At 66.5% G+C, this 56,062-nt stretch carries 56 protein-coding genes (1 of these 56 cut by a window edge); 36 read left to right on the forward strand and 20 right to left on the reverse strand.

Annotated elements, in window-relative coordinates; translation table 11 throughout:
- Window positions 1–192: 192 nt before the first annotated feature.
- Window positions 193–879: an alpha/beta fold hydrolase gene (locus ACFXN1_RS24365; protein WP_379445090.1), complete on the forward strand. Its 687-nt coding sequence runs from the start codon at window positions 193–195 to the stop codon at window positions 877–879.
- Window positions 880–1,173: 294 nt separating this feature from the next.
- Here the strand turns inward: ACFXN1_RS24365 and ACFXN1_RS24370 are convergent, their stop codons facing one another.
- Window positions 1,174–1,590: a hypothetical protein gene (locus ACFXN1_RS24370; RefSeq protein WP_379445089.1), complete on the reverse strand. Its 417-nt coding sequence runs from the start codon at window positions 1,588–1,590 to the stop codon at window positions 1,174–1,176.
- 1,128 nt (window positions 1,591–2,718) lie between these two features.
- Between ACFXN1_RS24370 and ACFXN1_RS24375 the strand changes: the two genes are divergently transcribed.
- The gene (locus ACFXN1_RS24375; protein ID WP_379445087.1) at window positions 2,719–3,426 is read left to right on the forward strand and encodes a hypothetical protein; all 708 of its coding nucleotides are present in this window, start codon (window positions 2,719–2,721) and stop codon (window positions 3,424–3,426) included.
- A gap of 437 nt (window positions 3,427–3,863) precedes the next feature.
- Here the strand turns inward: ACFXN1_RS24375 and ACFXN1_RS24380 are convergent, their stop codons facing one another.
- On the reverse strand, window positions 3,864–4,565 hold the full coding sequence (locus tag ACFXN1_RS24380) for a hypothetical protein (protein ID WP_379445085.1): 702 nt from the start codon (window positions 4,563–4,565) through the stop codon (window positions 3,864–3,866).
- 175 nt (window positions 4,566–4,740) lie between these two features.
- On the opposite strand from ACFXN1_RS24380, the gene ACFXN1_RS24385 reads away from it, so the two are divergent.
- From ACFXN1_RS24385 to ACFXN1_RS24395, 3 genes are all read left to right on the forward strand, one after another.
- Complete coding sequence (locus tag ACFXN1_RS24385; RefSeq protein WP_379445084.1) at window positions 4,741–5,397, forward strand: TetR/AcrR family transcriptional regulator; 657 nt, start codon at window positions 4,741–4,743, stop codon at window positions 5,395–5,397.
- Between the two features lie 662 nt (window positions 5,398–6,059).
- A complete protein-coding gene (locus tag ACFXN1_RS24390) occupies window positions 6,060–6,491 on the forward strand; it encodes a nitroreductase/quinone reductase family protein (protein WP_379395981.1) in 432 nt (143 codons plus the stop codon).
- A gap of 471 nt (window positions 6,492–6,962) precedes the next feature.
- Entirely contained in the window at window positions 6,963–7,427 is a 465-nt protein-coding gene (locus tag ACFXN1_RS24395) for a hypothetical protein (protein WP_379445082.1), read from the forward strand.
- Between the two features lie 21 nt (window positions 7,428–7,448).
- Here ACFXN1_RS24395 and ACFXN1_RS24400 read toward each other — a convergent pair whose 3' ends face one another.
- The gene (locus ACFXN1_RS24400; RefSeq protein ID WP_379445080.1) at window positions 7,449–7,955 is read right to left on the reverse strand and encodes a ferredoxin; all 507 of its coding nucleotides are present in this window, start codon (window positions 7,953–7,955) and stop codon (window positions 7,449–7,451) included.
- 603 nt (window positions 7,956–8,558) lie between these two features.
- A complete protein-coding gene (gene sigJ, locus ACFXN1_RS24405; RefSeq protein ID WP_379445079.1) occupies window positions 8,559–9,434 on the reverse strand; it encodes an RNA polymerase sigma factor SigJ in 876 nt (291 codons plus the stop codon).
- A 72-nt stretch (window positions 9,435–9,506) separates the two neighbouring features.
- On the opposite strand from sigJ, the gene ACFXN1_RS24410 reads away from it, so the two are divergent.
- The 5 genes from ACFXN1_RS24410 (at window position 9,507) to ACFXN1_RS24430 (ending at window position 14,544) form a co-directional block, all read left to right on the forward strand.
- Window positions 9,507–10,388, forward strand: a complete 882-nt coding sequence (locus ACFXN1_RS24410) for an alpha/beta fold hydrolase (RefSeq protein ID WP_379445077.1) — start codon at window positions 9,507–9,509, stop codon at window positions 10,386–10,388.
- A gap of 430 nt (window positions 10,389–10,818) precedes the next feature.
- A complete protein-coding gene (locus ACFXN1_RS24415; protein ID WP_379445075.1) occupies window positions 10,819–11,082 on the forward strand; it encodes a hypothetical protein in 264 nt (87 codons plus the stop codon).
- 498 nt (window positions 11,083–11,580) lie between these two features.
- Window positions 11,581–12,420 (forward strand): phosphotransferase family protein, encoded by an 840-nt coding sequence (locus ACFXN1_RS24420; RefSeq protein WP_379445073.1) that lies wholly within the window; start codon window positions 11,581–11,583, stop codon window positions 12,418–12,420.
- A 502-nt stretch (window positions 12,421–12,922) separates the two neighbouring features.
- Entirely contained in the window at window positions 12,923–14,260 is a 1,338-nt protein-coding gene (locus tag ACFXN1_RS24425; RefSeq protein ID WP_379463677.1) for a tetratricopeptide repeat protein, read from the forward strand.
- A gap of 47 nt (window positions 14,261–14,307) precedes the next feature.
- The gene (locus ACFXN1_RS24430) at window positions 14,308–14,544 is read left to right on the forward strand and encodes a WD40 repeat domain-containing protein (protein WP_379445071.1); all 237 of its coding nucleotides are present in this window, start codon (window positions 14,308–14,310) and stop codon (window positions 14,542–14,544) included.
- 343 nt (window positions 14,545–14,887) lie between these two features.
- Here ACFXN1_RS24430 and ACFXN1_RS24435 read toward each other — a convergent pair whose 3' ends face one another.
- Entirely contained in the window at window positions 14,888–15,781 is an 894-nt protein-coding gene (locus ACFXN1_RS24435; protein WP_379445070.1) for an NADP-dependent oxidoreductase, read from the reverse strand.
- A 130-nt stretch (window positions 15,782–15,911) separates the two neighbouring features.
- On the opposite strand from ACFXN1_RS24435, the gene ACFXN1_RS24440 reads away from it, so the two are divergent.
- The gene (locus ACFXN1_RS24440) at window positions 15,912–16,490 is read left to right on the forward strand and encodes a TetR/AcrR family transcriptional regulator (protein ID WP_379445068.1); all 579 of its coding nucleotides are present in this window, start codon (window positions 15,912–15,914) and stop codon (window positions 16,488–16,490) included.
- Between the two features lie 490 nt (window positions 16,491–16,980).
- Here the strand turns inward: ACFXN1_RS24440 and ACFXN1_RS24445 are convergent, their stop codons facing one another.
- Window positions 16,981–17,295 carry a hypothetical protein gene (locus ACFXN1_RS24445; protein WP_379445066.1) on the reverse strand — a complete coding sequence of 105 codons (315 nt, stop codon included), beginning with the start codon at window positions 17,293–17,295 and terminating at the stop codon, window positions 16,981–16,983.
- Window positions 17,296–17,496: 201 nt separating this feature from the next.
- Between ACFXN1_RS24445 and ACFXN1_RS24450 the strand changes: the two genes are divergently transcribed.
- Complete coding sequence (locus ACFXN1_RS24450; protein WP_379445064.1) at window positions 17,497–17,880, forward strand: hypothetical protein; 384 nt, start codon at window positions 17,497–17,499, stop codon at window positions 17,878–17,880.
- A 186-nt stretch (window positions 17,881–18,066) separates the two neighbouring features.
- Window positions 18,067–18,291 (forward strand): hypothetical protein, encoded by a 225-nt coding sequence (locus ACFXN1_RS24455; RefSeq protein WP_379445062.1) that lies wholly within the window; start codon window positions 18,067–18,069, stop codon window positions 18,289–18,291.
- A gap of 112 nt (window positions 18,292–18,403) precedes the next feature.
- Here ACFXN1_RS24455 and ACFXN1_RS24460 read toward each other — a convergent pair whose 3' ends face one another.
- Complete coding sequence (locus tag ACFXN1_RS24460) at window positions 18,404–18,847, reverse strand: SRPBCC family protein (RefSeq protein ID WP_379445061.1); 444 nt, start codon at window positions 18,845–18,847, stop codon at window positions 18,404–18,406.
- Between the two features lie 412 nt (window positions 18,848–19,259).
- Between ACFXN1_RS24460 and ACFXN1_RS24465 the strand changes: the two genes are divergently transcribed.
- The gene (locus tag ACFXN1_RS24465; protein ID WP_379445059.1) at window positions 19,260–21,527 is read left to right on the forward strand and encodes a protein kinase; all 2,268 of its coding nucleotides are present in this window, start codon (window positions 19,260–19,262) and stop codon (window positions 21,525–21,527) included.
- Window positions 21,528–22,278: 751 nt separating this feature from the next.
- Here the strand turns inward: ACFXN1_RS24465 and ACFXN1_RS24470 are convergent.
- From ACFXN1_RS24470 to ACFXN1_RS24480, 3 genes are all read right to left on the reverse strand, one after another.
- On the reverse strand, window positions 22,279–24,825 hold the full coding sequence (locus tag ACFXN1_RS24470) for an ATP-binding protein (RefSeq protein ID WP_379463678.1): 2,547 nt from the start codon (window positions 24,823–24,825) through the stop codon (window positions 22,279–22,281).
- Window positions 24,818–25,252, reverse strand: a complete 435-nt coding sequence (locus tag ACFXN1_RS24475) for a hypothetical protein (RefSeq protein WP_379445655.1) — start codon at window positions 25,250–25,252, stop codon at window positions 24,818–24,820. The genes ACFXN1_RS24470 and ACFXN1_RS24475 overlap by 8 nt, the downstream gene beginning before the upstream one ends.
- 671 nt (window positions 25,253–25,923) lie before the next feature.
- Window positions 25,924–26,985, reverse strand: a complete 1,062-nt coding sequence (locus tag ACFXN1_RS24480) for an alginate lyase family protein (RefSeq protein ID WP_379445656.1) — start codon at window positions 26,983–26,985, stop codon at window positions 25,924–25,926.
- A 406-nt stretch (window positions 26,986–27,391) separates the two neighbouring features.
- Here ACFXN1_RS24480 and ACFXN1_RS24485 point away from each other — a divergent pair, with 406 nt between their 5' ends.
- The 12 genes from ACFXN1_RS24485 to ACFXN1_RS24540 all read left to right on the forward strand — a co-directional run bounded on the left by ACFXN1_RS24485 (window position 27,392) and on the right by ACFXN1_RS24540 (window position 39,137).
- A complete protein-coding gene (locus ACFXN1_RS24485) occupies window positions 27,392–28,234 on the forward strand; it encodes an acyl-CoA thioesterase (protein ID WP_379445658.1) in 843 nt (280 codons plus the stop codon).
- A 92-nt stretch (window positions 28,235–28,326) separates the two neighbouring features.
- Window positions 28,327–29,178, forward strand: a complete 852-nt coding sequence (locus tag ACFXN1_RS24490; RefSeq protein WP_379445670.1) for a helix-turn-helix domain-containing protein — start codon at window positions 28,327–28,329, stop codon at window positions 29,176–29,178.
- 50 nt (window positions 29,179–29,228) lie between these two features.
- Window positions 29,229–30,338, forward strand: coding sequence for a serine hydrolase domain-containing protein (locus ACFXN1_RS24495; protein WP_379445659.1), 1,110 nt, complete (start codon window positions 29,229–29,231; stop codon window positions 30,336–30,338).
- Window positions 30,339–30,540: 202 nt separating this feature from the next.
- Window positions 30,541–31,398, forward strand: a complete 858-nt coding sequence (locus ACFXN1_RS24500) for an MlaE family ABC transporter permease (protein WP_379445660.1) — start codon at window positions 30,541–30,543, stop codon at window positions 31,396–31,398.
- Window positions 31,395–32,252: an ABC transporter permease gene (locus ACFXN1_RS24505; RefSeq protein ID WP_379395952.1), complete on the forward strand. Its 858-nt coding sequence runs from the start codon at window positions 31,395–31,397 to the stop codon at window positions 32,250–32,252. Before ACFXN1_RS24500 ends, ACFXN1_RS24505 begins: the two co-directional genes overlap by 4 nt.
- A gap of 4 nt (window positions 32,253–32,256) precedes the next feature.
- Window positions 32,257–33,312, forward strand: coding sequence for a mammalian cell entry protein (locus tag ACFXN1_RS24510; protein WP_379445661.1), 1,056 nt, complete (start codon window positions 32,257–32,259; stop codon window positions 33,310–33,312).
- Window positions 33,312–34,316, forward strand: coding sequence for an MlaD family protein (locus tag ACFXN1_RS24515; protein WP_379445662.1), 1,005 nt, complete (start codon window positions 33,312–33,314; stop codon window positions 34,314–34,316). The genes ACFXN1_RS24510 and ACFXN1_RS24515 overlap by 1 nt, the downstream gene beginning before the upstream one ends.
- A complete protein-coding gene (locus tag ACFXN1_RS24520) occupies window positions 34,304–35,338 on the forward strand; it encodes an MlaD family protein (RefSeq protein ID WP_379445664.1) in 1,035 nt (344 codons plus the stop codon). The genes ACFXN1_RS24515 and ACFXN1_RS24520 overlap by 13 nt, the downstream gene beginning before the upstream one ends.
- Window positions 35,338–36,438, forward strand: coding sequence for an MlaD family protein (locus tag ACFXN1_RS24525; protein ID WP_379445665.1), 1,101 nt, complete (start codon window positions 35,338–35,340; stop codon window positions 36,436–36,438). Before ACFXN1_RS24520 ends, ACFXN1_RS24525 begins: the two co-directional genes overlap by 1 nt.
- 44 nt (window positions 36,439–36,482) lie before the next feature.
- On the forward strand, window positions 36,483–37,535 hold the full coding sequence (locus ACFXN1_RS24530) for an MlaD family protein (protein WP_379445666.1): 1,053 nt from the start codon (window positions 36,483–36,485) through the stop codon (window positions 37,533–37,535).
- Window positions 37,532–38,485: an MlaD family protein gene (locus ACFXN1_RS24535; protein ID WP_379445668.1), complete on the forward strand. Its 954-nt coding sequence runs from the start codon at window positions 37,532–37,534 to the stop codon at window positions 38,483–38,485. The genes ACFXN1_RS24530 and ACFXN1_RS24535 overlap by 4 nt, the downstream gene beginning before the upstream one ends.
- A 46-nt stretch (window positions 38,486–38,531) precedes the next feature.
- Complete coding sequence (locus ACFXN1_RS24540) at window positions 38,532–39,137, forward strand: hypothetical protein (RefSeq protein ID WP_379445669.1); 606 nt, start codon at window positions 38,532–38,534, stop codon at window positions 39,135–39,137.
- Between the two features lie 115 nt (window positions 39,138–39,252).
- On the opposite strand, the gene ACFXN1_RS24545 is transcribed toward ACFXN1_RS24540, so the two are convergent.
- The 4 genes from ACFXN1_RS24545 to ACFXN1_RS24560 all read right to left on the reverse strand — a co-directional run bounded on the left by ACFXN1_RS24545 (window position 39,253) and on the right by ACFXN1_RS24560 (window position 42,888).
- Window positions 39,253–39,399, reverse strand: coding sequence for a DUF1059 domain-containing protein (locus ACFXN1_RS24545; RefSeq protein ID WP_379445671.1), 147 nt, complete (start codon window positions 39,397–39,399; stop codon window positions 39,253–39,255).
- Window positions 39,400–39,497: 98 nt separating this feature from the next.
- Window positions 39,498–40,742: a cytochrome P450 gene (locus tag ACFXN1_RS24550; RefSeq protein WP_379445735.1), complete on the reverse strand. Its 1,245-nt coding sequence runs from the start codon at window positions 40,740–40,742 to the stop codon at window positions 39,498–39,500.
- Window positions 40,743–40,786: 44 nt separating this feature from the next.
- Window positions 40,787–42,139: a cytochrome P450 gene (locus ACFXN1_RS24555; RefSeq protein WP_379395934.1), complete on the reverse strand. Its 1,353-nt coding sequence runs from the start codon at window positions 42,137–42,139 to the stop codon at window positions 40,787–40,789.
- Window positions 42,140–42,297: 158 nt separating this feature from the next.
- A complete protein-coding gene (locus tag ACFXN1_RS24560; protein WP_379445734.1) occupies window positions 42,298–42,888 on the reverse strand; it encodes a TetR/AcrR family transcriptional regulator in 591 nt (196 codons plus the stop codon).
- A 95-nt stretch (window positions 42,889–42,983) separates the two neighbouring features.
- Between ACFXN1_RS24560 and ACFXN1_RS24565 the strand changes: the two genes are divergently transcribed.
- The 4 genes from ACFXN1_RS24565 to ACFXN1_RS24580 all read left to right on the forward strand — a co-directional run bounded on the left by ACFXN1_RS24565 (window position 42,984) and on the right by ACFXN1_RS24580 (window position 47,328).
- Window positions 42,984–43,979, forward strand: coding sequence for an alpha/beta hydrolase (locus ACFXN1_RS24565; protein WP_379445732.1), 996 nt, complete (start codon window positions 42,984–42,986; stop codon window positions 43,977–43,979).
- A 67-nt stretch (window positions 43,980–44,046) separates the two neighbouring features.
- Window positions 44,047–45,036, forward strand: coding sequence for a Rieske 2Fe-2S domain-containing protein (locus ACFXN1_RS24570; protein ID WP_379445730.1), 990 nt, complete (start codon window positions 44,047–44,049; stop codon window positions 45,034–45,036).
- A 23-nt stretch (window positions 45,037–45,059) separates the two neighbouring features.
- Window positions 45,060–46,154 carry a dihydrodipicolinate reductase gene (locus ACFXN1_RS24575; RefSeq protein WP_379445729.1) on the forward strand — a complete coding sequence of 365 codons (1,095 nt, stop codon included), beginning with the start codon at window positions 45,060–45,062 and terminating at the stop codon, window positions 46,152–46,154.
- Window positions 46,155–46,302: 148 nt separating this feature from the next.
- The gene (locus tag ACFXN1_RS24580) at window positions 46,303–47,328 is read left to right on the forward strand and encodes an acyl-CoA dehydrogenase family protein (protein ID WP_379445728.1); all 1,026 of its coding nucleotides are present in this window, start codon (window positions 46,303–46,305) and stop codon (window positions 47,326–47,328) included.
- A gap of 157 nt (window positions 47,329–47,485) precedes the next feature.
- Here ACFXN1_RS24580 and ACFXN1_RS24585 read toward each other — a convergent pair whose 3' ends face one another.
- The 5 genes from ACFXN1_RS24585 to ACFXN1_RS24605 form a co-directional block, all read right to left on the reverse strand.
- Complete coding sequence (locus ACFXN1_RS24585; RefSeq protein WP_379445727.1) at window positions 47,486–47,647, reverse strand: hypothetical protein; 162 nt, start codon at window positions 47,645–47,647, stop codon at window positions 47,486–47,488.
- A gap of 20 nt (window positions 47,648–47,667) precedes the next feature.
- A complete protein-coding gene (locus ACFXN1_RS24590; protein WP_379445726.1) occupies window positions 47,668–48,063 on the reverse strand; it encodes a carboxymuconolactone decarboxylase family protein in 396 nt (131 codons plus the stop codon).
- A gap of 194 nt (window positions 48,064–48,257) precedes the next feature.
- A complete protein-coding gene (locus ACFXN1_RS24595; RefSeq protein WP_379445725.1) occupies window positions 48,258–48,926 on the reverse strand; it encodes a hypothetical protein in 669 nt (222 codons plus the stop codon).
- A 171-nt stretch (window positions 48,927–49,097) separates the two neighbouring features.
- The gene (locus tag ACFXN1_RS24600) at window positions 49,098–50,813 is read right to left on the reverse strand and encodes a GAF domain-containing protein (RefSeq protein ID WP_379445723.1); all 1,716 of its coding nucleotides are present in this window, start codon (window positions 50,811–50,813) and stop codon (window positions 49,098–49,100) included.
- A 118-nt stretch (window positions 50,814–50,931) separates the two neighbouring features.
- Complete coding sequence (locus ACFXN1_RS24605) at window positions 50,932–51,810, reverse strand: DUF302 domain-containing protein (RefSeq protein WP_379445722.1); 879 nt, start codon at window positions 51,808–51,810, stop codon at window positions 50,932–50,934.
- A 195-nt stretch (window positions 51,811–52,005) separates the two neighbouring features.
- Here ACFXN1_RS24605 and ACFXN1_RS24610 point away from each other — a divergent pair, with 195 nt between their 5' ends.
- From ACFXN1_RS24610 to ACFXN1_RS24630, 5 genes are all read left to right on the forward strand, one after another.
- Complete coding sequence (locus ACFXN1_RS24610) at window positions 52,006–52,464, forward strand: pyridoxamine 5'-phosphate oxidase family protein (RefSeq protein ID WP_379445721.1); 459 nt, start codon at window positions 52,006–52,008, stop codon at window positions 52,462–52,464.
- 96 nt (window positions 52,465–52,560) lie between these two features.
- Window positions 52,561–52,692, forward strand: a complete 132-nt coding sequence (locus ACFXN1_RS24615; RefSeq protein ID WP_379395919.1) for a hypothetical protein — start codon at window positions 52,561–52,563, stop codon at window positions 52,690–52,692.
- Window positions 52,693–52,848: 156 nt separating this feature from the next.
- Window positions 52,849–53,772 carry a universal stress protein gene (locus tag ACFXN1_RS24620; RefSeq protein WP_379445720.1) on the forward strand — a complete coding sequence of 308 codons (924 nt, stop codon included), beginning with the start codon at window positions 52,849–52,851 and terminating at the stop codon, window positions 53,770–53,772.
- A 340-nt stretch (window positions 53,773–54,112) separates the two neighbouring features.
- Window positions 54,113–54,391 (forward strand): metalloregulator ArsR/SmtB family transcription factor, encoded by a 279-nt coding sequence (locus ACFXN1_RS24625; RefSeq protein WP_354845514.1) that lies wholly within the window; start codon window positions 54,113–54,115, stop codon window positions 54,389–54,391.
- Window positions 54,392–54,396: 5 nt separating this feature from the next.
- On the forward strand, window positions 54,397–54,786 hold the full coding sequence (locus ACFXN1_RS24630; RefSeq protein ID WP_379388251.1) for a VOC family protein: 390 nt from the start codon (window positions 54,397–54,399) through the stop codon (window positions 54,784–54,786).
- A gap of 9 nt (window positions 54,787–54,795) precedes the next feature.
- Here ACFXN1_RS24630 and ACFXN1_RS24635 read toward each other — a convergent pair whose 3' ends face one another.
- Window positions 54,796–55,755: an acyl-ACP desaturase gene (locus tag ACFXN1_RS24635; protein ID WP_379463679.1), complete on the reverse strand. Its 960-nt coding sequence runs from the start codon at window positions 55,753–55,755 to the stop codon at window positions 54,796–54,798.
- Between the two features lie 252 nt (window positions 55,756–56,007).
- On the opposite strand from ACFXN1_RS24635, the gene ACFXN1_RS24640 reads away from it, so the two are divergent.
- On the forward strand, window positions 56,008–56,062 hold the 5' end (the start) of the coding sequence (locus ACFXN1_RS24640; RefSeq protein WP_379446674.1) for a sigma 54 modulation/S30EA ribosomal C-terminal domain-containing protein. 710 nt of this gene lie beyond the right edge of the window; 55 of the gene's 765 nt are visible here — the first part of the coding sequence; it begins with the start codon at window positions 56,008–56,010; its stop codon lies beyond the right edge, outside the window.

Below are 56,062 nucleotides of genomic sequence, written 5' to 3' on the forward strand. Positions count from 1 at the left end.
GCACCGGCACGGCGACACCGATGATCTAGACCTACCCATTGGCGAAGGCCGCCGACACCCACGAATTTGCGGCCAGTGGCGTCATGCGGTTCCGCGCCGAAATCACCTACTGGAACCGGCCGGCACGGACGCCAATTATGTCGGACCCCTATTCACCGTTACGGACGCACCCGAGCCTGCAAAGGAAAGCTCATGGAGACGGACCCACCAACGACGCCGATCCTGTTTCTCAGTGGCGCAGGGCTTCCGGCCTGGATCTGGGACGAAGTGCGGGCCTCCTTGCCCGTCGAGTCGGTCGTAGCGGCTTACCCGAAACGGGTCGACGCAACCCTGCGCGACTACGTCGACACCGCTCTGGCGCAGGCACCGAATGGCCTGTTCACGATCGTGGCTCACTCGATCGGCGGTGTCGTGGCCAGTGAGATCACAGCCACCGCACCGGAGCGCATCGACCGATTGCTCGGCATCGCAGCGACCTTTCCCGCCGCTGGAACCTCATTCCTGGCGGCATTGCCTGCGCCGCAGCGCGTTTTCACAGGGCTCATCATGCGGATTGTCGGAACACGGCCGCCGGAGAAGGCGATCCGCACAGTGTTGTGCGCTGGCCTCGAAGAGGACGACATCGCGCACGTCGTAGCAGAGTTCGAGCCGGAATCGCAGCACCTCTACCGGGATAGGGTGTCACGACGAACGTTTCCGACGCGCACCGGATATGTCGCGACAACCGCCGACCGACAGCTCCCCGAAATGCTGCAACGCAAGAATGCAGCCGAACTCGGCATCGGCTTTCACCGTGAGATTCCCACAGGGCACTTGCCGATGCTGCAGGAACCCGCTTCCCTGACGACGGTAGTCGAGGAGTTCATCGCCCTCCGGTGAGACCATTCCCGTCCTCGAGCGACTTGCCAACATCGACGGGCCCTCAATTCGGCATGTGCGGATACTGGCGAGCCTCGGATCGGCAACGGCCCGTTGATCTTCCGCCGTGCCACGCTGGCCGGTTCGGTCAGCGCGGCATGCGGCATGAGGGTGCGTTCGGCCAGCCTCGAATCACGACGGCCGGCTGATCTTCGACTGCCTGCGCAGCTCGAGCCGAACAGCGCGGGAACGCACGAGCGGAGGTCGAGAATCGATCGATTCTCGACCTCCGCTCGTACCCGTAACCAGGGATGCTCAGTCGATCTGGAGGTTCAGCGTGTACGAGGCGTCGTGCTCGGGCGAGGTAATGGTCAGGTAATAGGTGCCCGTGGCCGGGAGGTAGAGCTGGGTTCCGGTGGTGTCGACGGCCAGCTGCTGGCCGTCGGGTGAGGTGAGCGTGTAGACAGCGGTTCCTGAGGCGGAGGTGTAGTGCGAGGTGATGTCGGTGCTCAGCTGCTGACCGGCGCGGGCGTCGAAGTGCCAGGTGTCGGAGTATCCGCGGTTGATGTAACCGTCCACGGCGCCGTGGTCGGTGCCGAGCGCGAACTTGATCTCGGCATTGACCCCGCTGGCATTGGCGGCACCCGCGCCTGCCAAGGGGATGAAGAGCGCCGCCGCGATCGCAATCATGGCGACGGCCGCTTTACGGGTGGCCGTGGCAAAGGCAGTCATGAGGTTCCCCCCAATTCGATGTATCGGACAGCGCTCCGCCACGTCGGCGTCCGCTCGTTCGGCCGGATGTTCTTCCATCCGGCACTACCGTGTCTTTCGCGTCCGAGGCGAAAACCGTTGCGCCCCTATTCTCATGGGCACGCAGGCCATCGAACTCCAAACCTCACCCGCACTGGTGCACAAGACTTCTCGCGCCAGCCCCTTCGAACCGCCCGGGTCGCGGCAAGACAGGAGGTTCGGCGCGCAGCCTGTCATGAGCGGTGGCGTAGGGGAATGATGTTGCGCATGCAGGTATCTGATTACTTCACGCATACCGGCTGGGTCGCCATCTTCAGCGGCACCGACACTCAGATCGCACGCACGCGTGAGGTCGATGGCTGGGATCCGGCGACCGGAACCGCCGTTGTGTTGACCCTGAAACGGGTACGCGGCGGCCGGTCACGGACTACTCCGACTTTGTACGCCTCGAACAGGGGAGTCGAGTAGTTACTGCCCTGCCTGGTAATGGCTGGCACGCACGCGATCGAGTACACGGGCTGAATGATCCCGAACCACCGATCGAGCCCGTGCTGGCTTGGCTGGTCACGTCGACTGGCCAACTGGTACCGGTCACGATGGATACGGAAGGATGGATCGGCTTCGATCGCGACCCGAAGCGCTACTTTCCACCAGGTGCACACGAGGATTCATAACGAGCCGTGCGAAAGCAGTGCTCATCGGCAGTAGCGCGCGTTCGGCTGGCGCCAGATGTCCACGGCCCGTAGATCTTCCGTGGTGCCGCGCTGGCCGGTTCTGTCAGCGTGGTCAGCGGCATTGCAGAGCAGTCTCAGATGATCTCACCATCCGCGGCGAACACATGGTGACCGGCGAGAACCAATCAAGTTGGTGACAGTGGGCAGAGCTACGGTATTGGGGTGAATGCGGTTGAGACGGTTGCATATTGGCATGGTGGTGGCGCGGGTGTCATTGAGCGCCTCATATGTCATCCCCGGCTTTCGTTGGTCGCCGGTATCGACTCCCAGCGGCCGACGGTTCATGTCTGGGATTATCGGGAACTGGTGCATCGGGGGTCTATCGGCGCCGACTCCGCCACCTATGGCGACACAGCCGTCTGGACGTGGGAACGTTGTGATCTTCGCGCGGCTCGCTGACGATAACGCGATGTGTGTCCTTCGTCAGGCGCTCATTCTGGATGTCGACGGCTACGAGACGCCTATCTTCAGTGCGGACGGGCGGCATTTGGCGATCCGTGGCAATGCCTACGAGAATCGAGTGGATGTCTTCGAATTTCCCTCGCTGAAGCGCGTTTTGGGCACGGTACTCGGGGAACCCGGTCCAGCCGCGGCCGACGGATATATGGATGAGTGGTACGAGCAGTTCGATGCGTGGTCACGCCACAACCTCGCGTTCGGGACGCGGCCTGGCGTGCTGTGGATCGGTACGCCCGCTGGGAGTCTCATCGAGGTCGATGTGGACGAGGCAGCCGCCGTCGCCCACGACGTCCTGAACGACTCTCCGGTGACTACTCTGACCGCCACGACGACAGGTGAATTCGTCGTCGCATCCGGCGACGGCGAGCTCCGGCTGGTGCGCCCGGTCTCCGAACCGGCCGACGCTGTCGACGGTATTGCGCTGCGGGACAGCGTGACTGCTTTCCTGGACGCCACCTCCGAGGTTCCCGACGACAGCGACCTCGATGAGCAGCTCATCCGCACCGATGGAACGCGGACCTGGGAGCAGGACAACCTGGAGACGGTCACCAGTGCTTCCACCGCCGACCAGACCTGGCTGCAACTGCGAGCGCTCGGGAACACCGTACGCAATCAACAACAGTGACACCGAAGTCTCCTGGCGTTCTCCACATTCACCCGCCTCATCAACTTTGGATAACGTCCGATCATCGGCAGTTGCGGACGTTCCGCGGTTCTCGAATCGGCACGGCCAGTTGATCTTCCGTCGTCCCGCGCTAGCCGGTTCAGTCAGCGCCGTATGCGGCATTACCGCTCATTCTAGTTAAGTATGGCCAGTATCGAGAGGTCCGCGGCGCACCACCGGTGGTCTGACCCCGCTGACGGTTACCGAGATCGACGACGATTCGAGTTGGATAGTCGGGCAACGCGATCCGAGATCGAATCGACATCGGCTCGATCCGGCAGTGCTCGGCCAGCGCATCTACATCCGGCGTCGTGCTGGTCGTCGGTATCTTGTCCCATAGTCATGGTTTTGGGCGGCAAAGCATTTCGCCCTACCGCCCTGTCAGTCCACCAGATCACTCACACAAGATCTCGTCCACGCCCAGCGGTGACGATTTCAGTCACCGCATCTACTCCCTGTTCGAGCGACGTGCCTCCAGTGTCGGCCTTGATGGTCTTGACGAGTTCGATGGTCGTGAGCACCATCCACAGTAGAAATGCCGCGAGCGGGACGTACAGAGCGAGCAGGCCGTTGTACGCGAGGACTCCGCGCTTGAAGAACAGCAGCATGGCCGCAGGAAAGTACAGCAGGCCGGCCCAGATGTTCACGTAGCCGATCCAGCGCGGCAGCAGCCGATGTTCGCTGCGGTTGGTGAAGATCGCGCAGGCGATCGAGATACACCACACGGTAAACGGCGGGAAGGTGAACAAGAAGGCGAACCAGCCGAAGTCGTTGATGGAGCGGGTGATGTCGGGGTCCATCTCGCCGGGGCGGAAGGCCGCCCAGGAGAACACCAGAGGAGTCATCATCGCGTCCATAACCCCACAGCCGAGGCAGGCAAGCTGGATGTAGGTGTAGATCGGCAGGCCGGTTTCAGTTTTGCGGGTGCGCACAGCGATGACAGCACCGTAGGGCGCGAGCAGCGCGATCGCCAGGACGTCGATGACCATGCCGACCCGGATGCCTGTGAGGTTGTCGCGGTACCAGTCCACGACCTGCTGGCCGGTCCACGATGGGCTCGGCGCCGGCAACATGTGCGCAATCGGCAGGAATCCGATCATGAAGACGATAACGAAGATCGGGCCCGTCCACGCGCACATCAGCTGCGCTTTCCGAGACAAGACCCGCGACCCGAGTTGAGACAATGTTGTGCTCCCTTGCCGATACCAGTCGATCAGATCCTCGAAATGATAGAAGTCGACTGCTATCTACGCAAGGTTCGGTAGGCTGATGGCCATGACCGCCGAGCCCGATTCACGGGGCCGAGCCCGACGTCCCATCGGCCAGGCCCGGCAAGAACTCATCGAGGCCGCCCGTAAAACGTTCATCGAGGTCGGCTACCACGGGGCGTCGCTACGGCAGATCGCTACCCAGGCCAACACCACCCAGGCCATGCTGTACCGGTACTTTCCGAGCAAGGCGGAGCTTTTCGAACACTCCGTGCTACACCCCTTCGAGGAGTTCCTCGCCGAGCTGGTTCGAGACTGGCAAGGGGCGTCCACATCGACGCTGCCCACCCGTGAACTGATTGCCGGATTCACCCAGCAGCTCTACGACTTCACTCGAACCCATCGCGGAATTATGCTCACCCTCATCGCGGCGGATGCGCACGACGATGACAGCCTGGGCAACGTCAAAGCCTCGTTCATCGACACGATCAACAATGTGGTCACCCAGGCACTGGCCGAGCGAAAAGCTCGCGGCTGGGACGACATCGACGTGGAAGTCGCCGCACCCGCGACCATGGCCATGATCATCGCCAGCGCGCTACTCGACGACTGGTTGTTTCCCGACACCACGACCCGGCCGAACCGAGATCGCATTCTCGCCGAACTGACCCGCTACGAAGTCCGCGCGATTGTCGGAGAGCACCAGCCCGTCCACTACGACTGATCCTTCCGCGCCGGGCACCCGCGCCAGGCCGATAGCCGGGCAGATGTTGCCGCTACCGTCGCCAGAGTTGGTTGTGGAGCCGGCGCCGTACCCGGAACCGAGTTCGAGGACCCGCCGGCCGGGGGCGCCATGTTCACCGAGCCGACGCACTCTGCGCTTGTCGCGGTCGGTGACCAGCGCTTCCGCCTTGCCCCACCAGGCACCACTCCTGGATTAGAACTCCCGCACCCAATCCATCGATGCAGCCGAACAAGCCCGCCGCCTGCTGGCAATCCGGGCTGTTCGAGCCTGCGGTCTCGTACCACATAATCGGCAGTTGCGGACGTTCCGCCGGCGTCGAATCGGCACGGCCAGTTGATCTTCCGATGTCCCGCGCTGGCCGGTTCGGTCAGCGCGGTATGCGGCTACTTAAGACTGGTGTCAGGGCCGGGTCCCGGCCAGGATTCGGTCCATGAGAGTGTGTTCGCCAATCGTTTGTGCTTCGCTCCTCCTGGTCCGGCCGACCGGGGATGAAGCGTCCGAGTCCAGGTTGTCGCGTTTATCCAATACTGCGACTCGGCCAGCCTGGTTGCCTTGTGCCGTGTGCTCGGCGACCGCCTGCAAGTACTCGATTCTTACTGGCCGAGCTCTCCGACCGGCCGAACCTCGACACAGGAGACCCCTTGCCACCAAACCTAGCCTTGAAGGCAATGAACATCGCGCACCGCGGCCTGCTCCGGGCGAGCGGCGGGAAGTTGGGCAACTCCTTCAGCGGCATGCCGTCGCTGGAACTGACCACGGTCGGACGGAAGTCGGGACGATCGCACACGGTGATGCTTACCGCCCCGCTGGTCGATGGCGACACGATCGTCGTAGTGGCGTCCCGCGGTGGCGGTCCGGTCCACCCGGCGTGGTATCTGAATCTGCGAGACCGGCCCGAGGTCGACGTGTCGTTCCGCAGCGGCCCCCGTCGACGCATGACCGCCCGGATGGCGACTGTGGAGGAACGGGCCGAGCTATGGCCGAAAGTGATCGCGAGATATGACGGCTACGCCGCCTATCAGCAGCGCACCACTCGCGAAATTCCGCTGGTCCTGCTGACCCCACGGGACTGAACAGATTCAACGCAGACCGACCACGGGCCCTTACACACGAACCCGACGCGGCGGGCGCCCCTGGCATTGGCAGAACAACCGCACCTCGGCATGAGCGAGTACTCCCGGCGCACGCCGTGGACCGGTCGGTCTGGTCAGTGGCGCCGGAGCGGAGACCAAAAACGGTCGGCCCGTTGGTCTTCGGGGCCGACCGCCTGGTCGATTCGAACCGCGCGCCCACGCGGCAATTGAGTGCGTTAGCCAGAAGGTCCCACAACCCTGATCGGACCGATTGGCGCTTCGTCCGTTGCCGTCGGCCCTTGGGTGTGGTGAGGCGTGCGTCCGCTCACAGTCGTCTGAATCGCGTTGTCTCGCTGGACAGCTAGGACGACGATGATAGGGAACACACACTACGGCGCTGCTGGTTCCGCTGCTGAGGCGCTCGGGCGGATGGATCGAGTCGGGCCGGTTCGATAGGTGAGGACTTGGACGATGGTGTCCGGCGCAGGAGTACGTAGTGTCCGGAGAACTCTGCAATTTGCAGTGCCGTTTGCCGTCTTTTACGCGTCGTGGTGGATCGTGGAACCAGACCTGGGAGTGCTGACTGTCATTGCACTGCCGTTCAGCATCCTGGTTCTCCTGATATTTCCGGGACTTTCAGCGGGTGTGATCGGTGCCGGAGCGGTCATCGCTGAACATATATCGAGCGTTCGGGGTTGGGGTGCCGGATATGCGCCGCGTGTACAGTTGGCGGCGGCGTCGCTTCTGGGTGGGCTCGCCGGTGTGCTCGTACTGGCTGGAGCCGGGGAAATTCTTGCGGTTTTGTGGCACAACCGCGATCAGTGGTGGACCGTGATCTCCTGGCGCGTGGTCGTCTATCTGTTGTGCCCAACTGCGACAGCACTGGCTGTCGCCGCGATACCCGGACGCGCCGAGACGATCGCTCGGCGGCAGTAAGAGATGCCGGAGCTACTCCTGTTAGAGGCTCAGGTCAGGCAGTACATCGGCAGGCGTGACTGCGCGTCGATGCTCGAGCCAGAATCCGTACTCCCGTAGATAACCGTGTAGTCCGTTGTTCAGATACCAGCGATACGCTCGAAGCCCCCTTGCGTTCTCGCGCTCGTCTTCACGCTTGCTACTGGAGCATTTACGCTCGAATCGGCCGATCCACTCCGTCAGGCGTCCACGCTCGGCCCACCAATCACGGATCAGGACTAACGTCCAATGGTCGTCTCCATCGCAGGCATAGGCGCTGAAAGGGTCATAAGCCGCCGCTGTCAGCACCAGTTGCGTCTCGCGCAGGTTGTAAGGCTGGCGGTACACGACCTCGCTCCCGAACTCGTCTTCGTAGAGGATGTGATCGGGGGCAACCAGCCGACCGGTCCAGCACGAATCAGTATTCGCCCTGTAGAACGGACCGGGAACATTGCGCCAGTCTCGCTGTGCCCACTCACCTTTCAGGTACTCGCCAGGTGGACCCAACATCTCGTGTCTTCGGCGTAGGCGGTCGGCGACGTCTCCGAAGCAGCGATCGTCGGCAGCGGATCCCAGTACACGAAATTCACGGTATCGGTCGCAATCGGTCTCCGCAGCACACTCAACTCGGCATTTCTGTGCACTACCGGCGGTCGGGCAGCCGTCCGAGATGCCTGCGGCGCATTGATCTTCCGAGGTGCCGCGCTGGCCGGTTCGGTCAGCGCGGTATGCGGCATAGAGCGTTTACCGGCCCCTGTCCGGAATGGTTCGGGCCTTGAAGGACCTGGGATGCCTCGGAACAAGCGCCGCCGAATCACCGCAATGTGTTCGCGCAATGCCACACAATAGCGAAGCCAGTGGGCCTAACGCTCCACAACGCGAACACCCTGGTGGTGGTTGGGCCGCAGATCCGGGTCCAACCGGTCGGCACCCGTGCGGCGAGCGCGGTTCGATAGCACCAAGCCGCCGAGCGGCAGGCTGAAATGATTGCTCAAGCGCTGCGGTTTCGTGCGCCCAGGTGTCCCAATCATGGTAGGCGGCACCAACTTTGGCGCCGAATCTGTCGATCAGGGAATCGACTTAGGTTGCGGCGTGGGGCACCAAGGTCTCGTTTCAGCGAGCGTTGAGGCGTGCGAGCTTGTCGGGATTGCCGATGGCGCGGATCGCGACCACGTGGTTGTCATGGGACTCCAACGCGATCACGGCCATAACGGGGCCCGCGAGTGACACGACCACCCCTGGCTCGCCGTTCACCGATGCGACCCGGAAGTCGGCGCCCGCTCCGAACAGTGTTCTGGCGAGCGTGACGCCGACCAGCTCGGCGCCGACCAATGGTCCGACGGGGGCGCCGGCGACTCGCCCGCCGGAGTCGAATTCGCCGACCACGTCGTGAGCCAGTACCTCCATCAGTGCCGCCAGGTCGCCGGTGGTGCAGGCGTGTGCAAATCTCTCGGCGACCGCGCGCGCCTGTGCTGGTGAGACCTCGAACCGCGGCTCAGGGTTGTCGCGCAGCGCGGCTCGCGCACGACTGGCCAGTTTCCGGGCCGCGGCCGGTGAGCGGCCGACCACCCCAGCGATCTCCTCAAAGCTCACTCCGAAGACATCGTGGAGCACGAACGCGACGCGTTCGGCGGGGCTGAGGGCGTGCAGCGCCGCCAAAAGCGCCAGGCGCACGCTGTCATCGAGGGTGACCTGATCTGCGGGATCGAGATCGGTGCCAGCATGCTCGACGAGCGGCTCGGGCAGCCACGGCCCGACGTAGCGGGCCCGGGTGCGGTCGGCGCGCAGCCGGTCGAGGCAGACTCGGCCCGCAACGGTGACCAGCCAGCCCTCGATGTCGTCGATGCCCTCGCAGCCGTGGCGGGTGAGCTTGGCGAAGGTCTCTTGCACGGCGTCTTCGGCGTCGACGAGGGTACCGAGCATGCGGTAGGAGACGTCGAGCACCCGCCGCCGGTGCACGTGCCAAGCCTGCTCGATGATGTCGCTCATACATACCTCCGACGAATGAGCCTGGTGAAATGTGACCGTCACATACGACCGCGCCGGCACGTCCTTAGAGATATGACCCTTACTACCAAACCCGTTCGGCCTGACTGGCTCACCACGCAGGATTGGCCCCATCCGCTGTACGCGTTCGACTTCGACGGGCGCCGCGTCGTCTACACCGATACCGGCGGTGACCGTCCGGTCCTGCTCATGGTCCACGCCGGACTCTGGTCGCTGCTGTGGGCCGATCTGATCAGTCATCTCGAGGACCGGTACCGGTGCGTTACCCTCGATCTGCCTGGAACAGGACTCTCCGATCCCGGCGTGGCTACGCTGGCATCGGCCGCGCACACGATCACAGCATTCATCGACCATCTCGACCTCAACGCCGTGACACTGGTCGTACACGACCTCGGGGGCCTGGCCACACTCGCTGCTGTACACGATCGAATCGACCGCGTGGCCGCACTGGTGGCCATGAACACCTTCGGCTGGCGGCCCCGGGGCATGCTGTGGCTCGCACTGCGATTCTTCGGCTCGGAGCTGATGCGGGAGGTCGACGCATGGCCTGGGTTGGTCGCCTGGGCGAGTGCGACAAGGTTCGGTGTCGGCAGACGATGGAACCGCACCCGTAAGACTGCGTGGCGACGTGGTCTGCGCGACCGCGACCGCCGCCGGTTCTTGCACCGAATGTTTCGCGACGCGACCCGCGACCGCGCCACCGCCATATGCGCAGAAAGCACCGTCACCGCGCTGGCTGGCCGGCCGATGATGACGGTATTCGGGCGACTCGGCGACTACTTCTTCTTCGTTCGGCGTTGGCGGCGACTGTTCCCGCGCCTGACCAGGGCCACCGTGCCCTGGGGGCTGCACTTTCCGATGGCCGACAACCCGCAGCTCGTGGCCGATGCCATCGACCGCTGGCACCGCAGCCACGTGGCCTGTGCTCAACCGTGAATCCAGATCCCACTGCCACGTCCGGTCGGCTACCGACCCTCTGATTTCGCTGCACCTTCGATTTCGCTACTCGGCATGAGCCAACGTCGACGACTGCGCCAGCAGGGGACGCACTGAGATTGGGACGCCCCACCGGACCGACGGAGCTGCTAGGTCGAATGTTCGCGCAACGCGGGCTTGTGGGCCTAACGCTGCACAACGCGAACACTCTGACGGCGGTTGGGCCGCAGATCCGGGTCCACCCGGTCGGCACCCGCACGGCGAGCGCGGTTCGATGGCGGCGAGCCGCCGAGCGGCAGGCCACCATCGTGCGACGGTGGACCGCCCGCACAGCGGCAATTGAGTGTGCACTGGTTTCGACTGTCTGTCAGCTGCCGGTGGTAGAGATGGCCTCCGAAGTGGTGTCGAGTCTGGAATTGGTGATCGCGGTATGAATCGGAGCAGTTTGGTCGCGATCGCAGAGCGACTGGCCTCGAACGAGCCGATGCTCGCTACGGGAGTGCGAGCTGCGGTCGACGAAAACCAGGCATGGACGCGCCTTATCGATGGCCTGGAAGAGGCCAGGCTCATGGGCTACATCGATGAGACCGACCCGGAGATGGCGCGAGATGTGTTGGAGCCCTTGAAGTTCTGCCCTGCCTCGATGTCCTGGGATTGGTGGGAAGAGCACCGCGAGGACGAGGACGAGGACTAGGACGAGGACATCGAGCGATTCTTGGTCCTGGCAGGAGAACACAGCCAGGACCACCACGGCGTGCTCCTAGTCGAGCTCCCGTTGGGGGCGGACGGATATCTGCTCGGGTTCTTCCCCCGGCAACAGTGGAGGACTTGATTGCGGCCGGTGATCTCTTCTTGGTGCGCAGGGGATGGCAGGGCACCGACTGACCGGCCGACCCGAACGCTTCATCCGCGCGCTGAAATCGGCAGTAGCGGATGTTCAGCCGGCCTCGGATCGGCACGGCCAGTTGATCTTCCGATGCCCGGCGCTGGCCGGTTCGGTCAGCGTGGTATGCGGCAGAATAGTGCGTTCAGCACTGGCCGGTTCTCCGGTGGACTCGGCTACCAGCTGCTCGTCCTGTCGTGGTCGCCCATTACCGTTGTCGCAGTACCGGACCAGCACCCGGGGTAACGACACCTTCGTCCGCCTTCGCGTGGAGGTGCAGCGAACCGATCCGCTGTAAAGGGGAAGCGCGTGGATGACCTGCTGGAGATCGCCGCGGCTCTCCTGCCTGGTGTCCGCCTCGATCGCGCCGTCCTCGCGGCCAACGGCAACATCCATGACGTGCTGCTGATCCCCGATGTCGCCGCCGTCCGGGTCAGCAAGCGACCGTTGGCTGCTGCCGCGATGCCACAGCGGGTGGAAGTGCTTCGTTGGTTGGCCCGCGCGGGCCTGCCGTTTCGGGTTCCGGAGCCGTTGACCTCTGTCGCCATGTTCGGCGACCGGGCCGCTGTTGCTGTCTCGTGGATCGACGGCGAAGCTCTGCCTGAAGGTGTCGGCTCCGTCGCCCAGATCGCCGAGGTGCTGTCGGCTGTCCGCTCCGTGCCTCTCGACAGTGGTCTGTTGGCCGTGCTCGAAAGCCGAACTCAGGGCCGCCACTGGTCGGAGATCATCACCGCGGACATCGTTCCCCGCCTACCGGTCCGGTGGCAGCCCGAGGTCCTGCGTCGGCTCGACGCCGCCCTAACCCTGGAACCGGTCCCCGATGCCTTGGTGCACGGCGACCTCTGTGGCCCCAACGTCCACTGGTCGACCGACGGTAGGTTGCTCGGCATCCTCGACTGGGACCTGGCCATGCCCGGCGACCCTGCCCTCGACGTGGCGATGATGGCCTGGCACGGGTGGGACACCGTCCGCCGTGCCGTCCCCACCGAAATGTTTCACCGCGCCCGCATCTGGGACGACCTTCTCGGTGTCGGTCATCTCGTCGCGTGTATGAACGGCCGCCCCATGACCAACCCCGACAGTTTCGTCCAGGCCGTCGTGCCGTGGCTGGAGTCAGAAGCGAACCGCCACCCCGAACGCTTCGCGTAGCCGCACCGTACCTCGGTGCGGCTACCGCCCCGCCTGCCTGCACGGCTGACCATCCTCGAATACCGGACAGTTGAATACGGCCCTTCGCTGTTATCTGACGCCGTTACTGCCACTGCTGACTCGTTGACCGCACGAAGGCTCTTTGATCGCACGAAAATCGGCATGAGGGTGCGCTTTGTCGGCACCAGATGCCGTGACCCCGTTGATCTTCCACCTGACATCTCTGAGCGCGCCTGGGGCGATTGCGGGCGTCGTGGTCCAGTCCATGCACGAACGCACGAAGGACGAAATCGCCATTGGATGCTAGGACTTCGAGGTGGACTCTTCAGCTTCGAACGCGCCGGCGCTTATGCCGGGCCACGGCCCTTGCCTGCGCCAGGCGGCGATCCGACTGGCGCGGGCGGGCCAACTCGACGAATTGCGACGGCTGGCCGATGCTGGTGACGGGCAAGGGCGTCGGCAGTTGGCTGCCAGTCTGGTTCGAGCAGGCCATGTTGATGAGGTGGAAGCGCGGGCGGTCAACGGAGATCGGTATGCCCGTCGGGCGCTGGCGAATTGGATGGTGCGCCAAGGTCGAATCGAGGAGGCCATCAGTCAGATGCGAGTGCTGGCCGAGGGTGGGAATCCGGGTGCTTGCAAGCGGTTGGCTCGATTGCTCGCCGGACAGGGCCGAGTGGAAGAAGCCATCTCGGAGCTGCAACGGCTGCCTGAGCGGGACCGGTCGGCCAATGTGCCGGGCTGGCTGTCCAGCCAAGGGCGGTTCGATCTGCTACGACAGCTCGCGGCCTCCGGATACACCGATGCTACAAACGAACTCGAGTGGGCGGCCCTGAAGTTGTGGGGTGCCGCCCGCCTTGCCGCCGCCGTCGATCTGCTCACCGATATCGATCCGGAGTGCTCGCGCTACAACAACCTCGACACTGTCATGGTGAACATCGCGAGCACATGGCGTGTGCAGCGACTACACCTTCGGGATGAAGCCATCGAACTGCTGGGCGCTGTCGCTCACCCGACGCTCCGGCGGGTGCGAGCCGGGCTGCTGCTTGCACAAGGACGCTATGAAGAGGCCGCGGAACTCCGGTCGCTGACCGCCGACGGCGACTGCGCTGCCGAAGAGAAGTTGAATGCGGTGCTGCGCCGCGAACGACCTGTCTTGGAGCTACGAGCTTTCGAGCACTGCGCCGGCGACTTCCGTGCGGTCGCGTTCAGTCCGGACGGAGCCATGCTCGCGGTGTGCGATGGGAACAACCACACGATCGTCGTGTGGAATCTCGAGACCGGCAGGTCCCTGTACACCCTGCGCACGTCCGTCTGGATAGGCGCCATCGCGCTCAGTAACGACGGCACATTGTTGGCCGCAAACGGTTGGGGTCAAGGCGCGGTGTGGAACGCCGCCACCGGCGATCACCTACGAGATCTGGGCTCTCATATCCGCCGCGGCTGCGGCGTCGCGTTCATCGCCGACCGCACGCTCGTCGACGGGCGTACGTTGTGGGACGTCATCAAAGGCGACCCCAATTTCGCGGTGGGAAGACCGACACCGAGAGCCGAACCGGGCGGTCCTCCGGCGAACAAGCAGCCGATGAGCAGGCCGTCGACTGCGCCGGCCGGGTCGTGGCCGTCGCTCGAGGCCTGGACGATCAAACGCTGGCAATCAGCACCGAGACCGTGCACAGCGATTGGGCCCAGAGCCGGAATCCGACTGTCCAGCTGTGGAATCCAGTCACAGGTGAGCATCTCCGCGATCTCCACCTCGAAGGCCAACCACCTGTCCGAAGCCTCGCTGTCATTCCCGACGGTAGTCGCGTTGCCGTCGCCAGCGACTCCGGGGCGTGGTTGATCGACACCCTCGGGGAGCGCGTCCAACGCTTAGGAGATCGCGGGCACATGGATGCGGTCGCCTTCCATCCCGACGGCCACCTACTGGCGACTGCCCGGCACCATAACTGGTCCAGTGCCGGAGTGCGAGTTTGGAACCCGACAACAGGGTCCCAAATCGGGAAGCTGGACACACCCGCCAACGCGATCGCGTTCAGTCCTGACGGCGCCTTCCTGGCAACTGCGGATGAGGCCAGTGGGCTGGTCCGCCTCTGGGACACCACCGGCTGGCCTAACCAGGGGTAGGCCTGTCGAACTCCTGCCTTGCACACCACGTCGGTGCGTCGGGGGAAGCAAGCTGTCACTGCCGTGAAAGCAGTCGCACAACATCGCGTAATCGGCAGTTGCGGACGTTCCGTCAGCCTCGGATCGATACGGCCCGTTGACCTTTGCCCGCCTCGCGCTGGCTGGTTCGGTCAGCGCGCTATGCGACAGTTCCGGATGTTCTCCTCGCCGCGCTGCAGGGTCGCGATCATGACCGATGGCCGACCGACCGCCTGGTCGATCGCGATGGGGCACGACGCGCGCGGCGACCTGACCAGAGGGAGCGTAGGTGCCGAAATGGGTCCATGGCTCGGGGACGATCGGTTCAGACGAGCAGGACCCGGCGTCCGCGGGTGTGTCCGGCCTGGCTGTCGGCGTGCGCGGACGCGGCCTCGGTGAGGGGATATGACCGGTCGACCGGGATGTGGAGCTTCCCGCGCGCGATGAGGTCGAGGGTCGCGGCGAGAGCTTCGGGCATGCTGCCGCCGACACCGGCGAATCGGATACCGAGCATCGGCGCCTCGAGGTCGGCGATGGTGATCACTTTGTCCGGGTCTCCGGTCAGGTCGAGGAGTCCGCGGATGACGCCGGCACCGTTGAGGTCGAGGGCGGCGTCGACGGTGCCGAGCCGGCGTGCTCGCTCCTCCCAACCTGCGTCGTAGGTGATGGCGACGGCGCCCAGGCTTCGTACGTAGTCCTGGTTCGCGGCCCCGGCGGTGCCGATCACCTTGATTCCCCGGTCGCGGGCGATCTGCAACACCGCCGACCCGACTCCGCCCGCTGCGCCACTGACCAGCAGCGTCTGTCCCGGCTGGACGCCGACCAGACGGATGATCCGTATCGCGGTCTCGACCACCGACGGGTACCCCGCCGCTTCGGCGAAGCTCAATCCCTCGGGTATGCGCGCCCAGGAGGACAGGACGGCGAATTCGGCGTAAGTGTTCGAACCCCGGCCGAATACGGGCTCACCGACCTCGATCCCGACTACGCCGTCGCCGATCTCGTCCACCACGCCCGATGCGTCCTGTCCGACGCCGGCGGGCAGCGGGATCGGGTGGATCCGCCGGAACTGTCCCTCGCGGACCCGCCAATCATGCGGGTTCACTCCCGCCGCGCGCACGGCGATGCGTATCTGGCCGGGGCCGGCGTGGGGCTCGGCCACCTCTACCGGTTTCAGGACTTCCGGGCCGCCGTACTCGGCGAAGCGCATCGCTCTCATGTCTTCACATTAGGACTAACGGTTAGTCTTTTGCAACGGTTGTTATTTCGTAGCGGGTGGCGCTATAGTCGCCTACCTAACCGTTAGGAGTTCGAAACCGATGCATTTTTGCAGCTGATAGCATCAAGCGATGACCGTGCCGACCGGGCGTCGGGAGCGCAAGAAGGCCGCGACCCGCCAGAAGATCGCCGACACCGCGCTCGCACTGTTTCTGGAACGCGGATACGACGCGGTGGGCATCCGCGACGTGGCTGCCGAGGCCGACGTGGCCGTCACCACCGTCTTCTCTCACTTCGTCTCGAAAGAGGCCCTGGTCTTCGAGCAGGACGAGAACTTTGAGCAGCGCCTCACCCAGGCGGTCACCGGCAGGTCGGCGGACGAGCCACTGATCCCCGCGCTGCGGCACGAGATCCACGCGATGGTGCGGCACTGCGCGGCCGAGGGCGCCGCGCCGATCTGGCATCTGATCGACCGGACACCCGCCCTGCGCGAGTACGAGGAGTCGATGCGGCTGCGCCACGCGAAGTCGCTGGCGGCGGCCATCGCCGCGGATCTCGGCCAGCCGTCCACCAGCACGGCGAACCAGGCGATCGCGCGGTTCGTGATCGACGCATACTCCCTGGCCCGTGAGGCAGCCGATCCGCAGGCCGCGGTGGACGAAATCTTCCGGATGATCGAAGCGGCCTGGGAGGCCGCCCGACCCACCTGAGGTTCGTAACGCTGTTGCCATTGCAGCACTTGCCGCTGGGCCCCAACCCCGCGCTGGCCGGTTCGGTCAGCGCGGTATGCGGCAGTTGCGGACGTTCCGCTGGCGTCGGGTCGGCACGGCCAGTTGATCTTTCGGTGCCCGGCGCTGGCTGGTTCGGTCAGCGCGGTATGCGGCAGTAGCGGACGTCTGCCGGACATGCTCCGGCTGTTCGGCGCATCGGATTCGGATCCGGGTGGGTCTACGGTCGGCGCAGGTGACGGCGTTTCCGAGTCCGGGCTCGGCGTGTTCGGCATCGACGATCAGCCGGAAGCTGGCTGCGATCGGTTCGCTCTGCAACTATCACCGCCGTCACGGCGTCGACTGCGGTGAGCTACTGACCGAGATCAAGCCGGATGGGGTCCGGGACGCATGGCGGCCCCGTCCCCGGCGCATCCGGGGTCCGAAGGCGATAAGCGCCGACACGCGATCAAAGGGAGGTCTTCGGCCCGAGCTAGCCCACCCCGGAGCCGTCGTAATGTTGACAGTAACCGGTTTCTGGGTGCCAGTCGCCGCCGGAATATTGACACCAGAGCTGGCGCCACAGCAGCTGGGCCGAGCTGGAGCCAGTGTTCGCATTCGCGTCGAGAGTCTGCGTCGCTGAACCGGATGTGACCGATCCCGAGTCCGCCGAGCCCGTAGCTTTTGTCGTGGCCACCGGATCGAGGGTGAGCGGAGCGGCGGTGGCGACCCCGGTGCCGTACAGGATGGCTGCGACTGCACAGGCGGTCGCGATGGTGGGGAGCCGGTAGGCCAGAAGGGGTTTCAACTACGGACTCCTTGGGGGTGCAATGTTCCAAGGACTCTAAAATAGATTGATTTCAGAATGCTGCCCTGATTTCCATGGGCGGCCTAGGAGCCACGGACTGCACAGGCCGTCATATCTACGGCCAGACCGCCCCAGGTCTGCACCGGGTCGCCGTAGCTACGCCCAAGCCTTCGGGCACGGATACAACAGATTCCGGCACCGATGCACGCTGACAAGACCGAATACCTGCGCACCGCGGCCCGGCGACGGCACGAAAACACCCGCGCCGAGGCCATCGCGGCCCTCCACGGCCTCGACCAGGCCGGAGCGCGAATCACCTTCGAATCCGTCGCCGACCACGCCGGGATCTCACGCTCATGGCTCTACGACCAAACCGGTGATGACGAGTGGGAGGACGACAACTGGTGGGAGATACCGCTTTCGAATGTGCCCAACGTCTGCGACAGCATCGCTCGACGACTGGTTGCGGCACTGCGCCGGTCCGGGGTGGGGTCGACCGTGGAACTCACCGCGAATACGTGGGTGTACAGCGATCGCACGGTGTCCCTGTGGCGCATCGACATTCCGGTCACCTTCGACCGATAGTGTCGACTTCTCCGGGAGGCATCCGGTTGTCCGCCGAATGCTCGCTCATCGGCATGAGCGCGCACTTCCGGCGGCCGTACGGCGCTCTGCCCGTTGATCTTCCGATGCCCCGCGCTGGCCGGTTCGGTCAGCACGGTATGCGGCAAGAGCCGATGTTCGCTGGGTTCGGACGTAGGGTGAGGTCTCGTGGAGTCAGAGAGCAAGCTCGAGAACTTACGGTCAGTGCTCTCGTGCGTTTTCGAGAAGCTCGAAGCCGAGAGCCTCACCGAGCCCGACCGGGTCGAGCTGGTGGCGCGCGCCGAGGCGGTTCAAGACCAGATCGACGCGATCCAGGATGTCATCGCCGACGAGGAGCTCGTATGCACGCGGACTGCGCCCGTGCCGGAGCATTCGAGTGATCGACTGTTCTGAATTGCGGAACTTCGCGCAGAAGATCAACGTCCCGAGATGACCTCAGGACTTTGATCTTCCGAGGGGCCATGTAGTCGATTCGGACGGCGCTGGAAGCGGCATTAGCGGCTGTTCAGACGGCGAGTCGAGTTCGACGGTCGACCTCGTTCTCGAGTGCTACCCAGGTCTTGAAGAAGTCCCGCCTAATCCGCTTGCCGAAGTAGAAGCGGAACAGTACCTCGAACGGCCCGGTGACCCGCACGGTTTTGACGCAGCGGACGCGTCCGTCACCGAGATCCTCGAACAGGTTCTCGCCCACCAGTTTTCCACCGGGCAGCACACTCTGCGAACCCCACCGAGATAGCGGTTCCGCCATCGTGATGACCCAATCGGCCCCCGGCCCGCCCCGGGGCTTGGACCACCCGGTCGTTCCCGGTGCGAAAGCCCCATCCAGCCGGGCCGCCTGCTCGTGCGGATCCCACGCGGGTCGATTCTCGACATCGGTGGCCGTCGCCCACACGCAGGCCAGATCCCCGCGGATCACCGTTTCGGCCGAAATCTCGTACACCTCGAGCACTCCCATCATGTTGTCGCAACAACAATAAATGTTGTTGCGACAACATGCAACAGATGCGCTGGAATCGGCAATAGCGGACGTTCTGCACCGCAACAGGTTCCGGGCGCCGGCGCCCCGCGCCGGCCGGTTCTGTCAACGCGAAATGTGCCAATGCAGGACGTTGGGTGCCGAGTAGTCGACCGCCGGGCGACTGATTCCCGTGCACTGATGGACGCGCACCATTCGGCGGTCCGCCGCCTTACTGTCGGTGCTGTTGCTGCCCCACGTGTTGGTGTGTGCTAGATGGTTGCGCGATAGGCTTTGGAGGTGCCGGTCAGGGTGGATGGCACCGAAGCTGTGTCGGATATTCAGGTGTGGTTGTCGATCGTCGCGTGGGGCCACACCTCGGGGATTCGCGTTCCGGGGTATCGATGTGGTGCATGAGTCCCTCGAGCATCTGATCATCGATCCGGCCGAACGGAGCCGCACGGCGCTCGCTGCGGCGGTAGCCCGGTTTTCGCAGGCGTGGGCGGCGTCGGGGTGTCCTCCTGACCTGTCGGCGTACCTGCCCGACGCCGATACCGAGCGGCGTGCGGTGCTGGTGGAACTGATCAAGGTCGACCTCGAGAACCGGTGGGTTCGGCATCACTTTCCCAAGCGCCTCGCCGAGTATTGCGAGCAGTACGCCGAGCTGCGGAGCGGCCCACTTCCTGCGGACCTGGTCTACGAGGAATACCACGCCCTGCGTCGCGGCTCGCGGCCGGTTGCGGGGGAGGAGCCGACCGAACCCGGGGCTGCCGAGTCCGCGGCCGCGGGGATCGGCCGGGCTCCGGTCCAGTTGGATACCACCGGATATCGCAGCACGATGGTTGCTCGCCCGAGCGCGCAGGTCGCTCTGGGGGCCATCAATCCGGGTGACCGGGTCGGGGACTTCGACCTGCTGACGATGATCGGGGAGGGTGCGTTCGCTCGCGTGTATCTCGCGCGGCAGCGCTCGATGCAGCGGCTGGTCGCGGTCAAGATCTCGCACAACCACGGCACCGAGCCGGAGACCCTCGCCCAGTTGGACCACGAGTACATCGTGCGGATCTTCGACCAGCGACTGATCGCCGACGGCGAGCTCAAGCTGCTGTACATGCAGTACCTGCCGGGCGGCACGTTGCTCGATGTGCTGAATCGGCTGCGATCGACCCCGGTGCAGGCGCGCAGTGGGCGGGTGTTGCTCGATGCCGTGGACGGGGTTCTCGAGGACAAGGGCGAGGTTCGTGCCACCGATTCGGCGGTGCGGGCCCGGATCGCCGCGATGACGTGGCCGGAAACGGTTGCCTGGCTGGGCCGTCGACTCGCCGATGCGCTCGGGCATGCCGCCGGACGCGGGGTGCTGCATCGCGATATCAAACCGGCGAACGTGTTGCTGAGTGCCGACGGCATACCCAAGCTCGCCGATTTCAATGTCAGTTTCAGCCGGCAGATCCGGGGTACCAGCCCGCTGGCGTACTTCGGCGGATCGCTGGCCTACATGTCACCCGAACAGCTCGAAGCGTGTCATCCGGAGCTGCCGGCGACGGCTGCCGACCTCGACACGCGCAGCGACATCTACGCGTTGGCCGTCATGCTGTGGGCGCTGCTCACCGGACGCGTCCCGTTCGCCGACGAGGAGTTCGCCGGTATGTCGGAGACGTCGCTGGGTCGCATGCTCGAATTACGCCGTCGGCCCATCGATGCGCGGTATCTGTCCGAGGTTCCCTCCGATTGTCCTGCGGCGCTGCGGCAGGTGCTGTTGACCTGCCTGTCACCGGATCGCGAGTCCCGCTACGGCAGCGGATCGGAATTGGCTCTGCAGTTCGATCTGTGCCTCGACGAGCGGGCCCGTGACCTCGTCTATCCACCGGAGAACAGTTGGAGGGCACGGCTTTCGCGCCATCCCGTCCCGATCCTGTGGCTTATCGCGTTGGTCGGCGTCGGACCGGCGTTGGTCTACCTGTACGGGCAGAGCTTGCAGTTCGGCAGAGGGAGCCCGTCAGGGGCTGTCCACTCGGAGCTCATCCAAGCCTCGAACACTTTCCATCTGATCGCCTGGCCGCTGGCCATCGTGAGCTGGGTCTACCTGTGCCGGCATCTGATCGCGGTGCCACGCGGCCTGCGCAAGGGCAGACGCTACGACGAGGCGACGCTGGCCCGCGTCCGATCACGCACCCTGTTCTGGGCCGACTTCGACGTGATGTTCACCCTGGTGTTCTGGATGATCGGCGCGGGGGTGTGGGTGGCCCTGCTCGGCGAGATAGCCGCTCGTCCGCCGCGGCTGTTGGCCCATGCGGCGATGCTGGTGCTGGTGTGCGGCGCGATCGCGGTCTCCTACATGTTCTTCCTGCAGACGTTCTACATCGTCCGCTGCGTCTACCCGATCTACCTGCGCCATGGGCACACGACCGTTCGCGATGCCGCCCACCTCCGGGCACTGCACCGACGAAGCACGGTCTACCTCGGCATCGCCGCATCGGTGCCCCTGGTCGCCGTGCTGACCGGATTCCTCTACCTCGAGCCGGACGAGCGCGTCCGCATCACGAATTCGGTGCTGTGGTTGTGCGGGATCACCGGGCTCGCGTTCGTGGCCACCTATTGGCTGTTCCGAAAACTGGACGCGGACCTGCGAGCCCTCGAATGGGTCGTCGAGAAGCGATCGGGTGTCGAGATCGCATGAGCACTCCCAGCCGATGCTAGGAGGCTAGTCCGGCCATGCCGCGCTCGATCGCCGCGACGATCTGCGGGCGTAGCTCGGCCGTGGCGATGATCGAGTGCACCGAACCGACCTCGCGGGCGCGCGCGATGGTGTGGATCGCCTCGAACTCGGGGTTTAAGGAACATCGGTGCGAAAAGTAGCTCTAAATTAGAGCCGGATCCCGCAGAGATGGGTTGCCAAGCGATTCCGTCGCGCGAAGGTCTCGCCCACGCGAGCGACTCCGGAATTTATCCGCGGTAGCGCGCTGGACTGATAGCCAAACCGCTTAGCGTGACTTTTCGCAGATCTGTCCCTCGACCCCCGCAACAGCCGATACTAAGAGCCCGAGCAAGGCGCGACATTCGCAGTAGCGGACGTTCCGCCAGCCTCGGATGGGCACGGCCAGTTGATCTTCCGAGGCCCGGCGCTGGCCGGTTCGGTCCGCACGGTATGCGGCACGAGCGGACGTTCCGGTCAATCTTGAGGCGCTAGCGAAGTCGGCTCGCTGGATGGCGACGGCAGCAACGGCGAGGTGATCGCCGGCAGTGGCACGACTGGCGCATCTTCACCCTTGTCCGGATCCCACTTTGACAGCGCGAATATGAACCCGACCACCAATAGCATCACAACGATCGCCGACATGATTTGCCATCGCCCGCTGTACAGGTGCTGCTTCAGTGTTGCGGTTCCGCTAACTTGCCTCCCATCGGGTGCCGTGCAGGGAGCGGCGGTCTCAGTCCGGCGACGGATGGGATTCGAGCTCGGCGAGATACGTGGCGGCGGTGTTGGCTTCGGGCACGCGGAGGCGGCGATAGATGTCGACGGCGGTGCGCAGGTCGGTCACGGCCGAGGCAGTGTCGCCGAGGCTGGCCCGACTGCGGGCGGCGCCGTGCAGGGCGCGGGCCTGTTCGAGATGGCTTCCGATTTTTCGGGCTAACCCGAGCGCATCGGTAAAGGCTGTCAACGCTTCGATCGGTTCACCGGCGTCGAGCGAGGCCGTCCCGATCTCATTGAGCACGCGGGCTTCCCCAGGGCGGTTGCCGATCTCCCGCAACACGGCCAGGGCCTGCCGGGAAAGGTCTGCCGCCTGCACGTAGTCCCCGGTCAAACGGCGCACACCGGCGAGGTTGGTGAGGGCGTTGCCTTCTCCGAGGCGTTCGCCGCTCTCCCGGTAGAGGGTCAGGGCCTGCTGGTACAGGACGATGGACTGGTCGTAATCACCGGATGCCATGCGCACGGCGCCGAGGCTGGTGAGAGTGTTGCCTTCTCCTGGGCGGTTGCCGATCTCCCGAAATAGGGTCAGGGCCTGTTGGTGCAGGTCTGCGGCCTGTACGTAGTGCCCGGTCGCCATGCACACGCTGCCGAGGTCGGTTAAAGCGTGGGCTTCCCCGAGGCGGTTGTCGATCTCCTGAAACACGGCCAGGGCCTGCCTGGAAAGGTCTGCGGCCTGCGCGTAGTCTCCGGTCGCCCTGAGCGCGACGCCGAGGTTGGTGAGGGCGTTGCCTTCTCCGAGGCGTTCGCCGCTCTCCCGGTAGAGGGTCAGGGCCTGCCGATACAGGACGATTGACTGGTCGTAGTCACCGGTGAATTGGCGCACGATGGCGAGGTCGATGAGGGCGTTGCCTTCCCCGAGGCGGTTGTCGATCTCTCGGTAGAGGTCCAGGGCCTGCTCGTGCAGATCGATGGCCTGGCCGTAGTGCCCAGTCCTCCACAGCACGCCGCCGAGGTTGGTGAGGGCGTTGGCGTAGGCGAGCCGGTCACCGAGGCGTTCGGCCTCGTGTGCGGCGCGCCGGTGCAGGCGCCGGGCCAGCGGCCAGGGCCCTTCCCGCTGCAACAGTCCGGCCATCACGTCGGTCAATGCGACCATCCGGGCAGGATCGTGGCTAGTGGTGTACTCCAGGCAGGCCAGCAGGTTGGCGCGTTCGGCACGCATCCACGCCAACGCCAGATTCTCGTCCCCGAACTCCCGTACCCCGACACCGCCGGTCTCGACTGTCGGTGTCCTGGGGACGGGACGGGTGTGGCGTCCCAGCCACCGGTCGGCATTGGTGGCGCCGTGCTGGTAATAATCCAGTAGCCGAGCCACTGCCTTGTTGTTGGCCTCTGCCGGGTCGGTGACAGTGAGGGTATGGGCGTAGTCGCGCAGCAGGTCGTGCAGCCGATAGCGCCCCGGTATGGTCTCCTCGATCAGATGATCGGTGTAGAGCATGTCCAACTCGCGCCGGGCGGTCATGGCCGCGATATCGGCCAGCGCCGCCGCCGCACCAGTGTTGGTGTCGGGTCCAGGATGCAGGCCCAGGCGACGGAACAGTCGCTGCCGCTCGACTGGAAGGTCGCGGTACGACAGGTCGAACGCGGCCCGCACAGCCCGCTGCCCAGCCTCCAGTTCACTGAGGCGATCTGTCGCGCTGGTGAATTCGGCGGCCATTTGTTCGATGGTCCAGGCAGGGTGATGTGCCAAGCGCGCGGCCAGCAGCACGATCGCCAACGGCAGAAACCCGCACGACCGGGTAATCTGATCGACCGCCGCCCTCTCCATATCGGAGGCTGGTGTGCGGCGGGCAACGGTAATGAACAGCGCGGCGGCTGGATCGGGATCGAGGATATCTAACGGTACCGGCATCGCGTGATCCACCGCGACCAGACGGCGGCGGCTGGTGACCAGGGTCAGACATTCGAGTCCGGAGGGGATCAGGGGCGCGATCTGATCGGCGTCCACCGCGTCGTCGAGCACTATCAATACCCGCTTGTCGGTAAGCCGGTCGCGCCAAAGGTTGCGCAGCCCTTCCAGAGTGTCGGGCAGGAATTGGGGGTCGATCCCGAGGTCGGTGAGCAGACGGGCGAGCACGTCGGCGGGATTGGCGGGGGCCTGCCCCTGGGTGTGAGCATGCAGCTCGACGAAATAGCGGCCGTCGGGAAACAGTTCGGCCAGCTGGTGAGCGGCGTGGACGGCGAGAGTGGTCTTGCCGATGCCGGGCATTCCGTCGATGGTGTGGATCGACACGAGCCGCCCCTTACTCGCCGCTGCTACGATCCGCCTCAATTCGCTGTCACGGCCCAGGAATGTGCGCGGACCGACCGGAAGGGTACTGACCACAGTTGGGCGCGGAGGCGGGGTCGCTTGCTGCACAGTGACATTGGCGTCGCCGCCGACCTGGACCATCAGGTTGTGGTCCCCGCCGATGGTCGCCCGCTGTTCAATTCGGGGGACCGGATCGACGTGACGATCGGTGTCCTCGGAGGTGTCGTCGTCGCTCGGCTCGTCCGCAGGATCAGTCACGACGTGGGTACCGGGGCTGTTGCTTGACGTTGGCGTCGCGGCCAGCCTGCACAGTGGTGTTGCGGTTGCCTTTCACTTCGGCGGTCTGGGTGATCGCCGCGACGGTGCTCTGGTCTCCGACGCTCAACCGCGGGAGGAGGTCATCGCTCAGGAGTTGTTCGAGTCCCCCACGTAGATGAGGGTTTTCGTTCAGTAGCCGGTGCAGCCGTAGCCGCCACGCGCCAGTCAACGCTTCCTGTGTCGAGGTGTCGTCGCCAGCAGCGACCGCGTCGGAGCGCAGCTCGTCGAGGTCCTTGCCTACCTGGTCGGCCTGCTCGGGCCGGGCCTTGCGCCACCAGCGCACGACGGCCTCCTTGGCCGTGTTCCAGGTTTCGGTGGCCATCACCTTCACCAACGCGGTCCCGACCGCCATCACGATGGGATCCACCGATCCGCCTCCTTCAGGCTCCGCCACACGAGTCGAATAATCGTAGATCCAAGGCCCCCAGCGTGATACCCGAACCAACACCCGAACAGCAGCAGGGCATACAAGAACACGCCATCTGTCGCCGCGAGTCATCGGTGTCATTTGCCTAGGCGTTCGGAAACGATCGCTCGTTTACCAGATATGCCGGGTCGGTCAGGCATCATCGGAGCCTGCTATCCCGACCCCTCGCAGACTCGCTCATCGGCATCACCGTGCACTGACGACCTTGGTCAGCGGGCTCAGAGGGCCTCTGTCCGTTGATCTTCCACGCACCCATGCTGGCCGGTGCGATCGCCGTCGATCGGAGCCAGTGCTCGCTGAGCGGCCGTGTACTGTCGGCGCATGCAAGTGCGTCGTCGGAGGTTGGACCGCGCGGGCTGAGATGATCTGAGAGAGTTGAATTTCCACTGGCCCCGCCTGTCGGGGCGGGTACTGGTACGGGTGGATTCCTGATGGCGGGCCGAACTGTATTACGCCTGTTGGTCGATGAGCCGCAGGCCGTGCGTCAGGTCTGTTCCCGAATCCTGGATGTCACGTGGACGCCAGAATCGCACTCCTGGAAGGGATCTCCGGACATATATCGAGCGAACGCTGTCGAACTCGACCCTCACCGCGTGGTCGCCTCCGGCACTTCAGCCCGGATTGTCGGCGTGGGTGAGGGTTTCCCACATGGAGAACATGTCCAGCCCGGCTGGGCGTTGCTTGTCGGTGAGGTGCTCGGTGTCGGGGAGGTCCAGGTGCATTCGGTTGTGCAGGGCGTTGTAGGCGACTTCGGTGACCGGGCCGAGTTCGCGTTGTAACTGCCCTCCGCAGAGCCAGGTCGGCATCGGTTGGCCGAGTTGGTATTTCGAATGCAGTTCGAGGGCGGCGCGGAGACGGTCGGCTACTTGGGGGTAGAGGTCGTGTTGTTGGATGCGGCTGGTTTCGGCGATGTGGGCGATCGCTGACAGGCCGTATCCGGTGTGCGCGAAGTCGCGGCAGGTTTCCTGTGCGACGCCGTCGACCAGCGTCGATTGGCCCCACCAGTATTTGGTGATCTGATCCGGGGTTGAGGCGTGGGTGCGGACCGAGATCCGCGGTTGTGGACCGTCCGAGGTGAGGTAGATATAGGCGGGGACACGATCGAGGTACATCGTTGCCGCCGTGTCGTAGGCGTGGTGATCTTCGAGGAAGACGCCGATGCCCTGGGTGGCCTCGATCATCGACAATTCCCAGTTGCCGTTCGACGTGGAGCCGGTGATTACCTTGGGCAGGTATACGTTTCGCAGCAGGTCCTGGAATCGAGCCAGATCCGGCCAGCTGCCGGAATAGGTGTAGCGGACGATCTCGGCCGCGCGGGTCCACACCGAGGCCGCCCATCCACTCTGTAGCGGGGCGTTGCTGCCGGTGTGATCGGTGAGCGTCGCCGACCACGCATCCATGACCTGAATCGACTTCCGCGCATAGCGCTCGTCACCGGTCAGATACCACGCCAGTGCGCTGGTGTAGGCGGCGTCGGCGTCGCGCCGCTCATCACTGCACCCGTTGTCGGGGTGGTCGTAGGGTCCGCAATCAACTACTGCCCGCGGCTTCGCCACGTACCCGAGGCCCGCGTACTGGCTCGCCATCATCGCGTCGAAGGCCGCCTTCCACGGCTGCGCCTGCGCCCGCACCTGCCGCCGCACGAAATCCAGCTGCCCCCGCGACTCCAACACTCCCGGATGCACGAACCCCGCGGCGTCGGCGACAACGCTCGACGTCTCCGCCGGATGTGATGTCCCCGAGGGCGATCCGCATCCGAGGAGCGAGCCGACGATCGCAACGACAGTCAGCGCCAGCCGGAGGGACCGGACCTGACGATTGACACGAGACGACCTCACCTCATCCCCAATCAGGGCAGCATTCAACACAATTCGGCCGTTCGGGTCCCGGTGGGCACGCCTGGATCGACCACGAAGACAGTACACCCGGTCGCCTCCGACCCACGGTGAACGACCGAGCCCGGCCCTCGTGCCCCGCGGGTGACCCTCGGTCGCGATCGCCACCGGCTCGAACACTTCACCATGCCGCTCATCGGGAATCGCCGATCGCGCTTCTTGCCGCGTGTGCAAATATTTCGCAATGGCTGGTGGAACGCATATGTGGCCGGTGGTCGACCTGGCCGATCTGCTCGATGTCCTCGATCTGACCGAGGTCGGGGCGGGTCGGTTCCGTGCTCGCAATGTCACCTCGACGCTGCCGACGACGCTCGGGAGTCAGACGCTCGCGCAGGCCGTGGTTGCCGCGGAGCGGACGGTGCCGCACATGGCCGTGCAGTCGCTGCACGGTGTCTTTCCGCGCGGTGGGTATGCCGACCGGGACGTCGATGTGGCGGTCGAGGTGGTGCAGTCGGGGCGGGCGCTGGCGACGGTCCAGGTGTCGTTCTCCCAGGAGGGGCGCGAGCACGCGCGGGTGCTGTCGATGCTCAGCGCCGAGGAGCCGGACTTCCTCAGCCACGGTGCGCACCTGCCCGAGGGGCTGCCGGGGCCGGAGGAGTGCGAAGAGCTGCCGTGTGCGCTGTTGCCCTGGGAGGTACGGACATTCGGCGGAGCGGACGCGCTCGCGGCCGAACTGTCGGGACCGCCGGCCCTGGATGTGTGGATGCGCTGCGACAAGGCGCCGGATCTGCCCGGCCTTGGTCGCGCGTTGCTGGCGCACGGCAGCGAGGGCTTCCTGGGCCCGGTTGCGATGCGCCCGTACCCGAAATCCGAGATCGCGCGCCGCGGCGGCCGCGGCGCGGCCGCGATGCTCACCCAGACCGTCACCTTCCATCGGCCGTTCACGATGCACGACTGGCTGCTGCTGCACTGCGAGAGCCCCTTCGCCGGTGGCGGCCGGATGTACGGTCGCATCCAGATCTTCACCCAGGCCGGTGATCTGGTGGCGTCCGTCTCCGCCCAGGGCCTGATGCGCCGGGCCGGCTGACCAGCCGCGTCGAGCCTGCGGCCCCGACCTGGGCCCACCCTGCGTCACCGAGGTGAGGCCGCCGGGTTTGTAGCCTGGACGGGGTGGAAGCCATGGACTTCGGTGACGAGCCCGGTGCGGGGTGGGATTTCGCGGGTCCGGACGATGCCGGATGGCCGGGCGGCGCGATGATCGGTTATCGCGATATGGGCAGGGCCGGACTGGACCTCCGGGTTGCCGGGACGACGGCGGTCACCGTGGTGGTCGGCTTCGGTGCCGGCGCCGTCCTGGTCGACGATGTCGCCGGCCGGCGATCTCTCGACGGGTTCGCCGCAGGGCTTGCCCTCTCGGCCATGCGAGTACGCAGCGAACGAGCCGCGTGTATCGAGATTCGCCTGTCGCCGACACAGGCGTACTCCCTGTTGGGTGTTCCCCCAATCGATTTGGGCTGCGGCGCTGTCGCGCTGGAGGATCTCTGGGGACCGCGGGTTCGGGTACTGCGCGAGCAGCTCGCCTCCGCCCCGGCATGGGGCGAGCGCTTCGCACTGACGAAATCGTTTCTGGCACAGTGCGACACCCCGAATCGGTCGCCGGACCCGGAGGTGCTGGAGGCCTGGTTTCGAATCGAGTCCGCGCACGGCCGGTTGCGGATCGGCGAACTCGCCCGATCGCTCGGCTGGAGTCACAAGCGGCTGGGGTCGAGGTTCGAGTCCCAGATCGGACTCACTCCCAAGCGGGCGGCGATGCTGGCCCGATTCCGGTATGCCGTCGACAAACTGATGGCGGGCCGGCCCGCCGCCGACGTTGCCGCCGAGTGCGGGTACACCGATCAGGCTCACCTGTGCCGGGATGTGTCGATCTTCGCGAACGACACCCCGAGGGCTCTCACCGCACACTATCTGCCCGCCATCGCCCGGCACCGGTACCGGGCCTGGGGAGAATTTTTCCAATACCGGGCCGGGTAGCCCGGCCGATAGTGGTGGCCACCGACATCGACAACGAGAGGACACGGGTCGTGACCACCACCCTCGATTCCACGCAGCTGCAGGCCGCCCTGGATGCCGTCCACCGTGCGGGCATGCCGGGAATCTTCGCCGAAGTCCGCGCCGGTGACCAGATCTGGTGTGGCGCAGCCGGAGTCGCCGACGTCGCAACCGGCCGACCCGTCACCAGCGATATGCGCCACCGCGTCGGCAGCATCACCAAGACGTTCACCGCCGCCGCCGTACTACGGCAGGTCGACAACGGTGCGATCGAGCTCGACGCACCGATCGGCCGCTACCTACCCCGTCTTGTTCCCGGGGATCGGGGCGCGGCGATCACGGTACGGATGTTGCTCAACCACACCAGCGGCCTCGCCGAATACCTGCCCCATGCCTACCCGTCACTCGCGGCCTTTCCGGACCTGGCGAGGACGACGCCGGACAGCCTGGACGACAACCGATTCACCCGCTTCCACCCGACCGAGCTGATCGAGATGGGTGTCTCGGCGCCCGCCACCGGAGCCGCGGGTGGCACCCCCGGGATCTACTCGAACACCAATTACCTTCTGCTGTGCGAACTTCTGCAGTCGGTGACCGGCGCCTCGGCCGAGAAGTGCATCACCGCAGACATCATCGAGCGTGCCGGGCTGCGGGACACCGAACTCCCGGCCGGACCGCACATCGACGGGCCTCACTCCCTGCACTACGAATCGTGGTTCGGCATGATCGAACCGCCGCGCGACTATAGCGTTTTCGACATGTCGTGGGTCGGACCGGCGGCGTCACTGATCTCCACCGTCACGGACCTGAACCACTTCTTCGGCCTACTGCTGGCCGGTGAAATCATCAGCCGACCAGCCCTGGCGGAGATGCAGCGCACCGTTCCGGTCATCTCGTTCGAGGGAAAGACCCTCGACTACGGTCTCGGCCTCCAAACGCTGCCGGCCCCCGGCCCCGCCACCTTCTGGGGCCACGACGGCTCCGTCTGGGGTGGCGGCGCTATCTCCATGACCAGTGTCGACGGCACCCGCCAACTGTCCGCCGCCGTGAACCTCCAACGCTGGAACCGTCCCGCCATCGCGCCGCAGCCCCATCCCATCGACGCTGCCCTGCAAGCCTTTATCCACCAGGCGCTCGCGTAGCAGCGTGTCCCGCAGCGACAGAATCCGCCTGACTTGGTGAGCGAGCACATTTCTAGACCAGTGTCTGGAATGTGGTCCATTTCATATGGTAGCGTCACCCGCGCACAGATCGAGGTTGATCACACGGCCGTGGGGAGGGGGTCGGCGCGCGGCGTCCGACTTGCCCTCGAGGGTTGAAAGACCGGTCGTACGAGGAGGTTCGATGTCGGCGGCTGAGATGCCGGTGCGGCCGGATGCCGAGGGGATGACCGTGGCGCGGGTAGTGCGCCGGAACTTCGCCGAGACCGTGCTGTCGAGCCTGGCCACGCTGGGGCGCGCGTTGCGGATCGGCGCCGGCGCGATCCGCATCGGTGTCATCGATGTCGTCCGGCTGCGCTTCCAAGTACACGAAACGCTCACGCAGGCTTGGTTCTTGATCCGGGTGACCGCCATTCCGAGCGTGCTGATGGCGATTCCGTTCGGGGTCATCGTCTCCGCGCAGGTCGGCAATATCGTCTCGCAGCTGGGCGCCGACTCGATGATCGGCGCGGCCGGTGGGCTCGGGGTGATCAAGCAGGGTGCGCCGATGGCCACCGCGATGCTGCTCGGTGGTGCGGGTGCGGCCGCGATCGCGGCCGATCTCGGGGCGCGGACCATTCGCGAGGAGGTCGATGCCATGCGGGTCATGGGCGTGGATCCCATTCAGCGCCTGGTCGTTCCGCGCATCGCCGCGATGATGCTGGTCGCCCCGCTGCTCAATGTGCTGATCGTGTGCATCGGCATCGCCTCGGGATTCGCCGTGGCGGTGGCCGCGCTCGATGTCACTCCGGGCAGCTACTGGCAGTCGTTCGGCGCCTTCACCACGCCCATCGACATCTGGGTGTCGCTGGCCAAGGCCCTGATCTTCGGGCTGCTGGTGGTGGTGATCGCCTGTCAGCGCGGGCTCGAGGCCAAGGGCGGCCCGCGCGGTGTCGCCGACGGGGTGAATGCCGCGGTCGTGATGTCGGTGGCGGCGGTCGCGGTGCTGAACACCGTGATCACACAGGTGGTCACCATGTTCTTCCCGGTGAGGATGGCGTGATGGCGGCGTCCTACCTCCCGGCCGGATTGCGGTGGGCCCGCCGCGGTCTCGCGCATCCGCTGCGCCCGATCGAATCCCTCGGCTTCGCACTGGGCTTCGGCTGGCAGGTGCTCGCGTCGCTGCCGTACACGCTGGTCCACTACCGGCGCGAGACGATCGCGGTGATCACCGACATGACCTGGGGACGCGGCTCGGTGATCATCGGCGGCGGTGTGGTGCCGCTGATGCTGCTGCTGGGCGCGGCGATGGGCGCGTCCATCGGCATCGAGGCCTTCAGCGCCCTGAATCTGCTATCCCTCGGCCAGCTCAGCGGCCTCATCTCGGCGTTTGGGGTGACGCGCGAGCTCGCGCCGATCGCCGCGGGCGTCGGCTTCGCGGCGCAGGCCGGGTGCCGGATGACCGCGGAGATCGGCTCGATGCGCATCTCCGAGGAGATCGACGCGCTCGAATCGCTCGGCATCCGGTCGGTGCCGTTCGTGGTGACCACCCGGGTCGTCGCCGGAATCGTCGCCGTCGCACCGGCATTCGTCGTCGCCCTGATACTCAGCTACTTCTCGTGCGAGGTGATCGTGACCACCGTCCACAGCACGCCCTCGGGCACCTACAACCATTACTTCGATCAGTTCGTGGCCGGCTGGGACGTGATCGCCGCGACCATCAAGGTCATGCTGTTCGCGGTGGCGGTCGTGCTGATCCACTGCTATCAAGGGTTTTTCGCCACTGGCGGGCCCGAGGGCGTCGGGATCGGCTCGGGGCGCGCGATCCGGGCGAGCCTGGTGTCGATCATCGCCCTCGACATGGTCGCCACCATCGTGCTGTGGGGATTCCGCTCGCCCATCTCCTTCACCGGGTGACGCCATGCCACCTTATGCACTGCCCGGAACCGAAGTCGGCCCGCGCCGGGCGCGGATATTCGGCGTGTGCGCGCTCGTGCTCGCCGTGTGCACCGGCGTTGGGTGGCGAGCGTGGCCGGAGCCGGCATCGGCCGGCACCATGCACCTGGCGTTGGTGGTGAACCAGGTCGGCGCGGGCGTCGGGCCAGGGACCGACGTGCGGCTCGACGGCGTGCGCGTCGGATCGGTCGGCGCCATCGACGTCGCCGGGCGTGGTCGCCAGCGAATCATGCTGAGCCTGACCGGTTCTCAGCTGTTCGGCCTCACCGACGCGGTGACCGTCGACTACGCGCCGGGCAACCTGTTCGGTATCAGCGCTCTGGACCTGCACTCGGCGAGGGGCGGCACGGTGCTCACCGACGGTATGAACGTCGATCTGACCGGGGCGGCCGATCGGGTCCGGGACGCGACGCTGGCGACCCTGCTGAAGTTCACCGGCAAGCTGACCGGGACTGTGCTCACACCGCAACTGACCGAGCTGCTGCGCACCGCCGCACACGATCTCAGCGCGTTCACCCCGCTGTTGCAGGCGATCGGCGCCACCGCCCGGGCGTTCGCCGAAACCCAGCAGCTGCCACCGTCGCTGCTGTTCGACCGATTCGGTTCGGCACTGGCGGGACTGCCGCCCATGCTGACCGGCGGGCTGGCGGTCCTGGAGGCGAGCTATGTGAACAAGCAGCTCGTCTCCCCGGAACAGCTGGCCCGATTCGGCGCCATGTTCTCCGGAATCCGCACCGATCTGCTGCCCACGGCCACGACCCTGCTCGGCACCTCGCAGCGCTACTTCTTCGGCCTGTTGCCCATCGGCACAACGATTCTCGACCAGGTGTCCGCGTCGATCAGCACGCCGGACCGCACCGCGAGCGAGCTCACCGAACTGCTCACCCGGCTCGGCGCGGCGTTCCACGACACACCGGACGGACCGGTGCTGAACGCATCCGTGGAACTGACGGGCGTGCCCGGCTTGGCGACGCCGCTCGCGGCGGTCCTCGGCTCGCACCCGGTGACGGGAGGCCGCTGATGTCCACCCGTGCCCTGCTGCTGCGCGTGGCCCTCGCAACAGCGCTGATGGGTGTGGTGCTGGCGGGCGTGTTCCGCGTCGTCGAACGACCCGTCAGCGGCGAAACCGACTCCTACACAGCACTGTTCACCGACGCGAACGGTCTGCGCCCCGGTGACGACGTGCGCCTCTACGGCGTTCAGGTCGGCAAGGTCGGCGACGTCGGCCTGGACGGCACGCTGGCGCGGGTGCGGTTCACCGTCACCCGCGCCCACCCGCTGTTCGCCAACAGCAAGATCGCCATCCGGTACCAGAACCTCACCGGATTCCGCTATCTCGACATCGAACAGCCGGATCAGCCCGGCGCACACCGGAATCCGGCAATGGTCTTCGACACCGCCGAGACCGTCCCCGCCTTCGACATCACGACCCTGTTCAAGGGTCTGCAACCGGTGCTGGCGCAACTGTCACCGGAGGATCTGAACCAGTTCGGCGCCGGCATGCTCGCCGTCATCCAGGGTGACGGGACCGGGCTCGGACCGGCGCTGGGGGCCATCGAGAAACTGAGCCACTACGCCTCGGACCGGCAGGCGGTGCTCTCGACCCTGGTGGCCAACCTGTCGCAGATCTCCGATCACCTCGGCGGCAAATCGGGCAATGCGATGAAACTGCTGACGAATCTCACCGACCTGTTCGTCACCATCAGCGACAAGCTGCCCGGTCTGGTCAGCTTCTCCGACCAGATTCCCCCGGTGCTGCAACCACTTCGGAGCATGCTGACGGTGCTGGGTGTCACCGGCGCCCCCGATCGCGACCTCGACGCCGCGCTGAAACAGGCGTTCCCGGATCCTCGGGAGGCGGTAGCGGTCTTCGACCGCCTGCCCGGCCTGATCCAGGCGATGACGGCGGCCGTCCCGGCGACCGGCCCGGATGCCGCCATGACCTGCTCACACGGCGCTGCCCCCGCGCCCGAACCCCTGCGCATGCTGATCGCCGGACAAAGGATCGTCCTATGCCACAGGTGATTTCGTGGCGGCGGCGCACCCCGCGCGACCCGCACCGCACGCCGGTGGGAGAGTCCGCCCGCGACCTGCGGTGGGGGATCGCCGGCATCTGCGCGGCGGTCGTGCTGGTGATCGCGATCAGCGCCGTCTACATCTCCGGGACCTCCCCGGAGCGAACCTATACGGCGGAGATGACCCAGGCCGGTGCCGTCCGGCCCGGCGACGATGTCCGTATCGCGGGCATTCCGGTCGGCAAGGTGAAATCGCTGACCCTGCTGGCGGATCGGGTCCGCATGGAGTTCACCGTCTCGGAGCGGGCGTTCCTCGGCGACCAGACCACCCTCGACATCCGCATGCTCACGGTCGTCGGCGGCTATTACGTCGCGGTCGAACCCGCCGGGGGCAAGCCACTCGGGTCATCGGTGATTCCGCCTGATCGAGTCATCGTGCCCTACAACCTCACTCAGGCTTTCCAGGACGCGATACAACCGGTCCAGCGGATCGACGGCGACGTCCTGCGGCAGGATCTCGCCGCCGTGGCACAGTCGATCGGCGCGAACCCGGACTCGGTCCGCGCCGCCGTCCGTGCGGCCGGGGATCTGGTGGGGGTTCTGGACAAGCAGAACGCCGCCATCTCCCGCACCCTGTCGCTCGCCGACGAGTATCTGACCGCGCTGAACCAGAATTCGGATGTCGTGGCGCGGCTGTTGACCACGCTGGGCACCCTCGAGACGATCGTCCAGAACAACAAGGTGCAGGTGGCTCAGGCGCTGCGGGATCTGGCGGCGGTGCTGCGCGATCTGACCCCGCTGGGCCGGGCGTGGGACCAGTCGCTGAAACAGCGTGCGCAACCGCTCGCCGACGCGATCCCGAAGCTGTCCGAACTCGGCGGCCGGCTGGGCGCACTGGTGGATTCCCTGCGCGGCTTCGAACAACGTCTGCTTCCGCTGCTGCCCGCCACCGGCGGCGTGAGCGTCGACCAGTCCGCCGCCACGCTCGCGGTCGCGGCGGTGTGCGTACCCGTTCCGGGAGGGGGATGTTGATGATGAAGAGAATCCTGGCCTCGCGCGGGCTGATGTCGGCCACGGTGGTCGTCACCCTCGTGCTGGCCGCCGTCATCGGCCTGAAATTGAGCCGACCGCATCCGCAGCTGCGTGGCTACTGCGCCGACATGCCCGACAGCATCGGCCTCTACCAGGGCAGCACGGTCACCATCATGGGCGTGCCGGTCGGCCGGGTCACCGACATCCAGCCCGACGGCACCTCGGCGCGGGTGCGATTCGAGATACGGGCGGATCGCACGCTGCCAGCGGAGGTCGGGGCGGTCACGGTCAGCGACACCCTGGTCGCCGATCGGAAGCTGGCGCTCATCGGCGCCGAACCGGCGGGCCCCGGCTGGGACGCAGACCACTGCATCACCAAAACCCTCACACCCAAGAGCCTTTCGGAGACATTCGCGGCGCTCGCGGGTCTGGTCGACAAGCTCGACGGCACTCGGGACCCGAGTCAGCGCACCGCCCTCGCCGACGGGCTGGCCGCTCTGGACAACGCCACCGCCGGCACCGGCGAACAGATCAACGCCACCCTCCTCGCACTGTCCCGGGCGCTGCAGGCGCCCGATGCGGCGATCGGCCATCTCGGCAAGCTGCTGGACGCGCTCACCGAACTCGCGCATCGCGCCCGCGGCGGATGGAATCGGGTGCAGGACACCGTGACCGGGTTGCCGCAGACCTTCGGTGATATCGACACGATCGCGTTCCCGCCCATCATCGATCTCGTCGCCGCGCTGGCGGAGGTCCTGCCGCAGGCCAACGACGCGCTCATGATGCTGGGTTCGCCCGCGCTGCGCGCACTGGACTCGATCCCCGACCTGCCGCACCTGATCGCGTCCGGGGTCGGCTCGCTGGCGGACGTGATCCGGATGGCGCCCGCGGTGGCGAACGGGTTCGCGAGCGCTGTCGACCCGGTCTCCGGCAAGCCGACCATCGGCTACGCGCCGCCGAAACTCGTGCTCGCGCAACAGGACACGGATCAGATCTGCTCCGCCGTGCGGACACTCACCGGGCAGGGGTGCCAGAACTCCGGTGGTGTGGTGACGGTGCCCGCCCTGCCCGTGCTGCTCGCTGCGGCGGGCGCGCGATGACGGCCGGGCGCGCAAGCAGGGCCTCACGCCGCGTGGCGCGGTTGGTGGTCGCAGCTCTCACCGTGGCTTCCGCCGCCGGATGCGGCTTCCAGCCCGCGGACCTGCCCGTCCCCGGCGCCGGAGTGGGTGGCCCGACCTATGCGCTGCGGGTCGAATTCGCCAATGTGCTCAATCTTCCCCAGGGCGCCAAGGTGATCGCCGACGGCGTCCGGGTCGGACAGCTGACCCGGGTGACGCTCGTCGACCCGGTGGCCGCTGCTGCGGACCGGCCCGCCCGGCGGGGATACGCCATCGCGGACATCGCGATCCGGACCTCGGTGCGACTGCCGGTGGGCACCACCGCGGAACTGCGGCAGGACACCCCGCTCGGCGATGTGCACATCGCGCTCACCGAACCGGCCACGCCGGCCGGGGGTGAGCTGGCGGCGGGCGCGACGATCCCGCTCGCGAACACCACACAATCGGCCTCCATCGAGGACATTCTCGCGGGGCTGTCCACATTCGTGGGCAGCGGTGCGGTGTCGGATATGCAGAGCATCGTCCGCCAGGCGAACGCGATACTCCCCAGGGATCCGGCGGACACGGCGCGCATCGCCGGAATCCTGGGCTCGGATCTGTCGGATCTGGGTGATCACCTGGGTTCGATCGACGCGGTGCTCGACGGCCTGCAGGCGACGGTGGACGACGGATTGCAGAAGAACACACCCGTGTTCGACGATCTGCTCACCCCATACGGCGTGCAGCACACCACCGACGCGGTGAACGCGGAGATCGGCGTGATCTTCGTGCTCACCTCGCTGGACCCGCTCGCACCCGCGGCGAAATGGCTTGCGCCGCTGCTGCAATCGCTCGATGGCAGTGTGCGGGCGGTGGTGCCCGTGCTCTTCGGTGCGCACCCGCTCGACACCGATTCCCCGTCCACTATGAAGCGGCTGGTGGATCTCATCCAGAACCGGATCATTCCCTTCGTCGACCGAGGCCCGAAGATCGACATGGTCCAGGTCGCCGTCGACCCCGCCGTTGGTTCCGCGATGTCACCCGGTGAGCAGACCGGCCGGATTCTCGACACCCTCCGGATGATCGGTGTGGTCCGATGAATCTGCGTGCGACGGTGTCGCTCTCGGCGATCGCCACGGTGCTGGTCCTCGGTGTCGGCTACATGTCGGTGGGCGTCCTGCACCTGGATCCGCGGCGGTCGTTCATCGTCGCCGAGATGCATCTGTCCGATTCGGGTGGTGTGGGTCCGAATACGCCGGTCCTGCTGTCGGGCATCCAGGTGGGGCGCGCCGAGTCGGTCCGCAAGCAGCCTGCCGGTGTGCTGGTTCGGCTGCGCATCGACGACCGGTACCGCATCCCCGTGGCCAGCGATGTGCGCATCGAACAGCTGTCGGCGCTGGGTGAGCCCTACATCGAATTCGCGCCCGGCACCGCCGCCGGGCCGTATCTCCAGAACGGCCAGATCATCGCGGCCGACCGGATCAGGACGCCGTTGACGATCACGGCTCTGTCCACTCGGGTGGTGGAACTACTGAATCAGGTTCATCCCGAGTCGATTTCGCGCCTGGTCGGCACCTTCGACACTGCGCTGGCCGGAACGGACGCGGCCGTGCAGACCCTGCAGCGATCGACGACTCTGCTCGCCGCCGCGCTGCTCGGCCGCACCGCCGCCCTGCGGCAGCTGTTCGCCGACATACAGGCCATCGGCGGCAATATGGAGTGGCTCGGTCCCTCGCTCGCCGATGCCGGGCCCAAGTTCGGCGAATTCGGCATCACCCTGAACCAGATCGTCGCCTCGGGCTCACTGCTGGCCGAAAGCCGGCCGGTCCCCGACTACTTCACCGGCGACGGGCTCGTCCCGTTCCTCACCGATCTGAACGCGCTGCTGGACAAGATCGGTCCCGCCATCGCGCCGCTGGCGCCGGTGCTCGAACCGATGCGTGACGTGGTCGGTCGCGCACCCGCCATCGATATCAGCGCGCTGATCGACCAGGCCCTGCAGGGCGTCGGCGAGGACGGCGCAGTGCATCTCCGGATCGCCATCAAATGAACGCAGACACCGTCGGGCATCGCCGCGCGGGCGGAAGGACACAACCATGAGCGCACTCACCGATGAAGCACCCACCTCGGCCGAAACGGAAAGCAGTTCACCAGTTTCCGGCGATCGCGCGGCTGCGCCGCGCACGGTGTCGCTACGATTGTCGACGGTGCTGGTCAGCGCCGGTATCGCGCTGCTGACCGCCGTGGCGGTGACCTTCGCATCGCTGTACTGGTCGGCCAGGTCGACGCTCGCCGACCGTGACGGGAAGGCCGCGGACGACCGGCACGCCGAACAGATCGCGACGGACTACTCGCTGGGCGCCTCCACCATCGACTATCACGACGTGAAGGGCTGGATCGGCCGCCTGCAATCCGGCACGACGCCGCAACTCTCGGCCAAATTCGACGCCACCGCACCGCAACTCGAACAGATTCTGCTGCCGCTGCAGTGGACCTCCAAGGCAGCGCCCCTGTCCGCCACCGTGATCTCCGAATCCGGCGGAATCTACAAGGTCAACGCCTACCTCACGGTGACGTCCACGAGCGCGCAGACTCCCGATGGCGCTCAGACCACCGTCACGTATTCGCTGACCGTCGACCGCAATTCGGGATGGAAGATCACCGACGTGGGCGGCCTGCAGAACGCTTTGCCGTCGAAGTAGTGGGGGAGCCCGGCTCATTCGGAGCCGGGCCGACCTCTCTGAAGGATCTCGGCGGAGGCGAGTCACGCCTGGTCAGGGTCCCGGGCCCTGATGACCTACTTCCCCGGATGCGCGATCAGTACGCGAGGAAGAGGATCTCGTCGCGGGAATAGTCGTGATCGGGGTGCCGCTCGGCGAGGTGGGCCTGGGTCTTCTCGACCAGGTCGTCGTCGTTCTCGCCGCGAATGTATTCGCCGCAGGGGCAGCTCAGGCGGGTCTTCATCATCTACTCCCAATGTGATTGCGGGGGACAGCTTCTCGTCCGATCCGCGCCGATCGAGTATGCACCGGGCGATCCGCACGACGATACGGTGGGCCCGGCTATTCGTACCGGACCCGCCAGTGCTTGATGCCGTTGATCCACCCCGACCGCAGCCGCTCGGGCGCGGCGACCTCGGACAGGTCCGGCATCGCGTCGGCGATGGCATTGAACATGAGATCGATCTCCAGCCGGGCGAGATTCGCGCCGACACAGTAGTGCGCGCCGGTGCCGCCGAAGGCCAGGTGCGGATTGGGGTCGCGGAGAATGTCGAATCGGAACGGGTCGTCGAAGGCGTCCTCGTCGAAATTGGCGGAGCTGTAGAACAATCCGAGCCGCTGGCCCCGCCGGATCGGCTGCCCGCCCAGTTCGGTGTCGGCGGTGGCGGTGCGCTGGAATGCGGTCACCGGCGTCGCCCAGCGCACGATCTCGTCGGGAGCGGTGCGCGGGCGCTGCCGCCGGTAGAGCTTCCACTGCTCGGGGTGGTCGATGAATGCCTTCATCCCGTGGGTGATGGCATTGCGGGTGGTCTCGTTGCCCGCCACCGCCAGAAGGATGACGAAGAAACCGAATTCGTCCGAGCCCAGGGCTTCCCCGTCGAGATCGGCGTGCACGAGCCGGCTGACGATATCGTCGAGCGGATCGGCGCGACGCTGCTCGGCCATGGTCCAGGCGTAGCCGAGGATCTCCATCGACGCGATGGTCGACGAGGTCGTGCTGGTGTTGTCCCCGTATTCGGGGTCGTCGTAATTGAGCATCTGATTGGACCAGTCGAACAGTTTGCGCCGATCCTCCTGTGGCACGCCCAGCAATTCGGCGATCGCCTGCAACGGCAGCTCACACGCCACCTGCTCGACGAAGTCGCCACCGCCGGTCTCCCGTGCCGCGCGCACGATTGCGGCCGCCCGCTCGGCCAGTGCGCCGCGCAATCCCTCGATCGCGCGCGGGCTGAAGCCCTTCGAGATGATGCGCCGGATCTTGGTGTGCTTGGGCGGATCCATGTTCAACAGCAGCGCGCCGGTGAGTTCGATCTGCTCGGGCGTGATCTCGCCGGGCAAGCGGATCACCGCGCCCTTGGACCGGGCGGAGAACAGCTCAGCGTTGCGCGAGATCTCCTTGATGTCCTCGTGTTTGGTGACCACCCAGTAGCCGCCGTCGCGGAATCCGCCGGACTGGGCATCGGTCTGCGGGTTCCACCACACCGGGGCGGTGCGGCGCAGCCGGGCGAATTCTTCGACGGGGTTGCGGGTCTCCCACAGCGCCGGATCGGTGAAATCGAATCCGGGGGGAATGGACGGCGCGGACACAGCTGCCTCCTGACGGGCCGACATCATTGTGGACCGGGACGGACTCAGCGCCGGCGGCGCCGGTAGCGGACGCGGCACGGCTGCTGCAACTGCACCACCATCTTGGAGTGGTCGTTGCGATAGGTCTCCGACGGCTGCGCCAGCTCGAACTCCCAGTCCCGCAACAGGATCGAGAAGATCGCCTTGAGCTGCATGAGCGCGAACGGTGCGCCCACACAGCGGTGGCGGCCCGCACCGAAGGGAATCCAGGTCCAGCGATTGACCAGATCCTCCTGCCGCGGATCCAGGTAGCGGCCCGGGTCGAAGGTGTCGGGGTCCGGGAAGTCCTCCGGTATCCGGTTGGAGATGGCGGGCGTGGCGGCCACCATGTCGCCCGCCTCGATCCGATGCCCGCACACCTCGAACCGGGCACGGGCGATACGCATGAGGATGATCAGCGGCGGGTGCAGGCGCAGCGCCTCCTTGAGCGCGGCCTCCAGATTCGGAATCTGGCGCAGCGCATGGTGACTGACCTCCGCGCCGTCGGCGTACAGCTCGTCGAGCTCGGTCACCACCGTGGCCAGCGTGTCCGGGTGACGCAGCAGTTCGATGATGGTCCAGGCCGCCGTGCCGGAGGTGGTGTGGTGCCCGGCGAACATCATGGAGATGAAGATGCCGGTGATCTCGCTGGCCGAGAAACGCGGCACGCCGTGCTCGTCCTTCACCGAGATCAGGACGTCGAGCATGTCGCGATCGTCCTTACCGGTCGGCGGATTCGCCTCGCGCTGATCCATGATCGCCTGCACGAGCTCGACCAGTGCGGCGCGGGCCTCGTCGCGGCGGCGGAAGCTCTCGATCGGCGCGTAGGGGTCGACGTAGGCCAGCGCGTCGGTGCCCTGCTCGAGTTCGTGATAGAGATGCGCGAACCGGGAGTCCAGCTGCTCCCGGAATTTAGGGCCGATCAGGCAGGCCGAGGATGTGTAAATGGTCAACTCGGCGAAGAATTCGAGCAGATCGATCTCGCCCTCATCGGTCCAGCGGGCCAGCATGCGATCCACCTCGCGGGCAATGGTGGCCGCGTGCCCGCGCATGTGGTCGGCGCGCAGCGCCTGATTGTGCAGCATCTCCTTGCGGCGTTCGGGCGGCGCGTCGAAGACCACGCCCTCGCCGAAGATCGGCTTCATGAACGGGTAGGCCGCACCCTGATCGAGATCCTCGTCGCTGGCGCGGAAGAAGAACTCGTTGGCCTCGGCGCCCGACAGCAGGATCACATCGCGCCCCGCGAGTTCGAAGGCTCCGACATCGCCACATTCGGCGCGCACCCGCCGCATCAGCGCGATGGGATCGGTGCGGAACTCCTCCAGGTGTCCGTGCTCATCCGCGCCCCCGGACACTCGCTGCGGCTTGACCAGCGTCATTGCAAATCCCTCCACGTATAACCTTGTCCAGACACGTGATGGACATGTGTCTGGACGGTACTATGATCGGCGGCGTGCGACAAGGTCCGCGGCCGGTTTCGGACGTTGAATCGGATCCGCGGCCGCGCTGTCCGGGCCTGTGTTTCGCTGCCCGTCGATCACTCGGCCGCGGGATCTGCCAGCAGTCGGCGCGCCGACATTTCCAGCAGGTCGGCGACCTGCTCGTAGGAGAGCAGGCCCATCCCGGCCTGGAGCAGCGCGCCCGCGTAGAGCAGCTCCAGCATCGAAACCCGTTCGGGGTCATCGGATCCCAGTGCTTCGGCGAGCCGGCCGCGAATCTCGCGGCCGATGCGCACCCGCAGATGCCGGACATCGGGATCGTCGCCCAGCAGTGCATTGCTGACCGCACCGGCGAGAGCCGGGTCATTGGCCACCAGCAGGGATACCTGACGCAGCACCGCGACCACCCGGGTGGCCGGGTCCCCTGCGTCCGTGTCCAGCTTCGGAGCCGCGACCAGTCGCCGCCAGAACACCTCCGAGATCAGGTGCTCCTTGGACGAGAAGTACGTGTAGGCGGTGGCGGTGCCGACTCCCGCGGCCGCGGCGACCAGCCGAATCGTCGTGCCGGAGAAGCCTTCCCGGGACAACACCTCGACTGCCGCCGTGGTGAGGCGGTCGACGGTGTCGGCCTGCTTCTCGGTGAGTCGCCGTCGGGTTGCCTCGATACCGGTGGATGCGAGTTCGGACATGTGTCTGGATGATACTTACGCCACGAAGTCTGGACTAGTGTCTGTATCAGCTTCCAGGTCTGTGATAGCGTCGCTGGACCTGCGAAAGGGTCGGCATGCAGATCACCGACGCGATGATGGACGGTCAGCTGCGTGCGACCGGTGTGTGGTTGCGGCGCATGGGGTCTCGACACAGTGAACGGCGGCTTCGCGTCGCCGGGGCTCTGGTCGCCGGGCTGCTGTGGCTCGCGCGGGCCCGTCGCCCGAAGACCCTGCGGGTCGAGGAGTTCGGAATCGATCGCGGCGACGGAACGCGGCTGCGCGTGGTCGTCTACTCGCCGCCGGCGCCCACCACCGCCGCGGCCGGACTGCTCTGGCTGCACGGGGGCGGATACTTCCTCGGGCGACCGGAACAGGACCTGCGGATCTACCGGCGATTGGCCGAGCGGACCGGCTGCGTGGTGGTCGCGCCCGACTATCGGCTCAGCGTCGCCCACCCGTATCCCGCGGCCCTCGACGACTGCTACACCGCGTTGATCTGGATGCGCGACAATGCGATTCGGCTCGGCATCCGCGAGGATCAACTGGCGGTCGCGGGGGAGAGCGCGGGCGGGGGACTGACCGCCGCGCTCACCCTGCTCGCGCGGGACCGTGGCGAGGTGAACATCGCCTTCCAGATGCCGATCTATCCCATGCTGGACGACCGGCAGTCCACCGAATCGGCCCGCGACAATGACGCGCCGCTGCTCGATTCGGTCACGCTGGCGTCGGCGTGGCAGCTGTATCTGCGGGATCTGCATGGGACGCAGCGGGTTCCGGTGTACGCGGCGCCCGCGCGGGCCGGTGATCTGCGAGGTCTGCCGCCGACCTTCACCTATGTCGGGGGCCTCGAGCCGTTCCGGGACGAGACGATCGCCTACGTGAACGGCCTGCGATCCTGCGGCGTGCCGGTGGAATTCGAGGTCCATCCCGGCTGCTGGCACGGCTTCGACCGGCTCGTTCCCCGCGCCGAGGTGAGCCGGCGGGCGTTTCGATCGCGGGAACGGTGGCTGCGGCATGCGCTGGACACCTATGTCGCGCCACAACCCGGAGCGGACCGGGACCGGGCCTGAGGGCATCCCGCCCCCTTCCGGAGAAACGAATACACGACTCTCTGTGCGCAGTGGGAGGGCAGCAGGCATGGTCAAGCCGCCGCTATCGATGAAACCGACGGGATGGTTCCAGGTGGCCTGGTCGCCCGAGATCGCCGTCGGGGGCGTGCACCGGATGACGTACTTCGGCCGCGATCTGATCGCCTGGCGTTCCGCGGCGGGCACGGTGACCGTGATGGACGCCTACTGCGAGCATCTCGGTGCGCACCTCGGATTCGGCGGCCGCGTCGACGGTGAGCGCATCGTCTGCCCCTTCCACGGCTGGGAATGGGACCGCGAGGGCCGCAATGTGTGCATCCCCTACGAAAGCAGGCCCAATCGGGGACGGCGCATGCGCACGTATCCGGTCACCGAGCGCAACGAATCCATCTACATCTGGCACGATATCGACGGTCGCGCACCGTATTTCGATGTGCCCGACGTCTTCGCGGGATTCGGCGACGCCGGCAGCGCGGCCGACTACTACCCGGCCCATCCGCAGGGCACCCTCTACCGGGAGCGGCTCGAACTGCATCCGCAGTACGTGCTCGAGAACGGCGTCGACTTCGCGCATTTCAAGTTCGTGCACAAGGTTCCGTTCGTTCCCAAGTTCACCCGCCACGACTTCGACGGCCCGGTGTCCTATGTCGACTTCACCGTCACCTTCGGTGACGCCACCGGGATGACCGCCGACGATATGGCCAGCGGTGTCGAGGCGATCAATGCCGGACTCGGCGTCGCGGTGACCAAGAGCTGGGGCATGATCGACAATCGCACCATCTCCGCGGTCACTCCGGTCGACGACCGCACCTGCGATGTCCGCTTCACCGTGTGGGCCGGACGCCCGCCCGGTGACGACAGCGCCACCGCGCCGCCGTGGGCCGAACGGGTGATGCGGGCGGTGATCGACCAGTTCCTGGCCGACGTGCATATCTGGTCACACCAGCGCTATTCGGATCCACCCGCGCTGGCCCGCTCCGAATACGACGGATTCATGGCCCTGCGCACCTGGGCCGCCCAGTTCTATCCGCAATCCTGATCACACGAAAGGCGATGCCGCCCATGGTATCTGTGTTCCCCCGGCGGCCGATCCGGGTCTTCCAGGTGGCGACCGGCAATGTCGGCACCGAGATGATCAAGCGAATCGGCACCCATCCCGACCTCGAACTGATCGGATTGCACTGCTACACACCGGAAAAGATCGGCCGCGATGCCGGTGAGCTGGCCGGGCTCCCGCCCATCGGCATCCTCGCGACGGGCTCGGTCGACGACATCATCGCCGCGCGGCCGGATGTGGTGACCTTCCACGGTGTGTTTCCCGACGAGGACCTCTATGTCCGGGTCCTCGAGGCCGGAATCGACATTGTCACCACCGCGGATTGGATCACCGGTCACCACCGCGACCGCAATCATCCGCACCCGTCGGGCAAACCGACGTCCCGGGTGCTCGAGCAAGCCTGCCGGCACGGCGGATCGACGTTCTACGGCACCGGCATGAATCCCGGGCTGACCCAGATCCTGGGCGTGGTGCACAGCTGCGATGTCGCCGAGCTCGAGAACGTGACGGTGATCGAGTCGGTGGACGTCTCCTGTCACCACTCGGTCGGCTCGTGGCAGATGGTCGGATACGGCCGCCCCGCAGACGATCCCGCGATCCCGGCCATGCTGGAACGAGGCACCCGGGTATTCGCCGACGGCGTCCACCTGATGGCGGACTGCTTCGGTCTGGAACTCGACGAGGTCACCTTCGGCTACGAACTCGGCGCCTGCACCAAGGACATCGACCTGGGCTGGTATCAGCTGCCGAAAGGTTCACTGGGAGCCAACTACATCAAGTACCAGGGCCTGGTCGCCGGAGTGCCGAAGGTCGAGGTCCACGTCGAATGGCAGATGACCCCGCACACCGAGCCACACTGGAACGTCCAGGGCTGCTACATCACGAAAATAACCGGCGACCCCTGCATCACGAGCAAACATCGCGTCCTCCCCAAGCCCGGCACCGACTTCACCAACCCCGCCGCCTTCGCATCGGTCGGCATGACAGTCACCGGCCTCCCCGCCCTCAACGCCATCCCCGCCGTCGTCTCCGCCCCACCGGGCATCATCACCAGTGCCGACCTCCCCCTCCGCGCCTTCGCCGGCCGCTTCAAGCAGTAGCGGGCCATCCCGACAGCGATGTGTGACGGCGAGATCCCTCGCGTGGTGCCAGGTGCGCCCCCGGGCTCACGTAGTATCGCGCGGGGGGTACTCCGCTCCTCGAAACCCGTTGTGGTGGCGGGTGATCGGGACCTGACAGGGGGTTCGCATGGGCAAGGACTGGGTGCGCGAGGCGGAATCGCTGACTGCTGAGACGCTCGAGGGCAGGGCCGCGGAGGTGGATCGCGGCGGGCTGATTCCGCCCGCTAACTTCGACGCGCTCGCGGAGCGGGGGTTCTACGGGTTTCCATTGTCGGAAGGCATGTCACCGGGAATCCTGATCGACACCGTGGCGACCATCATCAGCGGTTGCCTGGCAACGGGATTCGTGTGGGCGCAGCATCTGGGTGCGCTGCGCTCGGTCGTGGCCACGGGCAACCAGGAACTACGGGAACGGTACCTCGCCGAGATGATGAGAGGTACCTACCGCTGCGGTGTCTCCTACGCGGGAGCCCGGACCGATCCGACACTGTTCGCCGAACGGGTCGACGGCGGATACGTGCTCACCGGCACGGCGCCCTTCGTGACCGGGTGGGGCTACGTCGATGCGATTGCCACCGCCGCGTGCGTGCGCGACGGCGCGACCGAATCCGTGGTGACGCTACTGATACCGGTGCGTGAAGCGGAGAACATCCGCGCCGAACGGCTCTCGCTGATCGCCGCGGACGCCAGCGCCACGGTGAGCCTGACCTTCGACGGCGCCTTCGTGGGCGACGCGCGGGTGATCGATATGAAGGCCGCCGTCGACGGGCCGGAAGGCGGTGTCGCGCTCAGTGATTGGGTCAATGGGGGACTGGTCCTGGGCGTGCTGATGCGGTGTGTGCGCTATCTGGAGGACTTCGGCGCCGAGGCGGAGCCGCACGCGAGGCAGCTCGCGAGTCTGCGGGAACGCTACGGCCGGGTGATCGGTGACGTCGCGGCCACCCACGCGCTGCGCGCGGAGATCGCGCACGCGGCGGTGAATGCCGCCGCGGCCGGCGTCGTGTGCGCCGGCAGTCGGTCAGCGCTCGCCGACACGACCGCGGATAGACTCGTACGACAGGCGACCTTCGCCCTGGTCTGCACGACTCGAGATCCCATCAAATCCGCTCTACTGCAGGCACTCCAGCCCAGCCCGCAGCCGGTCGGCGGCTGACCGGAGCACGTCACGGCCATCGGCGACGACGAGGACAATGGTCATCCCGGGTCGGTGATCGGGTGGGCGGCCGCGACCTCGCGATATAGGGCGACCGGTCCGTCCGAAGGGTTCGCGGTCACGCGATGGAGGCCATGTGGGCGGGAATCGGGGTGGATCAGCGGGTGAGGATTCGCCGGATCCAGCTGTCGCGGGCGGTGTCCTGATGGCCCGGGCACCACTGGTCGGCCGGTACGGCAGCGCGGACCTGGGCGACGTGGGCGCCGCAGCCGGACCAGGTGGTCTTGCCGCAGGTCCGGCATCGGGCGGGATGGCACATGGGTCGTTTCTCCGGGGTGGTCAGGCGGGGGATTCGCCGGATTCGATGGCGGCGGCGAATTCGCAGAACGCCTCGTAGGCGCGGGCGCCGTGGATGGTGGCGGGGCCGCCGTGCATGAGGAAGGTGACGCCGATGGCCTCGGCGGCCTCCTGCCTGGTCGCACCGGCGCGCGCCGCGGCCTGACCGTGGGAGGCGATGCAGCCGTCGCAGCCCTCGGCCACCCCGATGGCCAGCGCGATCAGCTCCTTGGTCTTGCGATCCAGCGCGCCCGGCGCGAAGGCCGCCTTGCTGAGCTCGCCGAAACCCTTGTACACCTCGGGAATCGCGCGCCGCAGCTCCCGGTGCAGCGGGGACAGCTCGTTCAGGACGGCCTTGCCGTGCGGCGAGGCGTGGGCGACGTCGGTCGGTGCGGACATGGCTACTCCTTCGGTTGCTTCGGCGAAGCGCGGCATCGTCCGATTCGGCCGCGTCGCGGATACCCCTTGGGGTATGAACCCAAGCTAGCATACCCCCAGGGGTATGTGCCGCGATGTGCCTCACATCTGCCGTCCCGAGCGAGGTGCCCCGACTCGCCCGGCTCGGGATCGGTTCCGAAGCCGGGCGCTGACGGTCAGTTCAGCCCGAGGACCACAGCGTTGCCGTCGTGATCGCCGGTGGAGGCGGTGGCGGTGTTGTACGTGTTGCCCAGCGGCACCGTCCCGAGATCGGTCCCGCCCTTGGCGAGCACCGCGGTGCGGACATTGTCGCGGGCCTGGGTGAAGGACACGTAGGCATGGGTCACCACTTCGAACTTCTCGCGACTGAAAGCCGCCGACCACACGAATCCGCCGCCGGGCAGCGGGGCCGGGCCGAAAACCCTGCCGTGGTCATTGGTTTCGATCGCGATCGCGTCGGAGAAGGCCGAATCACTGCCGTCCGGCGGCTGCTGCGCATAGAACTGACCATTGATGCGCCCCTGATATCCCGTGCTGTGCAGCCACCGCACCGGGAACCCCGCCGCCGAAAGCTGGTTCGTCAGCTTCGAAGTGGCGGCATCGGCCGTGGTGGAGGTCCGATCGACCAGCAGCACATCGATGGGCTCGAACAACGACTTGCCCTGATACTGCTGCCCCAGCCAGTCCGCGACATCCCCATTGGACTGCAACATCCATACCCCGATCGACCCGTACGCCGTCGAGACACTCGTCCCCGCCACCGGCGGCGTCCCCGTCGAACTCTGGGACGTCCCGGTGGGCAGATCGGACGATCCGGTCGGCAGCGCGGCGGCTCCCGGCGCCATCACGACAACCGCCGCCGCAGCCACCGCCAACGAAATCGACCGAACCCGAATGACAGAGCGAGACAACATATTCACCTTTCACCGACAATCCACCGGTCTTAGCAGAGAAAGACCGAACAGAAGACCGTTACGCCCGAGGAAGCCTCGGACCGATGGGTCCCGAGCGGCCGGTCAGTGGAGCGGGGCCGACCAGCGGAGGCGGGTGCCCGTGTCGTCGGGGTTGGGGAGGATGGTGAAGGTGCCGCCCAGTTCCTGGGCTCTGCGGGCGAGGTTGGAGAGGCCGCTGGGGGTGATGTTGTCGGGGATGCCGGTGCCGTCGTCGGAGACGGTGATGGTGAGGTCGTCGGCGACGTCGAGGGTGACGGCGAGGGAGTGCGCGTTGGCGTGGCGGACGGCGTTGGAAACCGCCTCTCGGACAACGGCTTCGGCGTGGTCGGCCAGGACGGGGGTGACGACGGAGAGGGGGCCGGAGGTGCGCAGTGAGGTCCGCAGGTCGATGTCGGCGGTGTGCTGGGCGATGACCTGTTCGAGGCGTTGACGCAGGCCGGGGGTTTGGCCGTTGCCGCCGTGCAGGTCGAAGATCGAGGTGCGGATTTCCTGCACCACGTCCTGCAGGTCGTTGACGACATCCGTGAGGCGGCGGCGGATTTCGGGGGCGCGGGTGCGGGCGATGGTGCCCTGCAGGCTCAGGCCCGCGGCGAAGAGACGCTGGATGACGTGGTCGTGCAGGTCGCGGGCAATGCGGTCACGGTCGGTGAGGACGTCGAGTTCGCGCACCCGCTGCTGGGCCTCGGCCAGCTGGATGGCCAGGGCCGCCTGCTCGGTGAAAGCTGCTGCCAATTCCAGGATTTCGTCCGAGAACGGGGGAGCGGAGATGGGGCGGACGATGACCAGCACGCCGAAGGTGGCGCCCTGGGCGTGCAGCGGGAGGATCAGGGTCGGGCCGGGATCCGACAGCGGCTTGCCGAGATCGATGCCGGCCGCGTCGTCGAAGCTCAGCGGGGTGCCCTCGGTGAACACGCGCCCGATGGCGGTGCCGGTGGTGCGGGCGACCGGGCTGCTGGGCCCATCGCCGGGCCCGGACCAGCGTGCGATCCGCAGCTCCCGTGCCTCCTCCGCCGGCATATCCGGATCGTCGTCGACGGCCAGGAAGGCGCGTTCGGCCTGCGTCAGCGTGCGCACATGCTCGACCACGTGCGCGAGCACGTCATCGGCGGCGGTCCCGGCCAGGAACGCGGTGGCGGTGTCGCGGGTCGCCTCGATCCACGCCTGCCGGGTGCGGGCCGACTCGTACAGCCGCGCATTGTCGATGGCGATACCGGCCGCCGCGGCCAGCGCCTGGACGATCACCTCGTCGTCCTCGTTGAAGGGCAGCCCGTTCTTCTTCTCGGTCAGATACAGGTTGCCGAAGATCTCGTCCCGAATCCGCACCGGCACCCCGAGGAAGGTGTGCATAGGTGGGTGATTGGCCGGAAACCCCACGGACGCAGGATGACTGGCGATGTCGTCGAGCCGGATCGGCTCGGGTTGATGGAACAGCAGGCCCAGCACGCCGCGCCCGGCCGGGAGGTCGCCGATGGATTCGGCGGTCACGTCATCGATGCCCTCGTGCACGAACTGGGTGAGATGCGCGTCCACGCCGCGCACGCCCAGCGCGCCGTAGCGGGCCTCGACCAGGCTGGTGGCGGTGCGCACGATGGTGCGCAGCGTCTGGTCCAGATCCAGTCCGGCGGTCACCGACAGCATGGCCTCGACGAGGCCGTCCATCCGGTCGCGGGCGTCGATGATCTGATCGACCCGATCCTTGACCTCGGTCAGCAGTTCGCGCAGTCGCAACTGCGACAACGTGCTTCGCACCGAGTACGAGTCGTCGGAGGGGGCAGTCATCTGGAGGCGTCCTGGGTCGGGAGTAGGTGAATCTGGGGTACCGCTCACCCACAGTGTATTTGGGCCGTCGGAGGTTTCCGCCTGCGGCGCGGCGGGCACGGCGAAGGCCCTGATCGGCTCATCCGGCCGCCGTTGCCGGATGGTGCAGCGTGTCAAGTGCTGTTGCGAGCAGCCGATGTGCCTCGGCGGCAATGGCGTTCAGCGCCGGTTGCGCGAGTGTGCCGGCCTGCACCTCCGGATCGGCCGCCTCGACCACGACCCCGGTGTCGTCGCCGCGCAGCACGACCCGGCACGGTAGTAGTAGGCCCGCCTGCCGGTCGGCGGCGAGGGCTCGAGCGGTCAGCCGGGCATGGCAGACCTCCAGGACGAGGTAGTCATCGAGGTGCTCACCCGTTCTCTCCCGCAGGATCGCGCGCAGGTCGATCTCGGCGACGACACCGAAACCCTGGCGGCGCAACGACTCCCGGGTGCGCTCGACCGCGTCGGCGAAGCTTCCGTCCATGTGCGTGGTGATCGCGGGCGCGGGCGCGACCGGCACCCGGATCTCGGTGATCAGCTGTCGCGGGTCGCTGACCTCGTCGGGTCCGATCAGATACGCCTCGGTGGGGGGTCCGATCGGTTTGCATCCCGACTGCCGCACCCACTCGCCGAGCGCCCGATAGGCGGCGTCGAGTCCCTGGTAGCCGCCGCGATGGCAGGTGCGCGCCACCAGCGTCGGCGGTATCACGACCAGTTGCGCCCCGGACGCGGGCCCGAGATTCGGCGCGGGCTCGATGGGCAGCCCGAAATCGACCCGGATGGTGTCCTCGACGGGGAGTTCGTGATGAAAGGTCAGAGTGGGAGCGCCGGAAGCGGTCAATCCGGCCCGCGCTGCCACTTCCGTCATGCGTTCCACTCCGGCGGCTATGGTGTCGCTGAGCCGGTCCGGCCGGATCTGGAGGGGGATCCGCATCACCGTCTGCGCCGCTGTCTCGCACAGGTCGATTCGATAGGTCATCACGTCTCTCCTTGTCGAGGGTGTTCCCTCAGACTCCGGCGCGTGCCGGCCGGGCCACAGAGGCGAAAGTCCTGTCGGCATGGGTAGAACCGCCGTTCGCGCCGGGGACAGGACCTAAGGCCCTGTCGGGCGCGGGAATTCGATGGTCACATGGAGGCTGGTACACGCAGTGAACCGATGACGGGAGATGGCGGCATGACAGGTTTCCGGTCCGACGAGGTCGCGCGCGGCATGGTGAACCTCTCCCGGGCCGAATCCCTGCGCCTGCTTTCCGGTGTGCCGTTCGGCCGCGTCGTCTTCACCCGCGATGCGCTGCCGGCGATCCGGCCGGTGAACCACATCCTCGACGGTGACACCGTCATCGTCCGCACCCAGCTGACCTCCCGGCTCACCTCGACGGTGCGCGCCGACTCCGACGTGGTGGTCGCCTACGAGGCCGACGACATCGATCGGACGACCCGGCTGGGCTGGTCGGTGGTGGTGACCGGCATCGCGCGGACCATCACCGCCCCGGACCTGGTGGCCCGCTACGATGCGCTGGTGAAGCCTTGGGCGGATGGGAACATGGACACCATCGTGGCCATCGAGCCGACGCTGGTGACCGGTATCCGGCTGGTCGATCGGGAATCGATCGGGGCCGAGCCGCTCCGGTGAGCGACGCTCCGGCTACCATCCACGCTGCCGCGTCTCGGATATTGTGCCGATCCGACGACGCCGTCCGACCCCACCGTTCCCGAGAGGACCACCATCATGTGTCAACCGACCCCTTGCGACTGCGGCAAGATCACCTGGGCCGGCTGCGGCGAGCACATCGACCAGGTCAAGGTCAGCGTCCCCGCCGAGCAGTGGTGCGACGGCGAGCACGAGACCGCCGGCAAATAGCCGCCGATCGCCTCCCGCGACCATCGGCCCGCGGCGGGGCGGTCTTTGGGCCCCTGGTCCCATGACCATCGGCCGCAGTGTCGGCACCCCGGTGATTCATACCGTGAGGGTGGGCGGCGCTCCGCCGCCCGGTAACCGCACCGCCGGGAGATGGCAATGGCTGAGCAGGAATACGACGATCCGCACCGACTGGTCTCCGCGGGAGTGGTCGTCGGCGTGGACGGGTCGTCGGGATCGGACATCGCGCTGCGCTGGGCAGCCGACCTGGCGGCGCGCCGGGGACGCATGCTGCAGGTCGTCCACGGGCTGGACCTGGTGGGCACCAGTGCCGTGATGGGCCCGTATGCGGTCGTGACACCCGAGGTGATCGACGCTGCACAGGCCAAGGGCCGGGAGGTGGTTCGGCATGCGGTCGAGACCGCACAGTCCGCGCACCCCGATCTGCAGGTGACGGCGCACCTGTTCAACGACTCCGCCGCGGGATTGCTGATCGACTTCAGCGCCCGCGCCTACGCCGTCGTGCTCGGCGCCACCGGGACCACCGGAACCTTCGCGCATCTGGGCTCGACGCTGCTGTCGGTCACCTCGCACGCGGCGGGCACCGTGTTCGTGGTGCGCCCGGATCACCAGGTGGACAACATCGTTCGTGATTCCGGTCCGGTGGTGGTCGGCGTCGATTGCGGCCCGGTGAGCGAGCCCGCCATCGCCGCCGCATTCGCCGAGGCGTCGGAGCGGGGCGCGGACCTGGTGGCCGTGCACGTCTGGAGTGACTGGAGCGCGGGGGTATTCGCCGGCGATCATCCGACTCCGATGCTCGACGACGTCGAAGCCGTCGAAGAGTCGGTCCTGGCCGAGCGGCTCGCCGGGTGGCAGGAGAAGTACCCCGACGTGACCGTGATCCGCCGCGTCCACTTCTCCGCTCCGGCGGCGCACCTGCAGGATTGGTCCAAGCACGCGCAGCTGGTCGTGGTCGGCAACCGTGGCCGTGGGGGATTCCTGGGCTTGCTGCTCGGGTCGACCGCGCACTCGCTGGTGCAGCACGCCCACTGCCCGGTCATGGTCGTCCACGCGGCCGACTGACGCCCGCACCGCCGATAACCCTCGGCCGGCCCGCACCCTCGTGAAACCCGTTCGGCCACCGTCATTCCGCGGTACCGGGCAACTGTGTGGGCCGTCCGTGTCGGCTATGAGAATCCGGCCTCAAACATTGCGGCGCAATGTGTTTCGGCGGAGATGGTTTGTAGCGCCGGCGACTGTGAAGCGTCTCAGGAGTGGCTGTGCAACATGCTGTCGCTGGGTAATCAGACCTCGCCGGCGTGCAGTTGATCCGGAATCGTTCGGTTCTTGCTGGTCCGGGCTGAATCGCGGGGTTGGCGGGGCGTTCTTGACAGGCAAGTAGTCACTTGCCTATGGTCGGGTGGTGGGCGATATTTTCAAGGCCCTCGCCGATCCCACGCGGCGGATCATTCTCGATGAATTGGCCGAGCGGGACGGGCAGACGCTGTTCGAGATTTGTGCTCGGCTCAGTGGGCGGCATCAGCTGAGTTTGACGCGGCAGGCCGTGTCGCAGCATTTGGCCGTGCTGGAGGAGGCCGGGCTGGTCGAGACGCGGAAGCAGGGCAGGTACAAGTTCCACCACCTCGATACGACTCCGCTGGCCGCCATTCAGGAACGGTGGCCGGTGCACAGGAAAGGGTAAGGGCCGTGCGGATTTACATCACCAGCGTGTTCGTGGACGACCAGCAGAAGGCGCTCGACTTCTACACCGGGGTACTGGGCTTCACCAAGAAGCATGATGTGCCGCTGGGCCCGGGGGCCCGCTGGCTGACGGTGGTGTCGCCGGAGGACCCGGAGGGCGCGGAATTGCTGCTCGAACCGGATGAGCATCCTGCGGTCAAGCCGTACAAGGACGCGCTCGTCGATGACGGCATTCCGGCCGCCTCGTTCCAGGTGACGGATGTGCGGGCCGAATTCGAGCGGCTGAGCGGTCTCGGGGTGACGTTCACGCAGCAGCCGCTGGAGGCGGGACCCGTCACCACCGCCGTATTCGACGACACTTGCGGGAATCTGATCCAGATCGTCACCCCGGCCTGACGCGTCCGCTCAGACGCGGGCGCGCTCACGGGCGAGGGAGCGGTCGCGCTGCTCCTCGAAACGCGGGATCTGCACCTGGTGGAGATTGTCGAGGTAACGCGCCAGCCGCTCCCGCGCCTGTTCACCCTGGGGCCCGAAGTCGGTGCGGCCGAAGACATTCCAGTGCCGCAGTACCGGCATCAGCACGTCCTCGTAGTGCTGGCGCAGATCGTAGATCCCGTGCTTGGCCATGAGGACGCCGTGGCGGCGGAAGTTGGGCATGCCGGTGCCGGGCATGCGGAAGTTCTCGACGATCAGGTCGATGGCCGCCATGGCCTGGTCGGGCACGAGGTCCAGGGCCGCGCCGCACAGGGTGCGATAGAAGATCATGTGCAGGTTCTCGTCCAGGGCCAGCCGCTGCATGATGCGGTCGGCGACCGGGTCCGCGCAGACCTCGGCGGTATTGCGGTGGCTGATCCGGGTGGCCAGCTCCTGGAAGCTGACATAGGCCACCGAGTAGAGGAAACCGGCGTGCGCGGCCGCAGTGCCCGGATCGACGGGCGCGGCGAAACCATTGGTCATATGGGTCATCCGATCGTTCTCCAGCGCAACCGGATCGACGCCGCGGGTGACCACCAGATAGTCGCGCAGGACCACGCTGTGCCGGTTCTCCTCCGCGGTCCAGCGGCCCACCCACGTGCCCCACGCCCCGTCGCGGGAGAAGTTCTCCGCGATCTCGCGGTGATAGGAGGGCAGATTGTCCTCGGTGAGCAGATTGGTGATGAGCGCGGCCTTCGCCACCTCGGAGAGCCCGGATTGGTCCGGATCCCAATCGATTCCACCGAGCTGCGCGAAATTTCGACCGTCGTCCCAGGGCACGTAATCGTGCGGATGCCAATCCTTGAACACCGACAGATGCCGGTCCAGCGCCTGCCCGGCGACCGGCTCCAGTTCCACGAGAATCTCCCGCTGCGTCAGCTCACGCGCCACGAGTCCTGTCCGCCTTCCTGTCCGATGAGTGGAGGCCATGCGGCCACCGCCCACCGTTCCGGGCCGCGCCCGAGCGCGACAGAGCCGAAAGTCCCGACCGGACCGGGACTTCGATCTTGGAATCCGGGACCCACCGAAAGGTGCGCCTGGCCACCTGATCCCGGGACCTTCGGCCCTGTTTGCGCCGCAGTGCCCGGTGCTGACATGGACGCGTCGACATCAGGGTCGATCACCACCAGGAGGTCGTGCAGCGTGTACGCGGACGAGGTCGCCACCATGCCGGAATCGTTCGTCGAGGTGGTCGTGG

Source organism: Nocardia sp. NPDC059154, assembly GCF_042755705.1.
Taxonomy (GTDB): domain Bacteria; phylum Actinomycetota; class Actinomycetes; order Mycobacteriales; family Mycobacteriaceae; genus Nocardia.

What these genes read in the sequence shown, in the direction of transcription:
- ACFXN1_RS24490 (WP_379445670.1), top strand. Translation starts at nt 28,327, where the DNA reads ATGGACTTCGGTGACGAGCCCGGTGCGGGGTGGGATTTCGCGGGTCCG.
- ACFXN1_RS24580 (WP_379445728.1), top strand. Translation starts at nt 46,303, where the DNA reads ATGGGCAAGGACTGGGTGCGCGAGGCGGAATCGCTGACTGCTGAGACG.
- ACFXN1_RS24570 (WP_379445730.1), top strand. Translation starts at nt 44,047, where the DNA reads ATGGTCAAGCCGCCGCTATCGATGAAACCGACGGGATGGTTCCAGGTG.
- ACFXN1_RS24370 (WP_379445089.1), bottom strand. Translation starts at nt 1,590, where the DNA reads ATGACTGCCTTTGCCACGGCCACCCGTAAAGCGGCCGTCGCCATGATT.
- ACFXN1_RS24440 (WP_379445068.1), top strand. Translation starts at nt 15,912, where the DNA reads ATGACCGTGCCGACCGGGCGTCGGGAGCGCAAGAAGGCCGCGACCCGC.
- ACFXN1_RS24620 (WP_379445720.1), top strand. Translation starts at nt 52,849, where the DNA reads ATGGCTGAGCAGGAATACGACGATCCGCACCGACTGGTCTCCGCGGGA.
- ACFXN1_RS24575 (WP_379445729.1), top strand. Translation starts at nt 45,060, where the DNA reads ATGGTATCTGTGTTCCCCCGGCGGCCGATCCGGGTCTTCCAGGTGGCG.
- ACFXN1_RS24520 (WP_379445664.1), top strand. Translation starts at nt 34,304, where the DNA reads ATGCCACAGGTGATTTCGTGGCGGCGGCGCACCCCGCGCGACCCGCAC.
- ACFXN1_RS24510 (WP_379445661.1), top strand. Translation starts at nt 32,257, where the DNA reads ATGCCACCTTATGCACTGCCCGGAACCGAAGTCGGCCCGCGCCGGGCG.
- sigJ (WP_379445079.1), bottom strand. Translation starts at nt 9,434, where the DNA reads ATGAGCGACATCATCGAGCAGGCTTGGCACGTGCACCGGCGGCGGGTG.
- ACFXN1_RS24595 (WP_379445725.1), bottom strand. Translation starts at nt 48,926, where the DNA reads ATGGCGCCGGGAGCCGCCGCGCTGCCGACCGGATCGTCCGATCTGCCC.
- ACFXN1_RS24525 (WP_379445665.1), top strand. Translation starts at nt 35,338, where the DNA reads ATGATGAAGAGAATCCTGGCCTCGCGCGGGCTGATGTCGGCCACGGTG.
- ACFXN1_RS24430 (WP_379445071.1), top strand. Translation starts at nt 14,308, where the DNA reads ATGGATGCGGTCGCCTTCCATCCCGACGGCCACCTACTGGCGACTGCC.
- ACFXN1_RS24535 (WP_379445668.1), top strand. Translation starts at nt 37,532, where the DNA reads ATGAATCTGCGTGCGACGGTGTCGCTCTCGGCGATCGCCACGGTGCTG.
- ACFXN1_RS24400 (WP_379445080.1), bottom strand. Translation starts at nt 7,955, where the DNA reads ATGTTGGGTCCACCTGGCGAGTACCTGAAAGGTGAGTGGGCACAGCGA.
- ACFXN1_RS24435 (WP_379445070.1), bottom strand. Translation starts at nt 15,781, where the DNA reads ATGAGAGCGATGCGCTTCGCCGAGTACGGCGGCCCGGAAGTCCTGAAA.
- ACFXN1_RS24590 (WP_379445726.1), bottom strand. Translation starts at nt 48,063, where the DNA reads ATGTCCGCACCGACCGACGTCGCCCACGCCTCGCCGCACGGCAAGGCC.
- ACFXN1_RS24365 (WP_379445090.1), top strand. Translation starts at nt 193, where the DNA reads ATGGAGACGGACCCACCAACGACGCCGATCCTGTTTCTCAGTGGCGCA.
- ACFXN1_RS24385 (WP_379445084.1), top strand. Translation starts at nt 4,741, where the DNA reads ATGACCGCCGAGCCCGATTCACGGGGCCGAGCCCGACGTCCCATCGGC.
- ACFXN1_RS24380 (WP_379445085.1), bottom strand. Translation starts at nt 4,565, where the DNA reads ATGATCGGATTCCTGCCGATTGCGCACATGTTGCCGGCGCCGAGCCCA.
- ACFXN1_RS24615 (WP_379395919.1), top strand. Translation starts at nt 52,561, where the DNA reads ATGTGTCAACCGACCCCTTGCGACTGCGGCAAGATCACCTGGGCCGGC.
- ACFXN1_RS24485 (WP_379445658.1), top strand. Translation starts at nt 27,392, where the DNA reads ATGGCTGGTGGAACGCATATGTGGCCGGTGGTCGACCTGGCCGATCTG.
- ACFXN1_RS24415 (WP_379445075.1), top strand. Translation starts at nt 10,819, where the DNA reads ATGAATCGGAGCAGTTTGGTCGCGATCGCAGAGCGACTGGCCTCGAAC.
- ACFXN1_RS24500 (WP_379445660.1), top strand. Translation starts at nt 30,541, where the DNA reads ATGTCGGCGGCTGAGATGCCGGTGCGGCCGGATGCCGAGGGGATGACC.
- ACFXN1_RS24545 (WP_379445671.1), bottom strand. Translation starts at nt 39,399, where the DNA reads ATGAAGACCCGCCTGAGCTGCCCCTGCGGCGAATACATTCGCGGCGAG.
- ACFXN1_RS24555 (WP_379395934.1), bottom strand. Translation starts at nt 42,139, where the DNA reads ATGACGCTGGTCAAGCCGCAGCGAGTGTCCGGGGGCGCGGATGAGCAC.
- ACFXN1_RS24610 (WP_379445721.1), top strand. Translation starts at nt 52,006, where the DNA reads ATGACAGGTTTCCGGTCCGACGAGGTCGCGCGCGGCATGGTGAACCTC.
- ACFXN1_RS24600 (WP_379445723.1), bottom strand. Translation starts at nt 50,813, where the DNA reads ATGACTGCCCCCTCCGACGACTCGTACTCGGTGCGAAGCACGTTGTCG.
- ACFXN1_RS24585 (WP_379445727.1), bottom strand. Translation starts at nt 47,647, where the DNA reads ATGTGCCATCCCGCCCGATGCCGGACCTGCGGCAAGACCACCTGGTCC.
- ACFXN1_RS24605 (WP_379445722.1), bottom strand. Translation starts at nt 51,810, where the DNA reads ATGACCTATCGAATCGACCTGTGCGAGACAGCGGCGCAGACGGTGATG.
- ACFXN1_RS24540 (WP_379445669.1), top strand. Translation starts at nt 38,532, where the DNA reads ATGAGCGCACTCACCGATGAAGCACCCACCTCGGCCGAAACGGAAAGC.
- ACFXN1_RS24515 (WP_379445662.1), top strand. Translation starts at nt 33,312, where the DNA reads ATGTCCACCCGTGCCCTGCTGCTGCGCGTGGCCCTCGCAACAGCGCTG.
- ACFXN1_RS24450 (WP_379445064.1), top strand. Translation starts at nt 17,497, where the DNA reads ATGCACGCTGACAAGACCGAATACCTGCGCACCGCGGCCCGGCGACGG.
- ACFXN1_RS24395 (WP_379445082.1), top strand. Translation starts at nt 6,963, where the DNA reads ATGGTGTCCGGCGCAGGAGTACGTAGTGTCCGGAGAACTCTGCAATTT.
- ACFXN1_RS24560 (WP_379445734.1), bottom strand. Translation starts at nt 42,888, where the DNA reads ATGTCCGAACTCGCATCCACCGGTATCGAGGCAACCCGACGGCGACTC.
- ACFXN1_RS24565 (WP_379445732.1), top strand. Translation starts at nt 42,984, where the DNA reads ATGCAGATCACCGACGCGATGATGGACGGTCAGCTGCGTGCGACCGGT.
- ACFXN1_RS24410 (WP_379445077.1), top strand. Translation starts at nt 9,507, where the DNA reads ATGACCCTTACTACCAAACCCGTTCGGCCTGACTGGCTCACCACGCAG.